56 protein-coding genes and 1 pseudogene (2 of these 57 cut by a window edge) are annotated in these 55223 nt (G+C 64.0%); 32 read left to right on the forward strand and 25 right to left on the reverse strand.

The features are described from left to right. The 5 genes in view from nadD to PSV33_RS09810 are tightly spaced (at most 24 nt apart) and all read right to left on the reverse strand, a layout consistent with a single transcriptional unit that may run on beyond the window. A protein-coding gene (gene nadD / locus PSV33_RS09790) for a nicotinate (nicotinamide) nucleotide adenylyltransferase (RefSeq protein WP_300561321.1) crosses the window boundary here: on the reverse strand, positions 1-150 show its 5' end (the start). It extends 474 nt beyond the left edge of the window; the window shows 150 of its 624 coding nt (coding positions 1-150); it begins with the start codon at positions 148-150; the stop codon falls past the left edge of the window. Positions 151-155: 5 nt separating this feature from the next. After that, positions 156-1067: an oxygen-dependent coproporphyrinogen oxidase gene (hemF, locus tag PSV33_RS09795; protein WP_300561050.1), complete on the reverse strand. Its 912-nt coding sequence runs from the start codon at positions 1065-1067 to the stop codon at positions 156-158. Between the two features lie 5 nt (positions 1068-1072). Further along, entirely contained in the window at positions 1073-1717 is a 645-nt protein-coding gene (locus PSV33_RS09800; protein ID WP_300561053.1) for a 1-acyl-sn-glycerol-3-phosphate acyltransferase, read from the reverse strand. Continuing rightward, a complete protein-coding gene (gene purD / locus PSV33_RS09805; RefSeq protein ID WP_300561056.1) occupies positions 1717-3036 on the reverse strand; it encodes a phosphoribosylamine--glycine ligase in 1320 nt (439 codons plus the stop codon). Before purD ends, PSV33_RS09800 begins: the two co-directional genes overlap by 1 nt. A 24-nt stretch (positions 3037-3060) precedes the next feature. Then, entirely contained in the window at positions 3061-3786 is a 726-nt protein-coding gene (locus PSV33_RS09810) for a YebC/PmpR family DNA-binding transcriptional regulator (RefSeq protein WP_300561059.1), read from the reverse strand. Positions 3787-4015: 229 nt separating this feature from the next. On the opposite strand from PSV33_RS09810, the gene PSV33_RS09815 reads away from it, so the two are divergent. The 4 genes from PSV33_RS09815 to PSV33_RS09830 all read left to right on the forward strand — a co-directional run bounded on the left by PSV33_RS09815 (position 4016) and on the right by PSV33_RS09830 (position 8755). After that, positions 4016-5497, forward strand: coding sequence for a helicase HerA-like C-terminal domain-containing protein (locus tag PSV33_RS09815; RefSeq protein ID WP_300561062.1), 1482 nt, complete (start codon positions 4016-4018; stop codon positions 5495-5497). Positions 5498-5543: 46 nt separating this feature from the next. Next, positions 5544-6173 (forward strand): uracil phosphoribosyltransferase, encoded by a 630-nt coding sequence (upp, locus tag PSV33_RS09820; protein ID WP_300561065.1) that lies wholly within the window; start codon positions 5544-5546, stop codon positions 6171-6173. Positions 6174-6488: 315 nt separating this feature from the next. Beyond that, the gene (locus PSV33_RS09825; RefSeq protein WP_300561324.1) at positions 6489-7046 is read left to right on the forward strand and encodes a GNAT family N-acetyltransferase; all 558 of its coding nucleotides are present in this window, start codon (positions 6489-6491) and stop codon (positions 7044-7046) included. Positions 7047-7279: 233 nt separating this feature from the next. Then, positions 7280-8755, forward strand: a complete 1476-nt coding sequence (locus PSV33_RS09830) for an RNB domain-containing ribonuclease (protein WP_300561068.1) — start codon at positions 7280-7282, stop codon at positions 8753-8755. A 29-nt stretch (positions 8756-8784) separates the two neighbouring features. Here the strand turns inward: PSV33_RS09830 and PSV33_RS09835 are convergent, their stop codons facing one another. After that, the gene (locus PSV33_RS09835) at positions 8785-9645 is read right to left on the reverse strand and encodes a LysR family transcriptional regulator (RefSeq protein WP_300561070.1); all 861 of its coding nucleotides are present in this window, start codon (positions 9643-9645) and stop codon (positions 8785-8787) included. A gap of 123 nt (positions 9646-9768) precedes the next feature. On the opposite strand from PSV33_RS09835, the gene bla reads away from it, so the two are divergent. From bla to PSV33_RS09850, 3 genes are all read left to right on the forward strand, one after another. Next, a complete protein-coding gene (bla, locus tag PSV33_RS09840) occupies positions 9769-10674 on the forward strand; it encodes a class A beta-lactamase (RefSeq protein WP_300561072.1) in 906 nt (301 codons plus the stop codon). Between the two features lie 94 nt (positions 10675-10768). Beyond that, positions 10769-11044, forward strand: coding sequence for a YkvA family protein (locus PSV33_RS09845; RefSeq protein WP_300561075.1), 276 nt, complete (start codon positions 10769-10771; stop codon positions 11042-11044). A gap of 8 nt (positions 11045-11052) precedes the next feature. After that, entirely contained in the window at positions 11053-11727 is a 675-nt protein-coding gene (locus PSV33_RS09850) for an alpha/beta family hydrolase (RefSeq protein ID WP_300561077.1), read from the forward strand. Between the two features lie 17 nt (positions 11728-11744). Here the strand turns inward: PSV33_RS09850 and PSV33_RS09855 are convergent, their stop codons facing one another. After that, the gene (locus PSV33_RS09855) at positions 11745-12629 is read right to left on the reverse strand and encodes a LysR family transcriptional regulator (RefSeq protein ID WP_300561078.1); all 885 of its coding nucleotides are present in this window, start codon (positions 12627-12629) and stop codon (positions 11745-11747) included. Between the two features lie 78 nt (positions 12630-12707). On the opposite strand from PSV33_RS09855, the gene gstA reads away from it, so the two are divergent. The 3 genes from gstA (at position 12708) to PSV33_RS09870 (ending at position 14703) form a co-directional block, all read left to right on the forward strand. Then, positions 12708-13310: a glutathione transferase GstA gene (gene gstA, locus PSV33_RS09860; RefSeq protein WP_300561079.1), complete on the forward strand. Its 603-nt coding sequence runs from the start codon at positions 12708-12710 to the stop codon at positions 13308-13310. Then, positions 13307-13993, forward strand: coding sequence for a glutathione S-transferase family protein (locus PSV33_RS09865; protein ID WP_300561080.1), 687 nt, complete (start codon positions 13307-13309; stop codon positions 13991-13993). Before gstA ends, PSV33_RS09865 begins: the two co-directional genes overlap by 4 nt. 116 nt (positions 13994-14109) lie before the next feature. Then, positions 14110-14703, forward strand: a complete 594-nt coding sequence (locus PSV33_RS09870; RefSeq protein ID WP_300561081.1) for a carboxymuconolactone decarboxylase family protein — start codon at positions 14110-14112, stop codon at positions 14701-14703. A gap of 179 nt (positions 14704-14882) precedes the next feature. On the opposite strand, the pseudogene PSV33_RS09875 reads toward PSV33_RS09870, so the two are convergent. Beyond that, a pseudogene (locus PSV33_RS09875) lies at positions 14883-14975 on the reverse strand (2-dehydropantoate 2-reductase); the annotation flags it as partial. A 146-nt stretch (positions 14976-15121) separates the two neighbouring features. Here PSV33_RS09875 and PSV33_RS09880 point away from each other — a divergent pair. Then, entirely contained in the window at positions 15122-16714 is a 1593-nt protein-coding gene (locus tag PSV33_RS09880; RefSeq protein WP_300561083.1) for an alkaline phosphatase D family protein, read from the forward strand. A gap of 42 nt (positions 16715-16756) precedes the next feature. Here PSV33_RS09880 and PSV33_RS09885 read toward each other — a convergent pair whose 3' ends face one another. The 3 genes from PSV33_RS09885 to PSV33_RS09895 form a co-directional block, all read right to left on the reverse strand. Further along, entirely contained in the window at positions 16757-17164 is a 408-nt protein-coding gene (locus tag PSV33_RS09885) for a hypothetical protein (RefSeq protein WP_300561086.1), read from the reverse strand. A gap of 226 nt (positions 17165-17390) precedes the next feature. After that, positions 17391-18110 (reverse strand): Crp/Fnr family transcriptional regulator, encoded by a 720-nt coding sequence (locus PSV33_RS09890; protein ID WP_300561087.1) that lies wholly within the window; start codon positions 18108-18110, stop codon positions 17391-17393. 399 nt (positions 18111-18509) lie between these two features. Next, positions 18510-19436, reverse strand: a complete 927-nt coding sequence (locus tag PSV33_RS09895) for a 2-dehydropantoate 2-reductase (RefSeq protein ID WP_300561089.1) — start codon at positions 19434-19436, stop codon at positions 18510-18512. Positions 19437-19676: 240 nt separating this feature from the next. Here PSV33_RS09895 and PSV33_RS09900 point away from each other — a divergent pair, with 240 nt between their 5' ends. From PSV33_RS09900 to PSV33_RS09910, 3 genes are read left to right on the forward strand one after another with little or no spacing between them, the layout of a single operon-like run. Next, positions 19677-20447 carry a TSUP family transporter gene (locus PSV33_RS09900; protein ID WP_300561090.1) on the forward strand — a complete coding sequence of 257 codons (771 nt, stop codon included), beginning with the start codon at positions 19677-19679 and terminating at the stop codon, positions 20445-20447. A gap of 23 nt (positions 20448-20470) precedes the next feature. Beyond that, positions 20471-20956, forward strand: a complete 486-nt coding sequence (locus PSV33_RS09905; RefSeq protein ID WP_300561092.1) for an EVE domain-containing protein — start codon at positions 20471-20473, stop codon at positions 20954-20956. Further along, positions 20953-21444, forward strand: a complete 492-nt coding sequence (locus tag PSV33_RS09910) for a DUF1499 domain-containing protein (RefSeq protein WP_300561094.1) — start codon at positions 20953-20955, stop codon at positions 21442-21444. The genes PSV33_RS09905 and PSV33_RS09910 overlap by 4 nt, the downstream gene beginning before the upstream one ends. An 82-nt stretch (positions 21445-21526) precedes the next feature. On the opposite strand, the gene PSV33_RS09915 is transcribed toward PSV33_RS09910, so the two are convergent. Continuing rightward, a complete protein-coding gene (locus tag PSV33_RS09915) occupies positions 21527-22702 on the reverse strand; it encodes a PHB depolymerase family esterase (RefSeq protein WP_300561096.1) in 1176 nt (391 codons plus the stop codon). 186 nt (positions 22703-22888) lie between these two features. Here PSV33_RS09915 and PSV33_RS09920 point away from each other — a divergent pair, with 186 nt between their 5' ends. Continuing rightward, the gene (locus tag PSV33_RS09920) at positions 22889-23860 is read left to right on the forward strand and encodes a rhodanese-related sulfurtransferase (protein ID WP_300561099.1); all 972 of its coding nucleotides are present in this window, start codon (positions 22889-22891) and stop codon (positions 23858-23860) included. Continuing rightward, a complete protein-coding gene (locus tag PSV33_RS09925; RefSeq protein WP_300561100.1) occupies positions 23860-24507 on the forward strand; it encodes a glutathione S-transferase in 648 nt (215 codons plus the stop codon). The genes PSV33_RS09920 and PSV33_RS09925 overlap by 1 nt, the downstream gene beginning before the upstream one ends. A 101-nt stretch (positions 24508-24608) precedes the next feature. Here the strand turns inward: PSV33_RS09925 and sbcB are convergent, their stop codons facing one another. From sbcB to icd, 4 genes are all read right to left on the reverse strand, one after another. Next, entirely contained in the window at positions 24609-26078 is a 1470-nt protein-coding gene (gene sbcB / locus PSV33_RS09930) for an exodeoxyribonuclease I (RefSeq protein WP_300561102.1), read from the reverse strand. 196 nt (positions 26079-26274) lie between these two features. Next, the gene (gene clpA, locus PSV33_RS09935) at positions 26275-28611 is read right to left on the reverse strand and encodes an ATP-dependent Clp protease ATP-binding subunit ClpA (protein ID WP_300561104.1); all 2337 of its coding nucleotides are present in this window, start codon (positions 28609-28611) and stop codon (positions 26275-26277) included. An 82-nt stretch (positions 28612-28693) separates the two neighbouring features. Next, positions 28694-29062 carry an ATP-dependent Clp protease adapter ClpS gene (gene clpS, locus PSV33_RS09940; protein WP_300561106.1) on the reverse strand — a complete coding sequence of 123 codons (369 nt, stop codon included), beginning with the start codon at positions 29060-29062 and terminating at the stop codon, positions 28694-28696. Between the two features lie 225 nt (positions 29063-29287). Further along, positions 29288-30541 (reverse strand): NADP-dependent isocitrate dehydrogenase, encoded by a 1254-nt coding sequence (gene icd / locus PSV33_RS09945; protein WP_300561108.1) that lies wholly within the window; start codon positions 30539-30541, stop codon positions 29288-29290. Positions 30542-30688: 147 nt separating this feature from the next. Here icd and PSV33_RS09950 point away from each other — a divergent pair, with 147 nt between their 5' ends. Beyond that, on the forward strand, positions 30689-31138 hold the full coding sequence (locus PSV33_RS09950; protein ID WP_300520674.1) for a cell envelope biogenesis protein TolA: 450 nt from the start codon (positions 30689-30691) through the stop codon (positions 31136-31138). Between the two features lie 93 nt (positions 31139-31231). After that, a complete protein-coding gene (locus PSV33_RS09955; RefSeq protein ID WP_300561110.1) occupies positions 31232-31717 on the forward strand; it encodes a DUF192 domain-containing protein in 486 nt (161 codons plus the stop codon). An 86-nt stretch (positions 31718-31803) separates the two neighbouring features. Here the strand turns inward: PSV33_RS09955 and PSV33_RS09960 are convergent, their stop codons facing one another. The 3 genes from PSV33_RS09960 to xseA form a co-directional block, all read right to left on the reverse strand. Then, positions 31804-34041 (reverse strand): NADP-dependent isocitrate dehydrogenase, encoded by a 2238-nt coding sequence (locus tag PSV33_RS09960; RefSeq protein ID WP_300561112.1) that lies wholly within the window; start codon positions 34039-34041, stop codon positions 31804-31806. Between the two features lie 241 nt (positions 34042-34282). After that, positions 34283-34864: a Fe-Mn family superoxide dismutase gene (locus PSV33_RS09965; protein ID WP_300561113.1), complete on the reverse strand. Its 582-nt coding sequence runs from the start codon at positions 34862-34864 to the stop codon at positions 34283-34285. 57 nt (positions 34865-34921) lie between these two features. Next, the gene (gene xseA, locus PSV33_RS09970) at positions 34922-36217 is read right to left on the reverse strand and encodes an exodeoxyribonuclease VII large subunit (RefSeq protein WP_366945591.1); all 1296 of its coding nucleotides are present in this window, start codon (positions 36215-36217) and stop codon (positions 34922-34924) included. A 341-nt stretch (positions 36218-36558) separates the two neighbouring features. On the opposite strand from xseA, the gene PSV33_RS09975 reads away from it, so the two are divergent. The 6 genes from PSV33_RS09975 (at position 36559) to adk (ending at position 40448) form a co-directional block, all read left to right on the forward strand. Next, positions 36559-37197, forward strand: coding sequence for a MotA/TolQ/ExbB proton channel family protein (locus tag PSV33_RS09975; protein WP_300561117.1), 639 nt, complete (start codon positions 36559-36561; stop codon positions 37195-37197). A gap of 37 nt (positions 37198-37234) precedes the next feature. Beyond that, a complete protein-coding gene (locus PSV33_RS09980) occupies positions 37235-37663 on the forward strand; it encodes a biopolymer transporter ExbD (RefSeq protein ID WP_300561119.1) in 429 nt (142 codons plus the stop codon). Between the two features lie 2 nt (positions 37664-37665). Continuing rightward, positions 37666-38706, forward strand: coding sequence for a tetraacyldisaccharide 4'-kinase (gene lpxK / locus PSV33_RS09985; protein WP_300561122.1), 1041 nt, complete (start codon positions 37666-37668; stop codon positions 38704-38706). Further along, the gene (locus tag PSV33_RS09990) at positions 38687-38869 is read left to right on the forward strand and encodes a Trm112 family protein (protein WP_300561123.1); all 183 of its coding nucleotides are present in this window, start codon (positions 38687-38689) and stop codon (positions 38867-38869) included. The genes lpxK and PSV33_RS09990 overlap by 20 nt, the downstream gene beginning before the upstream one ends. Positions 38870-38914: 45 nt before the next feature. After that, a complete protein-coding gene (gene kdsB / locus PSV33_RS09995; RefSeq protein ID WP_300561125.1) occupies positions 38915-39682 on the forward strand; it encodes a 3-deoxy-manno-octulosonate cytidylyltransferase in 768 nt (255 codons plus the stop codon). A gap of 109 nt (positions 39683-39791) precedes the next feature. Beyond that, entirely contained in the window at positions 39792-40448 is a 657-nt protein-coding gene (gene adk / locus PSV33_RS10000; protein WP_300561128.1) for an adenylate kinase, read from the forward strand. 78 nt (positions 40449-40526) lie between these two features. Here adk and PSV33_RS10005 read toward each other — a convergent pair whose 3' ends face one another. The 3 genes from PSV33_RS10005 to PSV33_RS10015 are packed head-to-tail and all read right to left on the reverse strand — an operon-like array spanning position 40527 to position 42416. Beyond that, entirely contained in the window at positions 40527-41006 is a 480-nt protein-coding gene (locus PSV33_RS10005; protein WP_300561131.1) for a DUF6152 family protein, read from the reverse strand. A 26-nt stretch (positions 41007-41032) separates the two neighbouring features. Beyond that, the gene (locus PSV33_RS10010) at positions 41033-41452 is read right to left on the reverse strand and encodes a hypothetical protein (RefSeq protein WP_300561133.1); all 420 of its coding nucleotides are present in this window, start codon (positions 41450-41452) and stop codon (positions 41033-41035) included. Positions 41453-41456: 4 nt separating this feature from the next. After that, positions 41457-42416, reverse strand: a complete 960-nt coding sequence (locus PSV33_RS10015) for an asparaginase (protein ID WP_300561136.1) — start codon at positions 42414-42416, stop codon at positions 41457-41459. Between the two features lie 128 nt (positions 42417-42544). Here PSV33_RS10015 and lexA point away from each other — a divergent pair, with 128 nt between their 5' ends. The 3 genes from lexA to PSV33_RS10030 all read left to right on the forward strand — a co-directional run bounded on the left by lexA (position 42545) and on the right by PSV33_RS10030 (position 44982). Beyond that, the gene (gene lexA / locus PSV33_RS10020) at positions 42545-43237 is read left to right on the forward strand and encodes a transcriptional repressor LexA (protein ID WP_176491238.1); all 693 of its coding nucleotides are present in this window, start codon (positions 42545-42547) and stop codon (positions 43235-43237) included. A 150-nt stretch (positions 43238-43387) separates the two neighbouring features. Next, entirely contained in the window at positions 43388-43786 is a 399-nt protein-coding gene (locus PSV33_RS10025) for a hypothetical protein (RefSeq protein ID WP_300561141.1), read from the forward strand. 188 nt (positions 43787-43974) lie between these two features. Then, positions 43975-44982, forward strand: coding sequence for a D-2-hydroxyacid dehydrogenase family protein (locus PSV33_RS10030; protein ID WP_300561143.1), 1008 nt, complete (start codon positions 43975-43977; stop codon positions 44980-44982). Positions 44983-45016: 34 nt separating this feature from the next. Here the strand turns inward: PSV33_RS10030 and PSV33_RS10035 are convergent, their stop codons facing one another. Together PSV33_RS10035 and PSV33_RS10040 are read right to left on the reverse strand one after the other, a co-directional pair. Further along, on the reverse strand, positions 45017-47215 hold the full coding sequence (locus PSV33_RS10035) for a hypothetical protein (protein WP_300561146.1): 2199 nt from the start codon (positions 47213-47215) through the stop codon (positions 45017-45019). Between the two features lie 6 nt (positions 47216-47221). Beyond that, positions 47222-48985, reverse strand: coding sequence for a hypothetical protein (locus PSV33_RS10040; protein ID WP_300561147.1), 1764 nt, complete (start codon positions 48983-48985; stop codon positions 47222-47224). Between the two features lie 271 nt (positions 48986-49256). Here PSV33_RS10040 and PSV33_RS10045 point away from each other — a divergent pair, with 271 nt between their 5' ends. The 5 genes from PSV33_RS10045 (at position 49257) to PSV33_RS10065 (ending at position 54963) form a co-directional block, all read left to right on the forward strand. Further along, on the forward strand, positions 49257-50777 hold the full coding sequence (locus PSV33_RS10045) for a 3-hydroxyacyl-CoA dehydrogenase (RefSeq protein WP_300561148.1): 1521 nt from the start codon (positions 49257-49259) through the stop codon (positions 50775-50777). Positions 50778-50927: 150 nt separating this feature from the next. Next, entirely contained in the window at positions 50928-51707 is a 780-nt protein-coding gene (locus tag PSV33_RS10050) for an oxepin-CoA hydrolase, alternative type (RefSeq protein WP_300561150.1), read from the forward strand. Positions 51708-51838: 131 nt separating this feature from the next. Then, positions 51839-52564: a Crp/Fnr family transcriptional regulator gene (locus PSV33_RS10055; RefSeq protein WP_300520633.1), complete on the forward strand. Its 726-nt coding sequence runs from the start codon at positions 51839-51841 to the stop codon at positions 52562-52564. A 4-nt stretch (positions 52565-52568) separates the two neighbouring features. Next, positions 52569-53675, forward strand: a complete 1107-nt coding sequence (locus PSV33_RS10060; protein ID WP_300561153.1) for a phosphotransferase — start codon at positions 52569-52571, stop codon at positions 53673-53675. Between the two features lie 28 nt (positions 53676-53703). Beyond that, positions 53704-54963 carry an acyl-CoA dehydrogenase family protein gene (locus PSV33_RS10065; RefSeq protein ID WP_300561154.1) on the forward strand — a complete coding sequence of 420 codons (1260 nt, stop codon included), beginning with the start codon at positions 53704-53706 and terminating at the stop codon, positions 54961-54963. A gap of 87 nt (positions 54964-55050) precedes the next feature. Here PSV33_RS10065 and PSV33_RS10070 read toward each other — a convergent pair whose 3' ends face one another. Continuing rightward, positions 55051-55223, reverse strand: the 3' portion of a protein-coding gene (locus PSV33_RS10070; RefSeq protein WP_300561156.1) for a hypothetical protein. The gene runs 511 nt beyond the window's last position; only the last 173 of its 684 coding nucleotides appear in the window; the start codon falls outside the window, past its right edge — the gene reads right to left on this strand; its stop codon occupies positions 55051-55053.

Below are 55223 nucleotides of genomic sequence, written 5' to 3' on the forward strand. Positions count from 1 at the left end.
CTTGTGCCAGGCCTGCCCGGTGGGAATGATGTGCAGGGCATCGAGCGCGAGCTGCGCCAGCGCTGCCTGGGCCAGGGCCACATGAGCCCGATGCGGCGGGTCAAACGCGCCGCCAAAAATGCCGATACGTTTTGCGCCCGTTGACGGCACAGCACTCAAAGCCAGTCCCGCCTGACCAGAAACTCGGTGGACAGCCGCGCCTCGGCCGAGCCGGCCTCGACGGGGCGCTGGTAGGACCAGGCGGCCAGCGGCGGCATCGACATGAGGATGGACTCGGTGCGCCCGCCCGATTGCAGGCCAAAGTGGGTGCCGCGGTCCCAGACCAGGTTGAACTCGACATAACGGCCGCGTCGATACAGCTGGAAATCACGCTCGCGCTCGCCGTAAGCCATGTCCTTGCGGCGCTCAACGATGGGCAGGTAAGCCGCCAGGAAGGCATCGCCGACCGAACGCATCATCGCCAGGCTGCCCTCGAAGCCCAGTTCCTGGAAGTCGTCGAAAAACACGCCGCCTATGCCGCGCTGTTCCTCGCGGTGCTTCAGGTAGAAATATTCGTCGCACCAGGTCTTGAAGCGCGGGTACTTGTCGTCGCCGAACGGTCCCAGGGCGTCCTTGCAGGTCTGGTGAAAATGCACGGCATCCTCGTCAAACCCGTAATACGGCGTCAGATCCATGCCACCGCCGAACCAGTAGGCCGTCGGGCCGGACGCTGGCGTTGCCGCAATCATGCGCACATTCATGTGCACGGTCGGCACGTAAGGGTTGCGCGGGTGAAACACCAGCGACACGCCCATGGCCTCGAAGGGCGCGCCGGACAGCTCGGGCCGGTGCTGCGTGGCCGAAGGCGGCAGCCTGGGCCCGCGCACATGCGAGAACCCGCAGCCGGCGCGCTCAAACACCCTGCCCTGCTCCAGGATGCGGGTGATGCCGTTGCCCTGCAGCGTTTCGCCGGGCTCCTTGTGCCAGTGGTCGGCCACAAAGGGCTGGCCGTCGAGCGCGGCGATGGTGCTGATGATGCGCTCCTGCAACTCCAGCAAGTAGCTGCGGACATGGGAAGAATCGGTCATGGTTGTCATTTCACGATGGTATCGGCCTGCGGCAGGCCCGAATTGATCAAACGCACGGGGGCTGCGGCGCCGGCCCGCAAGCCGCGGAAGTCCTGCAGGGACTTGGCCATGCGTTGCAGGTCGCGGTCTTCATCACCGGTCAGCCGCAGAAAATCGCGAAAGACCAGGCGCTTGCGCGAATAGTCGAGCCCGGCCAGGCCCACCGGCACATCGGCTTCCAGTGCCAGCCGGTAAAAACCGCTGCGCCAGCCCGCGGTGAGCCGGCGGGTGCCTTCCGGTGAAAGGGCCAGCCAGAAGTACTGCCCGTCGGCCTTTTTCTGTTTCATCATGGCCGTCATCTGCCCGACCACGCCCTGGGGTGCCGAGCGCCTGACGGGCACGCCGCCCAGCCAGCGCAGCCAGGAGCCAAACAGTGGAATGCGAAACAGCGTGTCCTTGCCCCAGAACTGAACCGGAAGGCCGACCGCCCACTTCAGCAGCACCGCAACCGGGAAATCCCAGTTCGAGGTGTGCGGGTACACCACAATCACGCCCTGCAGCGTCGGCAGGCCTGCAAAATCAATGCGCCAGCCGAGGGCACGCACCAGCGACCGGGCCAGCCCGCTCCCCTGGAACTGCACGGGGTGCGGCGGCTGGAAATCCATGCCCATCAGGACTTGATGGCCCGAAATCCGATGTCCCTGCGGTACTGGGCGCCGTCGAAGTGAATCGCCTGCGTCGCCTCATAGGCCAGGTGCTGGGCTTCACGCACGGAGCTGGCCAGCGCCGTGACGCACAACACACGGCCGCCGGAGGTCACCACGCCGGCCTTGATGCCACCTGCGGCCGTGGCTGTTCCGGCGTGGAACACCACCACGTCTTCAGGCGCCCCGGACGGATGCACCACGGGCAGGCCGGTGATCAGGTCGCCCTTGCGGGGCTGTAGCGGGTAGCCGTGCGCGGCCGTGACCACGCCCAGCGCCACGCGGCGGTCCCATTCCAGCTCCACCTCGTCGAGCTTGCCCGAGGTGGCCGCCATCATGACATCGAACAGGTCGGACTTGAGCCGCATCATGATGGGCTGGGTTTCCGGGTCGCCCATGCGGCAGTTGAACTCCAGCGTCCTGACCTTGCCGTCGGGGGAAATCATCAGGCCGGCGTACAGGAAGCCGGTAAACGGTATGCCGTCTTTTTCCATGCCCTTGATGGTGGGCAGGATGATCTCGCGCATGGCGCGGGCGTGCACGTCGGGTGTGACCACCGGCGCCGGTGAATAGGCACCCATGCCACCAGTGTTCGGCCCCTGGTCGTCGTCCAGCAGGCGCTTGTGGTCCTGGCTGGTGGCCATGGCGGCGACATTTTTGCCGTCGCACATCACGATGAAACTGGCTTCCTCGCCCTGCAAAAATTCCTCGATCACGACACGCGCGCCGCCGGCGTTGTGCGTGACGCCCAGCGGGTTGAAGCTGGGGTCGGGCGCGAGCATGAACTCGATGGCCTCATGCGCTTCGTGCAGGTTCATGGCCACGACCACGCCCTTGCCGGCGGCCAGGCCATCGGCCTTGACCACAATGGGCGCACCTTTTTCATCCACATAGGCGTGCGCCGCCGTGGCGTCGGTGAAGGTGTCGTACTCGGCCGTCGGGATGCCGTGGCGCTTCATGAAGGCCTTGGAAAAGGCCTTGGAGCTTTCCAGCTGCGCGGCGGCTTGGGTCGGGCCGAACACCCGCAGGCCGTGGGCACGGAACTCGTCGACGATGCCGGCCGCCAACGGCTGCTCCGGGCCGACCACCGTCAATGCTATCTTTTCTGTAGCTGCCCACGACCGCAGCGCCTGCACATCCGTGATCTTGATGTTCTCAAGGCGAGGGTCCAGCGCGGTGCCCCCGTTGCCGGGCGCGACATACACCGCCTGCACCTTGGGGGACTGCGCCAGCTTCCAGGCCAGCGCATGTTCACGGCCACCGCCGCCGACTACCAGGACTTTCATGCGGAAACTTTCATGGTTGGGGGGTTATTCTGAAATGGCGGCGTTGTGGAAGACGTCCTGCGTGTCGTCCAGGTCTTCCAGCACGTCCAGCAACCTCTGCATCTTCTGGCCCTCGGCCCCGGTGAGCTCGATGGTGTTGTCGGCGCGCATGGTCACTTCGGCCACTTCCGGCACCAGGCCGGCCGCTTCGAGCGCGTTCTTGACGGCTTCAAACGCCGTGTAAGGCGTCAGCACCTCAATGGCCCCGTCTTCGTCGGTGATCACGTCGTCGGCGCCGGACTCCAGCGCTACTTCCATGATCCTGTCTTCGTCGCTGCCCGGGGCGAAAATCAGCTGCCCGCAATGCTTGAACTGGAAGGCCACCGAGCCCTCGGTGCCCATGTTGCCGCCATGCTTGGAAAACGCGTGACGCACCTCGGCCACGGTGCGCACCTTGTTGTCGGTCATGCAATCCACGATGATGGCCGCGCCGCCAATGCCGTAACCCTCATAACGGACTTCTTCGTAATGCACGCCTTCCAGGCTGCCGGTCGCCTTGGCAATGCCGTACTTGACGTTTTCGTTGGGCATGTTGGCCGCCTTGGCCTTTTCCACGGCCAGCCGCAGGCGTGGGTTGGTGCTCAAATCGCCGCCGCCCATTCGCGCCGCCACCATGATTTCGCGCATGACACGCGTCCAGACACGTTGGCGCTTCTCGTCCTGGCGACCCTTGCGGTGCTGAATATTCGCCCATTTACTGTGACCAGCCACGGAAATCCTTTGGAATTGATTTAATCTACAAACCGTATTTTACTTTTAGGGAGCTTTGCACAGCCCCGCGCAAGTTCGTACAGCCCGGATCGGGATGAGCTGCAAGGCGCGTTTTGCAGCCAATAGCATGACTATTGGCAAGAAAGGCAACGCCGCAGATCGCCCGAGCCCGGGCTGTCACGAACCGCGAGGGGTTGTGCAGAGCTTCCACCTACCCAGAGGACAACCCATGGCCGAGCCCTTTCTGATTGCCCGGAACGCTTCCACCCAATGTGAGCTGCTGCCGGCGCTGGCCAACCGCCACGGCCTGATCACCGGCGCGACCGGCACCGGCAAGACGGTGACGCTGCAGGCGCTGGCCGAAAACTTCTCGAAAATCGGCGTGCCGGTGTTCATGGCCGACGTCAAGGGCGACCTGGCCGGCATCAGCCAGGCCGGCAACATGGGTGAAAAAATGGCGGCTGTGCTCAAGGAGCGCGGCATTGACAAACCGACGCCCCTGGCCTGCCCCACCGCGCTGTGGGATGTGTTCGGCGAACAGGGCCACCCGGTGCGCGCCACCGTGTCCGACATGGGGCCGCTGCTGCTGGGCCGCATGCTGGGCCTGAATGAGACGCAGGCCGGTGTGATCAACCTGGTTTTCAAGATCGCTGACGACAGCGGCATGCTGCTGCTGGACCTGAAAGACCTGCGCGCCATGCTGCAGCATGTGGGCGACAACGCCAGCACCTTCACCACCGAATACGGCAACATCAGCGCCGCCAGCGTGGGGGCCATCCAGCGCGGCCTGATGCAGATCGAGACCCAGGGCGGCGACAAGTTCTTCGGCGAGCCCATGCTCAACATCAGCGACTTCATGCAGACGGTGGACGGCAAGGGGGTGGTCAACATCCTGGCCGCCGACAAACTGATGAACTCGCCGCGCCTGTACGCGACCTTTCTGCTCTGGATGCTGTCCGAGCTGTTCGAGTTGCTGCCTGAAATCGGCGACCCCGACAAACCCAAGCTGGTGTTTTTCTTTGACGAGGCGCACCTGCTGTTCGACGAAGCGCCCAAGGCGCTGATCGAACGCATCGAGCTGGTGGTGCGGCTGGTGCGCTCCAAGGGCGTGGGCGTCTATTTCGTGACCCAGAACCCGCTGGACATTCCCGATTCGGTGCTGGCGCAGCTCGGCAACCGCGTGCAGCACGCGCTGCGCGCCTACACCCCGCGCGACCAGAAAGCCGTCAAGGCCACGGCGCAGACCATGCGGCAAAAGCCTGGCCTGGACATTGAAACCGCCATCACCGAGCTGGCGGTGGGCGAGGCCCTGGTGAGTTTTCTCGACAGCAAGGGCCGCCCCAGCGTGACCGAACGCGCCTACGTGCTGCCGCCGGGCAGTCAGATTGGCCCGATCACGCCGCAGCAGCGCCAGACCCTGATGCAGAGCTCGCTGGTGGCTGGTGTGTATGAAAAAGCCGTGGACCGTGAATCAGCGTATGAAATGCTCAAGGCCCGCGTCGCGGCGACACAGGCCGAAACCGCCAAGGTGGCGGAAGCTTCCGGTGGTTTCATGGGCGGACTCAGCGATGTGCTGTTCGGCTCCAAAGGTCCGCGCGGCGGCGCGCGCGACGGGCTGGTGCAGCAGGTGCTCAAGTCCGAAGCCCGCAACCTGGCGCGCCAGGTGCTGCGCGGCGCGCTGGGCGGCATCCTGGGCGGCAAGAAACGCTAAACCTTTACCTTCAACCATCTGACCACAGAAAAGCAAACGGATATCTATGAGCAAAGTCCATCTGATCGACCACCCGCTGGTGCAGCACAAGCTGACCCTGATGCGCCGCAAGGACGCTTCCACCAACACCTTTCGCACGCTGCTCAACGAGCTCAGCAGCCTGATGGCCTATGAAGTCACACGCGACATGCCGCTGCAGGACATCGAGGTGGAAACGCCGCTGGAGACCATGACCGGCAAGACCATCGACGGCAAGAAGCTCGTGTTTGTGTCCATCCTGCGCGCCGGCAACGGCATCCTGGAGGGCATGCTCAATGTGGTGCCGGGCGCCCGCGTCGGCCACGTCGGGCTGTACCGCGACCCGGCAACCCTGGAGCCGGTGGAGTACTACTTCAAGATGCCGCAGGAAATGGAAGAACGCGACATCGTGATCGTCGACCCCATGCTGGCCACCGGCAACTCGGCGATTGCCGCCGTGACCCGGCTCAAGAAACTCAAACCCCGATCCATCAAGTTCGTCTGCCTGCTGACCTGCCCCGAAGGGCTTGCCGCCCTGCAGAAGGCCCACCCCGACGTGGACATCTACACCGCCGCCATTGACAGGCAGCTCGACGAACACGGTTACATCCTGCCCGGCCTGGGTGATGCAGGTGACCGCATTTTTGGAACCAAATAGGCCGCCAGCCCAATCAGGACGGGCGCAAGCAGCTGCAGGTTTGATAGCAGATTCGAGTTTCACGAAGCTGCCGGGTCCGCCTCTGGGCTTCCACCCTGGGGGTGGGTGTACCCACGGAACAGGCCAGCTGTGGATGAAGCCATACCGCAAGGAAGAACGTTGATGCGCAGCCGCCCACCGGACACAACCGACCCGGTTTTCCTTGATGAAAAGACCGCGCGCAAACAGGCGGAACGGCAGGTCTTGCTGGACGCCCTGAGCGGCGGACTGCAGGCCGAAGCCATTGAATGGGCGGCCGGTAGCGCCATCGCACCCATGCTGCTGGCCAGCCCGCGCATCCAGCTGCGCCCGTGGAAAGAGGCCGACCGCGAGCCGTTTGCTGCCATGACGGCCGACCCCGAAGTCATGCGGCACTTTCCGGCAACGCTTAGCCGCGAAGAAAGCGACGCCTGGGTAGACCGGGCCATGCAGAAGCTCAACCAGCGCGGCTGGGGGTTCTGGGCCATGGACTACCTGGCTGAAGGCGCACCGGCGCCAAGCTTCGCTGGCTTCACCGGCCTCAACATTCCCGACCCGGAACTGCCCTTCGGCCCCTGCGTGGAAGTGGGCTGGCGACTCGCGCCGCGGTTTTGGGGCCTGGGCCTGGCCACCGAAGCTGCGCGCCTGGCGTTGCGGGCCGGCTTCGAGTCAGTGGGCCTGGAAGAGATCGTCGCGGTGACCACCCTGCGCAACACCCGCTCGCAAGCTGTCATGCAGCGTCTGGGCATGCAGGAAAGCGTGGCCGACGAATTCGACCACCACGCCTTTTCCGCTGACAGCCCCGAAAGGCGCTGCTGCGTGTACCGCCTGTCCCGCACGTGCTGGTCCCTGTAAGGCACCTTGATTCTCCACACCGCAGAACGGCCGGGCACCCGCCAAAGCGGGTTTGTCGTATTTCTGTTTCATGGAAAAAATGGCCGCCAGCCCTTATAGGGAAAGCCCGGCAAGCTATTTAAACGATAGCACCTGACAACCGGGTCAGGCGTCTCATTCCAAGGATCCTCAGCGCAGCGAAACGGGACGGCACACCAGCCGGTACAGTCAGCCCATCTCACTCACCAACTGCCATGGACCCCACCCACCTCCACCAACTCGCCGTCGAAGCCATGCGCTCGCGCGGCCTGCTTCCCGCTTTTTCTCCGCAGGCCTTGCAGGAAGCCGAAGCGGCTCGCCACACGGGCCCGGAACGCGGCGGCGATATCCGCGACCTGCGGCAGCTGACCTGGTTCTCGATCGACAACGACGACACGCGCGACCTGGACCAGCTCAGCGTGGCCGAGCCGCTGGCTGGCGGCGCAACGCGCCTGCTGGTGGCGGTGGCTGACGTCGATTGCCTGGTGCGGCCCGGTGGCGCGGTCGATGGCCATGCGGGTGCCAACACCACCTCGGTGTACACGGCGGCAGGCATCTTTCCCATGTTGCCCGAGCTGCTCTCCACCGACCTGAGTTCATTGCACGAAGGCCGGGACCGGCTGGCCGTGGTGGTGGACATGCGGGTCGCCGCAGACGGCACGGTGTCCGAATCCAGCGTCTACCGCGCAGTGGTGCTGAACCGCGCCAAGCTGACTTACGACGGTGTGTCGGCCTGGCTGGATGGCACGGCCGCAGCGCCGCCGCAGATGGCCAGCGTACCGGGGCTGGAGGAGCAGGTGCGTTTGCACGACACGCTGGCCGGCAAGCTGCGCTTATGGCGCCAGTCGCGCGGCGCGCTCAATGTCAACACCATCGCTGCCCGGCCGGTGTTCCAGGGCGGGCAGCTGGTGGACCTGCAGCCTGACGAGAAAAACCGCGCCAAGGATTTGATCGCCGACGTGATGATTGCGACCAACGGCGCCACGGCGCGTTTTCTGGTGGACCAGGGCTTCCCCTCGATACGCCGGTTTCTGCAGGCGCCGCGCCGCTGGGACCGCATCGTTGCGCTCGCCGCAAGCCATGGCGTGGCCCTGCCCGCGCTGCCTGATGCGCTGGCGCTGGATGGCTTCCTGGGCGCGCGACGCGCGGCCGACCCTGCGGGCTTTGCTGATCTGTCGCTGGCCGTGGTGAAGATGCTGGGCTCAGGCGAGTATGTGGCGGCACCGGCGGTTGATCCGGCCGCAGCCAAAGCGGGCAGCAACGGACAAGGCCACTTCGGCCTGGCCATCAACGACTACGCCCATTCGACCGCGCCGAACCGCCGCTTTCCCGACCTGGTGACGCAGCGCCTGCTCAAGGCGGCGCTGGCCGGTGAGCCGCCGCCCTACTCCGCCGAGCAACTGACCGAGATCGCGAAACACTGCACCTTGCAGGAAGACAACGCCAGCAAGGTGGAGCGCCAGGTGCTGAAAGCCGCAGGCGCCTGGCTGCTGCAGGGGCGCACCGGCGATGTGTTCGACGCCATCGTCACTGGTGCGGCAGCCAAGGGCACGTTTGTGCGCATCAGCAGCCCGCTGCTCGAAGGCCGGGTGGTGCAGGGTTTTGAAGGGCTGGACGTGGGCGACACGGCGCGTGTCAGGCTGGTGGCGGTGAACGCGGAACGAAGTTTTATCGACTTTGAGCGGGCCTGAGCGCCTGTGCGCGGAACCGCAACCGACGCTCACCGGGCGCCAGCCTCCAGCAGCCAGGCATTAAACGCCAGCATGGCCTGTGTTACCGGCCGTGACTTCAGCCGGGTCAGCCAGTAGCGGCCATTGCTGACCTCTGCCGCAAAGGGCCGTACCAGCCTGCCCTGCTGCAGCTCCCGCGCAAACATGCGCACCGGCAGCAGGGCAATCCCCGCCCCCTGGGCAGCGGCTTCCGCCATGGTCAATGAGGAGTCGAACACAGCGCCGCGCAGCACGGGGCAGGCTGACCCCGCCGCCGCGAACCATTGCACCCACTCGTCGGCCCGGTACGAACGCAGCAGCACCTGGCCCGCCAGGTCATCCGGCGCCTGCAGCAGCGCACCCAGGGCGGGGGTACACATGGGTGAAAGCGGCGCCGCCAGCAGGGCCTGCGCTTCGGTGCCGTGCCAGGCGCCGTCACCAAACCGGATCGCGTAGTCCAGGCCTTCCCCGGCGATGTCGACCCGGTTGTTGTTGGTGAACAGGCGGAAATCCACAAAGGGGTGGCGCAGCTGAAAGTCGCGCAGCCGCGGAATCAGCCAGCCCACGGCGAAGGTGCCGACCACACCCACGGTCAGCACTTCACGGGCGCGCCCGTCGTCAAACTGGTCCAGCACCTGGCCGATGCGCTCGAACGACTGGGCCAGCACGGGCAGCAGGGCCAGCCCTTCATCGGTCAGGGCCAGGCCACGGGGAAGCCGGCGGAACAGCGGCACCTTGAGCCTGTCTTCCAGATTTTTCACATGCTGGCTCACGGCCGCCTGCGAGACATTGAGTTCCAGGGCGGCCCGGGTAAAACTGAGATGGCGGGCAGACACCTCAAAGGCGCGCAAGGCATTCAGGGGCAGGTGCATGATGAGCGGACGGAGGCGGTAAGGCCAAGTTTTTCTTGGGTTAAAGCCAGATTATTACCGTTTGTGCAGCGGGGCCAGCCAATGGATCATCAGGTCCTTTCAACCCCAACCCCCAAGGAAAACATGCATAGACGTCAATTGATTCAAGCGGCCGGCCTGGCCGCCACCACCCTTCTCGCCAGCGGCTGCGCGCGCAGCCTTGGCGCCCCAGTCAACGCTGCGCAGGCCAGCCGTTTCGAGCAGGCCTTGCGGCAGATAGAAAGCGCCAGCGCTGGCCGCCTCGGGGCAGCGATGCTCGATACCCATTCCGGCGCCAGCTACGCTTACCGGGGAGCAGAACGTTTTCCCATGTGCAGCACCTTCAAGTTTCTGGCTGCAGCCCAGGTGCTCTCGCGGGTGGACCAGGGGCAGGAGCAACTGGACAGGCGCATCACCGTGCGTGCGTCTGACATCATTCAACACTCACCTGCCACCAAGCCCCGTGTCGGCGGCCTGCCGATGACACTGGCAGAGCTGTGCGAAGCCACCATCACCCTGAGCGACAACGCCGCTGCCAATCTGATGCTGAAGGAGATGGGCGGACCGCCGGGGCTGACAGCCTATATGCGCAGCCTGGGTGATGACATCACGCGGCTGGACCGGATAGCGCCAGAGCTGAACGAATCCACGCCTGGCGACCCGCGCGACACCACCACACCCCAGGCCATGCTGCAGAGCATGCAGAAAATTCTGCTGGGCACGGCGCTCTCGACCGCCTCGCGCGCGCAGATCACGCGCTGGCTGCTGGACAACAAAACCGGTGACCGCAAATTGCGTGCGCTGCTGCCCGCGGGCTGGCGCGTGGGCGACAAAACCGGCGGCGGCGCCTACGGCAGCAACAACGACATCGGTATTTTCTGGCCACCGGGCCGGGCACCCATTCTGGTGACGGCCTACCTGACCCAGACCCAAGCAGAGCCGCCGATACGTGACCGCGCGATTGTGCAGGTGGGTCAGCTGGTGGCGACGCTGGTGAGCTCTTCGGGCTGAATGTAACGCCCTGTGAAAGCTCTTGCAGCAAAGGCAAACAGCGCCATCTGCATGGAAGCAGCCCGCCGGGGCTGCGTCCACCCAAGGAGATTTCATGTTCAAACGCCTGACCCTGCTGTGGGTGCTGCTGCGCGGCGATGCACGTCAGCTATGGTTTGCGTTACGCCACCCGCAGGCGCCCGCCTGGCTCAAATGGGGCACGGCGGCGATTGCGCTGTATCTGTTCTCCCCCATTGACCTCATCCCGGACATGCTGCCTTTTCTTGGCATTGCGGACGACCTGGTGCTGGTGCCGCTGGCGATCCACTGGCTGCTCAAACGTCTGCCGCCCGAGCTGGCCAGCCCCGCACCCAAAGACCGCGCCGCCTGAGCGTCGCCATGCCCGCCGGCCCTTCCCCACTGCGCATCGCCCTCCCTTCAGGCAGCAGCACCTCCGGCCTGCTGCAGGCCCCCGACAAGGCCCAGGCCTGTTATGTCTTCGCGCACGGCGCCGGCGCGGGCATGAACCACATCTTCATGGCAGCGATCGCGCAAGGGTTGGCAGAGCGCGGCATCGCCACCCTGCGTTTCAACTTTCCCTTCATGGAGCAAGGCTCAAAACGCCCGGACTCACCGGCCATTGCCCATGCGGGCATCCGGGCAGCCGTCGCGCAGGCGTCCAGACAGTTGCCCGGGCTGCCATTGTTTGCCGGCGGCAAATCTTTTGGCGGGCGCATGGCCACGCAGGCGCAGGCGGCAGAGCCCCTGCCTGGCGTGCGGGGCATCGTGCTGATGGGATTTCCGCTGCACCCGGCCGGCAAGCCGTCGACCGAGCGCGCCGCGCACCTGTCAGACATCAGCACGCCAATGCTGTTTCTGCAGGGAACGCGCGATGGCCTGGCCGATCTCGACTTGATTCACGGCACCACTGCCAGGCTTGGAAAACGCGCCACCCTGCACATCGTCGAAGGTGCCGACCACGCGTTTCATGTGCTGATGCGCTCGGGCCGCAACGATGCCCAGGTGCATGGCGAACTCTTGGACACCATGGCCAGCTGGATGAAAGCCCGCTAGCTTCTCCTCGTCACCCCTCAGGACGGCCGGATGTGCGTGGCGAAATGGTCGTACACCGCAGCAATCCGCCGCAGGTGCCGGGACTCCGGATGCGCCAGCAGCCACAAGTCGGAAACGCAGCCCTGCAGCGGTTCGCTGATCTGCACAAGCTGCGGTTCCAGCGGCAGCATGAAAACAGGGATTGCACCGACCCCCAGGCCCGAGCGGATGGCATCGACCACGCTGGTAATGCTGTCCATCAGGTGGCGCGGCGCAACTTTGGGCAGGGCCTTGCGGCGCCATACCACCGAGGGATGCTGCGGCATGGCCTGGTCGGGGGCGATCCAGTCCTGCTGCCCCAACGGCCGTTTTCGCAGGGCGGGCGGCAGGGCCTTGCCCGCGCAGACGGCAAAGTTCATGTGGCCCAGCAGGCGCCCGATCAGGTGGTCGGGTGGTTTGCCGGTGGTCGCGCGCAGCGCCAGATCGGCGTCGCGCCGCGACAGGCTCATGAGTTCGTTGGTAGTGTGCAGTTCCAGTTGCAGCAGCGGGTGGCGGGCGGCCAGCGCGGGCAGGCAGGGCAGCACCAGACCGCGCAGCACCGCGTCCACCGTGGTCACGCGCACCCGGCCCGACACGTCGTCGCCGCCGCGCAGGGTGGCCGCGCGCGCCGCTTCCAGCTCCGCCTCAATGCGCTCGGCATGCAGGGCGATGGCGTGCATGGCGTCTGTTGGCAGGTAGCCCTGGCGCGAACGTTCAAACAGGCGCTGGCTCAGGCCTTTTTCGATCCGTTGGACCGCCCGGAACACGGTGGAGGCGTCCGCGCCCAGCCGCGTTCCCGCCTGTGCCAGCGTGCCGCCACGCACCAGGGCGAGTAGCAGCTCCAGGTCGGAGGCGGTGAGTTTGTATTGCAGTTTTGCAATCATGAATTTCTTTCTTGCGTATTTTCTTTGCGCTCCCGCAATCATAAAGTCACGCCACCTCATTTGATTGAAAGGACTTTCATGAAGCTTTACTACACCCCCGGGGCCTGTTCGCAGGCTGTGCATATAGCCTGCCGGGAAGCCGGACTGGCGCCGCAACTCATCCGCGTGGACCTGGCCGGGCGGTGCACCGGGAGCGGCGAGGACTTCGACCAGATCAACCCGCGCGGCTATGTGCCTGTGCTCGAACTCGACGATGGCAGCCGCCACACCGAGGCTGCCGCCCTGCTGCAGTGGGTGGGCGAGAACCACCACCTGCTGCCGGCCCACGGCTCGCCGGCCCGCCTGGAAGCACTGGAATGGCTGGCCTTTATCGCCACCGAGCTGCACAAGGGCTTCGGCCCGCTCTTCAACCCGGCGATCGACGCGACAACGCGCGAAGCGGTCGTCGTGAAGCTCTTGCGGCGCTTCGGCACCGTTGAGCGCCACCTGGCCCAACGGGACTGGCTGGCCGGCCATGGCTTTTCGGTGGTTGACGCCTACGCCTTCACCATTCTGGGCTGGGGCCAGTTCTTCAGGATGGATCTGTCACCGTTCCCGCGCGTGCAGGCCTACCTGCAACGCATCGCCCAGCGGCCTGCGGTGCAGGCTGCGCTGAAGGCAGAAGGCCTGGTGCTTGCATGAGCGCGCAGGCTCCCCCCCTGACACTGGTCAGCCACGCGCTGTGCCCTTATGTGCAGCGCGCAGCCATCGTGCTGCTGGAAAAAGGCGTGCCCTTTGCGCGGCGCGACGTGAACCTGGCGGCCAAACCCGCCTGGTTTCTCGCCGTGTCGCCGCTCGGCAAGACGCCGGTGCTGCTCACGGACAACACGGCGGTGTTTGAGTCCGCCGTGATCTGTGAATACCTGGAAGAAACCAACGGCCCGCCGCTGCACCCGAGCCAGCCGCTGGACCGCGCGCGGCATCGCGCGTGGATGGAATTCGGCTCGGCAATGCTGGCCACCGTGGGGGGCTTCTACACGGCGCCCGATGCGGCCTCGCTGCAGGCGCGGCGGACCGAGCTGCAGCAGCGTTTCACACAACTGGAAGCCGAACTCAGTGCAGACGGGCCGTATTTTTCGGGCACAGGCTTCAGCATGGTGGATGCGGTGTTTGCGCCGGTGTTTCGCTACCTCGACGCCTTCGAGGTCTGCGGTGAAGCCGGCTGGCTGGAAAACTTGCCGCGCATGCAGCGCTGGCGCATCGCCCTGGCGGCGCGGCCTTCTGTCCAACAGGCGGTGGCGGCCGACTATCCGCAGCGTTTGCTGGCCTTCCTGCGCACTCGCGGCAGCGAGCTGGCGCGGCGCATCGCCCCCGCCCGGGTGTAGCCATGTGACGGACAGGTTCGCAGGGGGAAGGTCCGCACCTGCGGGCGCGGGCCTGATTTTAGGGCCGCCCCTTTATCCATCTAAACTGGGCAGCACTTTTCACTTTCAGGTCCACCATGCCCCATCTCTCCCCCGTCCCCCTCGCCGACATCAAGGAAGACGACATCCGCGAGCGCTTCGAGCATTACAAGAAGACCCGCGGTTTCACGCCCAACAGCATCATGACCATGGTGCGGCGGCCCAACATCGTGCGGGCCTTCATGGCGCTGAACCAGGCGGTGTTGTACGAAGGCACGGTCCCGGAAGAAACCAAGATGCTGGTGAGCCTGGCCAGCAGTTATGCCGCCGGTTGCCTGTACTGCCAGTCGCACATGACCAACCTGGCCAGCATCTACAAGGCGTCGGACGCCAAGATCGCAGCGCTGTGGGATTTCGAGAACAGCGCGCTGTTCAGCCCCGCCGAACGCGCCGCCATCAGCCTGGCGCTCAAGGCCGGTGCGGTCCCCAACGAAGCGTCGAGCGCCGACTTTGACGAACTCAAGAAACACTACAACGACGAACAGATCGTCGAGATCGTGGCAGCCATCGCGCTGTTCGGTTACCTCAACCGCTGGAACGACACCATGGCGACGGCGCTGGAGCCGCTGGCCGTGGAAGTGGCCGAGCGCGCGATTGGTAGCGTGGGCTGGGAAGCCGGCAAGCACCGCTGATTCACGCAGCCCGCCGCGCGTAGGTGGCCGGCCTCAGAACACCAGCCGCGCCGCGCCTCCGCAGCCACACCGATGTAGCCAAAGGCCTGGCTGCTGAGGCGCTGCGTGCCATAAAACCCGATTTGTACAAACCCTCTTCCGGCCTGCGGCGCCTGGATGGCAACGGGCATACCCGCCAGCTTTCTCTCCATCAACTTCACCAGCCCCCACAACACCCGGTTCGCCGGCGTTGCCACGCCCAGGGCTCCGCCGCGCCCGACGATCAGCCCGTTGAAGCAGGCGGCCCATCCGTGAGTGGTTGGTGCGGGGGCCTGCTGTGGCGCGGCAACGCCGGACGCTTTTCAATGAAAATTTCATGGCGCTGACATGTTGCTCCCAAACAGTACGGGCTTCTGCACCTTACTTCTGGAGAAACATCATGGATCGCCGCACATTCCTGAATTCAAGCGCCGTCTTGGGAACCTCGACCCTTGCGCTGCCCGGCCTTGCCCTGGCGCAGACCGCCCCCGCCGTCATCACGCGAGACGCCATGCGACCCCAGATGGCTCATGGCATTCAAAGTGGTGATCCGAAGTCTGACGGCGCCATTGTCTGGACTCGCAGCGACCGGCCTTCGCGCCTTTGGCTGGAGTGGGCCACAACCGCCAGTTTTGCAAACGCCACGCGGGTGCGCGGCCCCTACCTGATGGGCGACACCGACTTCACCGGCCGTGTGGACCTGGCCGGCCTGCCAGCCGGCCAGGAGATTTTTTACCGGGTGGTGCTGCAGGACCTGCATAACGAGCGTGTGTTGTCTGAACCCGTGGCCGGCCACCTGCGCCTGCCCGCCAGCACCGGGGCCAAGGCTGCGCGCGACGTGCGTTTCACCTGGAGTGGCGATACAGCGGGGCAAGGCTGGGGCATCAACGAGGCCTGGGGTGGCATGAAAATCTACGAGCAGATGCGAAAGGTCAACCCTGACTTTTTCCTGCATTGCGGTGACACGATTTACGCCGATGGTCCGATCCAGGCCCAGGTCAAGCTCGCTGACGGCTCCCTCTGGAACAACGTCGTCACCGAAGAGGTCAGCAAGGTGGCAGAAACACTCGACGAATACCGCGGCCGCTATCGCTACAACCTGATGGACGCCAATGTGCGCCGCATGGCGGCGGAAGTGCCGCAGATCTGGCAATGGGATGACCACGAGGTGTTCAACAACTGGTCAGACTCCAAGGACCTCGGTGCCGACAAGCGTTACACCGAAAAGAACGTGCCCTTGATGGTGGCGCGCGCCACCAAGGCCTTTCATGAATTTGCGCCCCTGCGCCGCACCGCCGACGTGGAAAGCGAGCGTGTCTACCGCCATCTGCCGCAGGGCCCGCTGCTGGACATGTTTGTGGTCGACATGCGCAGCTACCGTGGCCCGAACACCCACAACCTGCAGACCGGCGAGACCGACGAAAGCGCCTTCATGGGCCGCCCGCAGATCGCCTGGCTGCTCGACGGCCTGAAGCGTTCCAAATCGGTCTGGAAAGTGATTGCGGCCGACATGCCCATCAGCCTGCAGGTGGGCGACGGCAAGGACGCCGACGGGCGCGAGCGCTGGGAAGCCAGTGCCAACGGCGACGACGGCGCACCCCTGGGCCGCGAAATTGAAATTGCCCGCCTGCTGCGCGAGATCAAGCGCGCCGGCATCAGGAACGTGGTGTGGCTGACCGCCGATGTGCACTACACCGCTGCGCATTATTTTGATCCGGCCAAAGCCAGCTTCAGTGACTTCGCGCCATTCTGGGAGTTTGTATCGGGTCCGCTCAACGCCGGTGGTTTCGGTCCCAACAAGACCGACGCCACCTTCGGCATGCAGGTGATGTACCAGAAAGCCCCGAACGAGGTGAATGCGCCGCCCACCAACGGCATGCAGTTTTTCGGCCAGGTGGACATCGATGCCAAAACCCGGGCCATGACAGTCACCTTGAAAGACCTGGCCGGCGCGTCGCTTTACACCAAGACACTGGCACCGCAGCGAAGCTGACCTGCGCCAACGGCAGGCCGGGACGCCCCCGGTCTGCCCGCGCTACGCGTGTTCCGGCGTCAATGCCGTGCGCAGTTGCTCCATGGCCGCCACGCAATCGAGGACCACTACCTGAAGATGGGCGGCGGCATCGTCGGCTTGCAGCGACGGAGATGACGCGAGGTGCTCGCCCACGGTTTTTCTGAGCCGCGACTGGACCGCCTGGAACAGGATGTCCCAGTCCCCGAACGGAATCTGCAAACGGCATGCCGACCCCTGTGCAGCGGAATCGGCTTCTTCTGGCAAGCCGGTGTTGTCCTGCGCCTGCAATTGCGCCGCTGGAGCGAGTGTGACCGGCAAGGGATGAGGCGCCGTGAACAGGAGATCGAGGTTGACGAAACCGAGCGCCTTGAGAGCTTTGTGCGCAAGATTTCGCATCTGTCTGGTGGGCAAAGAGGCTGTTCGCTTCATGCGGGAACCTGCGGAATTGGCTGCATAACGCTGCAGCGACGGTAAGGCGCTAATGCGACCGAGGCTCGGTACGCCACTGCCTTGGGTCGTTTATAGAAGTTTCAAAGACGACGGTCGGTCCGGTACCGGACTTAGCCGAAAAAAATGAATAAATATGTAGGACGTCACGCCGTCTGGATGCGCAGGACGGGAAGCAGTTGACGGCATCACACGGCCGGCTTTGCGCCTAGCTGGCCATCTCCATCGGCAGCAAGCGGTCGTATTCGTCCTTGACGACCTGGTAACACTCGCAGGAACGCTGCTCCAGTCCCTTTCGGTCCAGCACCTTGATGCGGCCGCGGGCGTAGCTGATCAGCCCGGCCTCCTGCACCTTGAGCGCCGCTTCCGTGACGCCGACCCGGCGCACGCCCAGCATGTTGGCAATCAACTCCTGGGTCATCACAAGTTCGTTGCCAGGCAAGCGGTCCAGGCTTAGCAGCAGCCACCGGCACAGCTGTTCGTCCAGGGAGTGGTGGCGGTTGCAGACGGCCGTTTGCGACATCTGCGTGATCAGCGCCTGGGTATAACGCAGCAGTAGATTCGTCACCGGCCCGGCCTTGTCAAACTCGTCCTTCATGAACTTTGCTTTCAGGCGATAGCCCTTGCCGCCGCTTTGCACCACGGCCCGGCTTGGCGTGGTGTTTCCTCCCATGAAGAGCGCGATGCCGACAATGCCCTCATTGCCGACCACCGCAATCTCGGCCGAGTCGCCATTTTTCATGACGTACAGCAGCGACACGATGGACGAGGTCGGAAAATAGACGTAGTGCTCGACTTTTCCGGATTCATAAAGCACCTCGCCGAGCGGCATCTCGAACAGCTCCAGATGCGGCAACCAGGCCTTGAGCTGCGCGTCGGGCAAAGCGGCGAGCAGACGATTGAGTTTTATTTCGCTCGAACTGGCCACCACCGCCTTCGCATGTGCGTTTGGCGAGGAAGAAGTCCGGAGCGGCTTTGTTTGGGGTGAAGGCATAAACAATACAGAACCATGTGATGAGCCTGTCTTCTCAGCTTGCCGAGATGGCAGCTGGACGGCCTCAGCTTTCAGCATACGGTGGTGACACCCGCTGGTCTGTGCGATGGCGAACGGCCGGGAGTCGGCTCTTTCTGTAGGCGAATCGCCCGCCAACAGACACGCGCTGACTAGTACTGCAGCCCGGAAGTAGCGAAACAAAATGAAAGTGATGGATTCGTGCCCAGGGCAAGGCGCAAGCCGCAGCGAAGGCTGTACGCCTTCGCAAGGATTGCAACGCTGCCATGGGTGCGAAGGCGCGCTTTCATGTTTCGATATTTTTGGGTTGCAGTACTAGGGCTGTTTGCGCTCAATCAACTTCACCAGCGACCACAACACGCGGTTCGCCGGTGTCGCCACGCCCAGCGCCGCGCCGCGCTTGACGATCAGCCCGTTGAGGTAGTCAATCTCGGTGGGCTTGCCGCGTGCCAGGTCCTGCGCGGTCGATGAAAACTGGCTCGGCATGCTGGCGGCGAGCTTGTCCACCGCCGCATGCACGTCGCCCGCCACCTGCACGCCTTCGGCCCGGGCCACAGCCAGGCATTCGGCCACCACGTCGCGCATCAGGTCCGGCACGCCTTCGCCGGCCACCGTCTGGCCATAAGGCAGCTGGGTGATGGCCGAGACGGCGTTGTAGGCGCAGTTGAGGATCAGCTTGGCCCACAAGGCGCCGCGCACGTTGTCGGAGATTTCAGTGGGCACGCCGGCGGCGATCAGGGCCTGCGCCACGGCCGCGCTGACGCCGGAGGGTTCGATCACCAGCTCGCCGCGGCCATGGTGTTTGACGTGGCCGGGGCCAGCCATTTCGGTCGCGACGTAAACCACGGCGGCTGCCACGGCATGTTGCGGCAGCACGGCGCGCAGCCTGTCCGCGTTGTCCACGCCGTTTTGCAGGCACAGCACCAGCGCGTCCGGCGCCAGGTGCGGCCGTATCAGTGCGCCGGTGGCTTCGGTGTCGGTGGACTTGACGCAAAACAGCACCAGCGGCGCGCCCCGCACCGCACCGGGATCGCTGCTGGCGCTCAGCCGCACCTGTTCGTCAAAACTCCGGGTTTGCATGTGCAGGCCGTCGCGCGTGATGGCTTGCACGTGTTGCGGCCGGGCGATCAGGGTCACCTCATGGCCGGCGCGCGCCAGCATGCCGCCGTAGTAGCAGCCGACGGCGCCTGCGCCCATGACGGCGACCTTGAACATGCGGTGGGAAGGGTGGGGGTTTGTCATGGGTGATGTTCGGAAGGGGCGTTTCTGGCCTGATCGGCAGGTGAAGAAAAGGCAGAAAAGGCAAAAAAGGCAAACCTGGGGGAGGAAGGAATGGCCATTCTAGAAAACCTTCAGCAATGGTGCCGGCAGAGCCGTGACCCTGTCCCTTCTCCCTGCCGGCACGCTGCCGGCAGGTTATCCTGCCGGCATGTGTATCGACTTTTCAAAGCGGCGGGCAGACAAGCCGCAGCGTGCGGGGCAATGACGGCGTGGCAGATTGCGCTTTTCCTGCTGTGTGTGGCCCTGGCGACCTGCGCCCAGAACCTCAGCGGTTTCGCGTTCGCGCTGATCCTGCTGGGCCTGGCCGGCCTGCTGGAGCTCGCCCCGCTGGCGGACCTGGCCAACGTGGCCACCGTGCTGGCGCTGGCCAACGCCCTGGTGGCCCTGCGCCGCTCGGGCCGCACGCTGGACGTGCCCGCCTTGCGCGACACCACGCTGGGCAGTGCCGTGGGTATTCTGGCGGGGGTGCTGCTGGTCGGCTGGCTCAGCAGCAACGTCACGCTGGTTTTGCGTGTGCTGCTGGGCCTGACGGTGGTGGCTTGCGCCATCGTGGTGCTGCTGCAGGCCACAGCCCTGCGCGAACGCTCGACCGCCGCGTCGTTTCGCACCTGGGGCATGGTGTCGGGCCTGCTGACCGGTCTTTTTTCCACCGGTGGGCCGCCGCTGGTCTACCACCTGTACCGCCAGCCGATGCCGCTGCGAACGGTGCGCGACACCCTGGTGGCGACACTGGCGGCCAGTTCGCTGATGCGGCTGGTCATGGTCCTGGGCACCGGGCAGTTCAGTGCCAACGCGCTCAAGCTGTGCCTGCTTGCCGCGCCGCTGGTGTTCGCGCTAAGCTGGTGGCTGGAACGGCACCCGCCCGGCTGGTCGCGGCCCACGGTGCTCAAACTGGTCTGTGCGCTGCTGCTGCTCACGGGTGTCGGCCTGCTGGTTCCGGCGCTGCTGCAGATCGCCAGAACCGGCCTGTGAACCTTTGTTGGACGCCTGAACCCATGAACTACTGGCTGATGAAATCCGAACCCGAAGAGTGTTCGGTCGACAACGCGCTGGCCTCGAAAAACGCCACCGTTCCCTGGGTGGGCGTGCGCAACTACCAGGCACGCAACTTCATGCGCGACGCCATGCGGGTGGGCGACGGCGTCTTGTTCTACCACTCCAGCTGCGCTGAGCCGGGCATCGTCGGCATCGCACGCGTGGCCTCCACGGCCTACCCCGATCCGACGCAGTTCGACCCGGACTCGCCCTATTTCGACGCCAAATCCAGACCCGACGAACCGCGCTGGCTGCTGGTGGACGTGCAGGTGCTCCGGAAAATTTCCACCCTCCCCCTGCCCGCGCTGCGCGCCCGGCCCGAGCTCGCCGAACTGCTGGTGCTCAAAAAGGGCAACCGCCTGTCCATCACGCCGGTGGAGCCGCGCCACTGGCAGGCCATCACGGGAAGCAGCGCGGTCGTCCAGCCCGACAAGGCGGGGTCATGAAAATAGCCGGACTGCTTCTGGGTGCGTTGCTGCTTGTCGCGGCCTTGCTGCTGCTGGCAGCGGGGCAACTGGGTTTTCTTGCGGGGCAGCCACCGAAGGATCTGGGCGTGCGGGATGGCCGCCTCAAACCGCCGTCCCCGACACCGAACAGCGTTTCCAGCCAGGCCGGCAGCCATGCCGACCACCCGCAGCGCAGTGGCGCCGACATCGCCCCCCTGCATTACACCGGTGATGCCAAGGCCGCTTTGGGCCGCCTGGCCACCTTGCTGGAATCCACGCCCGGCTGCGTGTTGGTGACGCGGGAGCCGGCTTATCTGTACGCGCAGTGCCACACCCGGTGGCTGAAGTTCACAGACGATGTGGAGTTCGCACTGGACGAGGCGGCCCATGTGATTCAGGTGCGCTCGGCCAGCCGGCTGGGGCGCAAGGACTTTGGCGTGAACCGTGCGCGCGTGGAGGCCCTGCGCGCACGCTTCGAAAAAACCTGACGCTCCTGCAAAGCTATAAAAACAATAGCTGCTTGCGCCCGCGCCTATTGGGCTGGAGGCATATTTCGCATGCAATCGGAACTCAGCCCACTGCCGGCCGGCGATGGTGCGCAAAAAAGGTCCACATCATCAGCGTGGCGTCCGGGCCTTCCGGCGCGCTGAAATCCACACTGGCGTCGCCGCCGCTCCAGGCGTGGCCGAGATGTTCAATCTCGCAGCTCACCAGTTGCGGCTTTCTGCCGGCGTAATACGTGGCGCTTTCATAGGCGTGGCGCGGATGGCGCCCGGCGGAACGAGGCGGGTAGCGGCGCACGACCGGTTCGGGACGGGTGATGGCTGCGGCGTTGAAGACCCTGAACTGTTCGGTCAGCTGCGTCATGTTGATGCGCCGCACCACAGCATCACGCGCGCCGTGAATGAGGATCGCCGGCATGCCCGCAAACGCCGGCTGGGCCGCCGTGAAAGACAGCGCCGCCTCGCTGTGGGCCGCGCCGGCGCCGTGCTGCATCGCCCGGTAGGCGCTCATGGGGGAGTCGGTGGTGCCGAACACCGGCGCCGAGTGCAGGCCCACAGCGGCCACCCGGTCGGGGTGGCGCAGCGCCAGGATGTTGGCCAGGCCGGCGCCGGCGGACAGACCCGCCACATAGGTGCGCGTCGGGTCCAGCCCGTGCCGGGTCTGCACATGGCCCATCATTTCCGCGATCAGCCTGACGTCGCCCTGCCCGTCCTGGGTGGCGCGTTGGTACCAGTGCCAGCAGCGGTGCGTATCGGCCGCGGCCGACTGATGCGGGTAAAGCACGGCAAAACCCTTGCGTTCGGCCAGCTGGTTCATGCGTGTGGAGAGGGCAAAGTCGGTGGCGGTTTGCTGGCAGCCGTGCAGCATGACCACCAGCGGCCGCGGCACCGGGCTGGCCGTGGCCGGCAGGTAAAGCCAGTACGCCATGCGCCGCGCCGGCGCAAGCTGGCCGGCGGCCGGCACGGAAAAATACGCCTTTTGCCAGTTTCCGGGCAAGCCGGACACGGCGCGTGCCGGCGGCGCGGCGGGCTTGCGCAGGGCTTTCGCCGCCTTGGGCTTGGCCAGCTTGACAGGTTTGGCGCGGCGCGCCGGGCTGGCGGCAACCTGGGGCACCAGGCTGAGAAACAGCTTGCGGCCCTGCGCCTGCTGGGCCTTGCCCATGCGGCGCAGGCTCTTGAGCCAGAGGCTGCTCAGGCTTTTGGCCATGGGGTGCCGCGGCGGCTTGAATGGGTTGGCATGCATCCATTTTGCTGCATTGCAGCAAATACGTCCGCGCCATCGGCTGCCGTTGGTGTGGTCGTTCACGCCGCGCGTCTGTCAGGACGCTGACGTGGCGCAAGGGGTGCAGCGCCCGCCCTTGGTACGATCAGCGGGCCCGCATTGCCTGCGGCCTTGTTTTTGCACGCTTTTTCCCCATCTCTGCCTGCCATGTCTGATTTCCTGACCGCCGCCCTCTACAAATTTGTCGATCTTCCCGACTTCGCCGACCTGCAGGCGCCGCTGCAGGCCTTTTGCGAAGCCCAGGACGTGCGCGGCACGCTGTTGCTGGCCCGGGAAGGCATCAACGGCACGATTGCCGGGCCCGAAGCCGGCGTGCGCGCCGTGCTGGCCTACCTGCATGCCGATCCGCGCCTGGCCGACCTGCCGCACAAGGAGTCCTGGGCGCAGAAAATGCCCTTTTACCGCATGAAAGTGCGCCTCAAGCGCGAAATCGTCACCCTCGGTGTGCCCGGCATCAATCCGAACCAGATGGCCGGCGAGTATGTGAAGCCGCAGGACTGGAACGCCCTGATCGCCGACCCTGACGTGGTGGTGGTGGACACCCGCAACGACTACGAGTTCGGCATAGGCAGCTTCGAGCGCGCGCTCAATCCCAAAACCCGGAGCTTTTCGGAACTGCCTGCCTGGGTGGAAGCGCAATCGGCGCCGGGCGGCGTGCTGGCGGCCAAAGACGGAAAAAAGCCCAGGGTGGCGATGTTCTGCACCGGCGGCATACGCTGCGAAAAATCCACCGCCTTCATGCGCACCCAGGGCTTTGACGAGGTCTATCACCTGGAAGGCGGCATCCTCAAGTACCTGGAGACCGTGCCGGAAACGGAGAGCCTCTGGAAAGGCGAATGTTTTGTCTTTGACGAGCGGGTGTCGGTGGTGCACGGCCTGGCCACCGGCCACTACGGCCTGTGCCGGGCCTGCCGCGACCCGATCAGCGAGGCCGACATGGCATCAAAGCTGTACGTGCCCGGCGTCAGCTGCCCGGCCTGCCACGACAAGAAAACCGAGGAACAAAAGCGCGGCTTCATCGAACGCCAGCGCCAGGTCGAGTACGCCAACCGCCGGCGCCAGCCGCACATCGGCGCCAAGCTGCCATCGTCGGGCGCCGGGGACAAAGAAGGCTCCTGATGGGCGCCCTGCCCGTTCTGTATTCGTTCCGGCGCTGCCCTTATGCGATGCGCGCGCGGCTGGCCCTCAGCGTCAGCGGCCAGAAGCATGAACTGCGCGAAGTGGTGTTGAGAAACAAACCCGCCGAGATGCTGGCCGCTTCGCCCAAGGGCACGGTGCCGGTGCTTGTCTTGCCCGATGGTGAGGTGCTCGACGAAAGCCTGGACATCATGCGCTGGGCGCTGGGCCGCCATGACCCGGCGCAGTGGCTGGCACCGCCAGGTGCTTCGTCCGCCGAGATGGCGGCCCTCATCGCGGGCAACGATGGCGATTTCAAGCGCCATCTGGACCGCTACAAGTACCCGAACCGTTATGCCGACGAATCCGGCGGTGATGCGGCCGGGCTTGCGCTACGGCACCGCAGCGAAGCGGCCAGCTGGCTGGCGCAGCTTGATGCGCGGCTGGCCCACGGCTGGCTGCTGGGCACCCGGGCCAGCCTGGCGGACATGGCGCTGCTGCCTTTTGTGCGCCAGTTCGCCCACACCGACCCCGACTGGTTTGCCGCACAGGCCTGGCCGCGCCTGTCGGGCTGGCTGGCGGCGTTCGAGGCCAGCGACCTGTATGTCGGGGTGATGGGCAAACACGCCGCGTGGCAGCCGGCGGCCTGACCCGCAAAATATGAAGAAATCGGCCGCTGGCCCTTGCGGTACAAGCGCAAGCAGCTATCAATAAAGAAGCAAAGAAACCTGCCTGGTCTGATCGCGCCAGTTCAGACCTCAGGCGCCACCGTCTCCACATACTCGTACAGCGCCCCCAGCACCTCTTGCCCGCGCTCGTCCGCCGTCTCGGACAACACATCAAGCTGCGCCAGGAAGGCATCCACATTGCGCGCGCCGCCCTCGCCTTCGAGCAGGCGCGCGGCTCGGTGCGTCTCCCAGCGTTCGGCCTCTTCGGGCGACAGCGTCGCCTCGAAATTGCGGGCGCGGTAGCGAAACACCAGCTCTTCGAGCCGGTCGTCGTCGAAGCCGGTGCGGCTGTGCGCGAGTTCGGCCGGCGGCAAGGCGCGCAGCTTGTTGAGCCGGCGCCTGTCGTCGTTGTTGATGAAGCCGCCGTACAGGTCTTCGTCCACGTCGGGCACGCCCTCTTTGGGCCGCGCAAAGACCTCGGGCCAGATGGCACTCATGTCCGGCAGGCTCGCGGCTTTTTCGGCGTTGCGCAGCGCGCCTTCGATGTCGATGCCCCATTTGGCCGCCATCTCCGGGGTCAATGTAGCCAGCTTGCGCACCACCATGGGCGACTTGTTCAGGTGTACCGACTTGATGGGCAGGCGCAGCACGCCTTCGGGCAGGTCGGCGCTTTTGCTGAACAGGCGCTGGCGCAGGGTGGCCACGTCGAGCAGCGGCAGTTCGCCGGGGTCTTGCGCCAGGTCCCAGGCCAGCAACTCGTTTTTGTTCGACGGGTGCATGGCCAGCGGCCACATGACAGCCAGGCAGCCGCGTTCGGGCGGGAACATGCCCGACACGTGCAGAAACGGCTGCGCCGTCTGCGGGCTGGTGGGCAGGCCCAGTTCGGCGGCCACGCGGTCTTTCTTGTGCAGCCCCAGGCAGAAGTCGAACAGCCTGGGCTGGGCCGTACGGATCACGCGGGCCAGCGCAATCGTGGCACGCACATCGGACAGCGCGTCGTGCGCCGTTTCGTGCAGCAGGCCGTTGGCGCGCGCCAGGTCTTCGAGCTTGAAGCTGGGGCGCAGGGCACCGGCCTCGTCCGGCCGGCGTTCATCGGGTTTCATCGGCCACTGGATGCCTTCGGGCCGCAAGGCGTAGGCCATGCGCACCACGTCGAGCAGGTCCCAGCGGCCGCAGCCGTTTTGCCACTCGCGCGCATAGGGGTCGATCAGGTTGCGCCAGAACAGGTGGCGTGTGACCTCGTCGTCGAAACGGATGGTGTTGTAGCCCACGCCGATGGTGCCCGGCTCGGCCAGCACGGCTTCGATGCGCGCGGCAAATTCGTGCTCGGGCAGGCCGTGCGCCAGGCACCGCTGCGGCGTGATGCCGGTGAGCAGGCAGGAGGACGGGTCGGGCAGGTAGTCGCGCGCCGGCTGGCAGTAAATCATCAGCGGCTCGCCGATCTCGTTGAGATCGGCGTCGGTGCGTATGCCGGCAAACTGCGCCGGCCGGTCCCGGCGCGTGTTCAGGCCGAAGGTTTCGTAGTCGTGCCAGAGAAAGGTGTGCGTCGCCATCGGTGGGGCCTGTCAGCCAGGGTTATGTATGAAAAGTGCCTCCAGCCCTTACAGAACGGGCGCGAGCAGCTATGGTTTCAGGAGCATTTTGAGCAGCCAAAGAAAAAGGCCGGCAGCGTGATGCTACCGGCCTTTTGGGCTTTTTCAGGCTCCTGGAGACCGCCACGCCATTTTCCGGCGGCTCCGGGTCGCTGCGTCAGTCGGCGGTGGCCTCTTCCGGCTCGGGCTTGGCTTTGCCTTCTTTCTTGGGCAGCGGCTGGATGTCGAGCACGACTTCGCCGTTTTCCACGCCTTTTTCGTCGGTGGTCACCTTCATGTCCACCGTCAGGCGCCCGCCGTCGACCAGGCGGCCGAACAGCAGTTCGTCGGCCAGGGCGCGGCGGATCGTGTCCTGGATCAGGCGCTGCATCGGGCGTGCGCCCATCAGCGGATCGAAGCCCTTCTTGGCCAGGTACTTGCGCAGCGTGTCGGTGAAGGTCACGTCGACCTTCTTCTCGGCCAGTTGCGTCTCGAGCTGCAGCAGGAACTTGTCAACCACGCGCAGGATGACGGTTTCGTCCAGCGCCTTGAAGCTCACCACCGCGTCGAGGCGGTTGCGGAACTCGGGCGTGAACAGGCGTTTGATGTCGGCCATCTCGTCACCCGCCTCGCGCGGGTTGGTGAAGCCGATGGTCGCCTTATTCATGGTCTCAGCGCCGGCGTTGGTCGTCATGACGATGATCACATTGCGGAAATCTGCCTTGCGCCCGTTGTTGTCCGTCAAGGTGCCGTGGTCCATGACCTGCAGCAGCACGTTGAAGATGTCCGGGTGCGCCTTTTCGATCTCGTCGAGCAGCAGCACGCAATGCGGCTTCTTGGTCACGGCTTCGGTCAGCAGGCCACCCTGGTCAAAACCGACATAACCCGGAGGCGCGCCGATCAGGCGGCTCACCGCATGGCGTTCCATGTACTCGGACATGTCGAAGCGGATCAGCTCGATGCCCATGATGTAGGCCAGCTGCTTGGCCGCTTCGGTCTTGCCGACGCCGGTGGGGCCCGAGAACAGGAAGGAGCCGATCGGCTTGTCGTCCTTGCCCAGGCCCGAACGCGCCATCTTGACCGCAGACGCGAGCACGTCGAGCGCCTTGTCCTGGCCGAACACCACGCTTTTCAGATCGCGTTCCAGCGTCTTGAGCTTGCCGCGGTCGTCGTTGGACACATTGGCGGGCGGAATACGCGCGATCTTGGCCACAATCTCCTCGACTTCGGCCTTGGTGATGATTTTCTTGCGCTTGGACGGCGGCAGAATGCGCTGGGCTGCGCCGGCCTCGTCAATCACGTCAATCGCCTTGTCGGGCAAGTGCCGGTCGTTGATGTATTTGGCGCTGAGCTCGGCCGCAGCCTGCAGGGCCGCCACGGCGTACTTGACGCTGTGGTGCTCTTCGAAGCGTGACTTCAGGCCTTTGAGAATGTCCACCGTCTCCTGCACCGTGGGCTCGACCACATCCACCTTCTGGAAGCGGCGTGACAGGGCTGCATCTTTTTCAAAGATGCCCCGATACTCGGTGAAGGTCGTCGCGCCAATACATTTGAGCTGGCCCGAGCTGAGCGCGGGCTTGAGCAGGTTGGACGCGTCCAGCGTGCCGCCCGAAGCCGCACCGGCCCCGATCAGGGTGTGGATCTCGTCGATGAACAAAATGCCGTTGGGCTTGTCTTTCAGCGCTTTCAGCACGCCCTTGAGGCGCTGCTCGAAGTCGCCGCGGTACTTGGTGCCGGCCAGCAAGGCGCCCATGTCCAGTGAGTAGACCTGCGCTTCGGCCAGTATCTCGGGCACATCTTTTTGCGTGATGCGCCAGGCCAGGCCCTCGGCAATCGCCGTTTTGCCCACACCGGCCTCACCCACCAGCAGCGGGTTGTTCTTGCGGCGGCGGCAGAGGATCTGGATCACGCGCTCGACTTCGTAGTGGCGACCGATCAGCGGATCAATCTTGCCTTCCTTGGCGAGCTGGTTCAGGTTCTGGGTGTACTGCTCCAGCGGCGAGGCTTTTTCGTTCTTCTCGCCGCCCTCTTCGTTCTCGGCGGCACTCTCGCCGGCCTTGGTGGGCTCGGGCGGGTCGCTCTTCTTGATGCCGTGCGCGATGAAGTTCACCACGTCCAGGCGCGTCACACCCTGCTGGTGCAGGTAATACACGGCATGCGAGTCTTTTTCGCCAAAAATGGCGACCAGCACATTGGCGCCGGTGACTTCCTTCTTGCCGTTGCCGGTGGACTGCACGTGCATGATGGCGCGCTGGATCACACGCTGGAAACCCAGTGTGGGCTGCGTGTCCACGTCGTCGCTGCCGGCGACCTGCGGCGTGTTGTCCTTGATGAAGTTGGCCAGCGACTTGCGCAGGTCATCGATGTTGGCCGAGCAGGCGCGCAACACCTCGGCGGCGCTGGGGTTGTCGAGCAAGGCAAGCAGCAGGTGTTCCACGGTGATGAACTCGTGGCGCTGCTGGCGGGCCTCGACAAACGCCATGTGCAAGCTGACTTCTAGTTCCTGGGCAATCATTGCTTTTCCTTTCGGCTTGCTGCTGGGATATCTGACGGGATCATTGTGTAACTCTTCAAGCCGATATGGGCTGTTTTTTCAATTATTCAATGGGTTCGCACACGCACTGCAGCGGATGGCCATTCTTTCGCGCCGCTTCCGTGACCTGGTCGACCTTGGTGGACGCGACATCCTTGGAAAACACGCCACACACCCCTTTGCCGTCAAGGTGGATCTTCAGCATGATCTGCGTGGCCGTTTCCCTGTCCTTGTTGAAAAATTCCTGGATCACCTCGACGACAAACTCCATCGGCGTGTAGTCGTCATTGAGCAGCACGACCTGGTACATCTGCGGCGGCTCGGTTTTTTGCGGGCGGCGCTCAAGCACAACCGCATCCCCGCCGTTGGCATCATCGGGCTTGAAGGCCGGTGCCTTGGGTGGTGCGGGGGTTTTGGGAGGTTTGCTGGCCATGGAATTCATTCTAGCGACCGGAATTGTCCAGTGCGTCTGACAGGGAAATTGGTGGCGGGAACACGACAATCAAGCCCGCGCAATTGACTTTTGACCTGACGCTTCAAAAGCCCATGAAGAAAGCCGCCCGACCTGCGCCGCGACGGCTTTGCAGCATGTTCTGCCTGGTTTTCCGGCCGCGCTACCCCTGGCGGGCACGGCGGGCTCCCCGGCAGCCTGCTTTTCTTACATGTGGTCGATCATGACCTGGCCGAAGCCGGAGCAGCTGACCTGGGTCGCGCCGTCCATCAGGCGGGCAAAGTCGTAGGTGACTTTCTTGGACTCGATCGACTTTTCCATCGAACTGATGATCAGGTCGGCGGCTTGCGTCCAGCCCATGTGACGCAACATCATTTCGGCCGACAGGATTTCGGAACCGGGGTTCACATAGTCCTTGCCGGCGTATTTCGGGGCTGTGCCGTGGGTGGCCTCAAACATCGCGATGGTGTCGCTGAGGTTGGCGCCAGGGGCAATGCCGATGCCACCGACCTGCGCGGCGAGCGCGTCGGAGACATAGTCGCCGTTGAGGTTGAGCGTCGCGATCACCGAGTATTCGGCCGGACGCAGCAGGATCTGCTGCAGGAAGGCGTCGGCAATGCTGTCCTTGACGGTGATCTCCTTGCCCGTTTTCGGATTTTTGAACTTCATCCACGGGCCGCCGTCGATCTCGACCGCGCCGAACTCTTTCGCAGCCAGCGCATAGGCCCAGTCACGAAAGCCACCTTCGGTGAACTTCATGATGTTGCCCTTGTGGACGATCGTCAGGCTGGGCTTGTCGTTGTCGATGGTGTACTGCAGGGCCTTGCGCACCAGGCGTTCGGTGCCTTCCCTGGACACAGGCTTGATGCCGATGCCCGAGGTGTTCGGAAAGCGGATTTTCTTGACCCCCATCTCATCCTGCAGGAACTTGATGAGCTTCTTGGCCTTGTCGGACTCGGCTTCGAACTCGATGCCGGCGTAGATGTCTTCCGAGTTCTCGCGGAAGATCACCATGTGGGTCTTCTCGGGCTCTTTCACCGGTGAGGGCACGCCCTTGAAGTACTGGATGGGACGCAGGCAGACGTACAGGTCCAGTTCCTGGCGCAGGGCCACGTTCAGTGAGCGGATGCCGCCGCCGACCGGCGTGGTCAGCGGGCCCTTGATGGAGACAACGTAGTCCTTGACCGCAGCCAGGGTTTCTTCCGGCAGCCAGACGTCGGGCCCGTAGATCCTGGTTGACTTTTCACCAGCGTAGACTTCCATCCAGTGGATTTTTTTCTTGCCGCCATAGGCCTTGGCCACGGCCGCATCAACCACCTTGAGCATCACCGGCGTGATGTCCGCACCCGTGCCGTCACCTTCAATGAAGGGAATGATCGGCTCGTCCGGGACATTCAATGAATTGTCGGCATTGACGGTGATTTTCTGACCCTGCGTGGGCACCTTGATGTGCTGGTACATGTAATGAAGTCTCCGGTGCGCGCTTGACCTTGCAGTGAATGACTGCCGGGCGCTGTTTAAGGGGTAACCCTGAAATTTTAGCCCCAAAACTTCCGCCAACACATTTAAGCGCCTGTGTGTCAACCGTTTGCAAACGGGCCTCGTTACATGCAGGTCCACGAGTTTTTCGGGGGACCTGGTTCAAAAACTTATTTAGGAAAACTCCAAATGAACAAGATTCTTGCTGCCCTGATCGCTGGCCTTTTCGCCGTTGGCGTGTTTGCTCAGACTCCTGCCCAGCCAGCACAGCCGGCCAAGCCAGCGATGCCTGCCATGCCAGCAACGCCTGCCACTCCGGCAACGCCTGCTACCCCTGCAACGCCTGCCATGCCAGCTGCCAAAGCTGACCCCAAGGCCGAGAAAGCTGCTGCTGCCAAGGCCGCTAAAGCCGCCAAAGCCGAAAAAGCTGCTGCCGCCAAAGCCGCCAAAGCTGAAAAAGCCGCCGCTGCCAAGAAAGCCAAGGAAGAAAAAGCAGCTGCTGCCAAAGCCGCCAAAGCTGAAAAAGCCGCTGCTGCCAAGAAAGCCAAAGAAGACAAAGCCGCTGCTGCCAAGAAGTAATTCTTCGCGCGCACCCGAAATGCCCGCATTGCGGGCATTTTTCATGGCTGTCGTTTATGCTGGCAGCTTGACCTCTCTACGGTGGAACGCCTCATGACCCTCTTGCCTGCTGCCCTCAAGTCGCCCCACCGCGGGCTGACGCTCGCACTTTCCTCCCTGGTGTTGAGCGCCGGATGCGCAATGGCGCAAGGAACGCCGCAAACAAACCTGCCGCGAGCCAAACTGTCGGCAGGCATGCACCAGATCGACGCGCAAGTCGCGTTGACGCCCGAGCAGCGGCAGATTGGCCTGATGTTTCGCAAGGAAATGCCAGTCACCGAAGGCATGCTGTTTGTGTTCGAACAGCCCGCCCAACAGTGCTTCTGGATGAAAAACACCCTGCTGCCGTTGACCGCTGCCTTTGTCGCTGACGACGGCACCATCGTGAACCTCGCCGACATGAAACCGCAGACGACGGACTCGCACTGCTCGGAAAAACCGGTGCGTTACGTGCTGGAAATGAACGTCGGCTGGTTTGCCAAAAAAGGCATCAAGGCCGGCAGCAAACTGTCGGGACCGGTGTTCGCCCAACCCCGTTGAACGCCACGCGCTGCGTTGGCGGCACCCTGAAAAAAAGCCGACGCGAAGTCGGCTTTTTTGTGCCCCGGTCAAGGCGTCAATTTGGTTTACCCCTTGAAAGACGCCAGTGTCGCGTTCAAGGTCTTGCTCGGGCGCATCACAACATCCAGCTTGGTCAGGTCGGGCTGATAGTAGCCACCAATGTCCACCGCCTTGCCCTGCACGGCCTGAAGTTCGGCGATGATGGCCTGCTCGTTGGTCGTCAGTGCCTTGGCCAGCGGCGCGAAGCGGGCCGCCAGGGCCGCATCTTCGGTCTGTGTGGCCAATTCCTGAGCCCAGTACATGGCCAGGTAAAACTGGCTGCCGCGATTGTCCAGTTGACCCGTCTTGGGCGACGGATTTTTGTTGTTGTCGAGAAGCTTGCCAGTGGCGGCATCCAGGGTCCTGGCCAGAATCTTGGCCTGCGCGTTACCGGTTTTGATGCCCATATCTTCCAGCGACACGGCCAGCGCCAGGAATTCGCCCAGTGAGTCCCAGCGCAGGTGGTTTTCCTCTACCAGTTGCTGCACATGCTTGGGCGCCGATCCACCGGCACCGGTTTCGTACATGCCGCCGCCGGCCATCAGGGGCACGACGGACAACATCTTGGCGCTGGTCCCGAGTTCCATGATGGGAAACAGGTCGGTCAGATAGTCGCGCAGGATGTTGCCGGTGGCACTGATGGTGTCCAGCCCGCGGACGACGCGCTCCAGGGTGTAACGCATGGCGCGCACCTGGCTCATGATCTGGATGTCCAGGCCCGCTGTCTCGTGTTCGTGCAGGTACATCTTGACCTTGGTGATCATCTGCGCCTCGTGCGGGCGGTAGGAATCGAGCCAGAACACCACCGGCATGCCGGAGTTGCGCGCCCGGGTCACGGCCAGCTTGACCCAGTCACGGATGGCCGCGTCCTTGACCTGGCACATGCGCCAGATGTCGCCCGCTTCCACGTTCTGGCTCAGCAACACCTCGCCGGTCGCGAGGTCGGTGATGTTCGCCACGCCGTCTTCCGCGATTTCGAAAGTCTTGTCGTGCGAGCCGTATTCCTCGGCCTGCTGGGCCATCAGGCCGACATTGGGCACGGTGCCCATGGTCTTGGGATCGAACGCGCCGTGCCACTTGCAGAAGTTGATGATCTCCTGATAGATGCGGGCAAAGGTTGACTCCGGCATCACGGCCTTGACGTCCTTCAGCCGGCCATCGGCGCCCCACATCTTGCCGCCGTTGCGGATCGCTGCGGGCATGGACGCGTCCACGATGATGTCGTTGGGCGAATGGAAGTTGGTGATGCCCTTGGCCGAATCCACCATGGCCAGCTCGGGACGGCCTTCGTGGCAGGCGTGCAGGTCGCGCTTGATCTCGTCCTGCTTGCTCTGAGGCAGCGTGCCGATCTTGTTGTACAGATCGACCATGCCGTTGTTGACGTTGACGCCCAGCTCTTCAAACAGCTTGGCGTGTTTTTCGAACGCTTCCTTGTAGAAAATCTTCACGCAGTGACCAAACACGATGGGGTGCGACACCTTCATCATGGTCGCCTTCACGTGCAGCGAGAACATCACGCCGGTTTTGAAGGCGTCGTCGATCTCCTTTTCATAGAAGGCCACCAGTTCCTTCTTGCTCATGAACATCGAATCGATGATCTCGCGGTCCAGCAGCGAGACCTTGGGCTTGAGCACGATGGTCTTGCCGCTCTTGGTGAGCAGTTCCATCTTGACGTCGCGCGCGCGGTCCAGCGTCATCGACTTCTCGCCATGGTAAAAATCGCCGGCGTGCATGTGCGAGACGTGTGAGCGCGAGGCCTGGCTCCAGTCGGCCATGCTGTGCGGGTTCCTGCGGGCGTATTCCTTGACGGCCCTGGGAGCGCGGCGGTCCGAGTTGCCTTCACGCAGGACCGGGTTCACGGCGCTGCCGGTGCACTTGTTGTAGCGCGCACGGATGTCCTTTTCTTCGTCGGTCTTGGGGCTTTCCGGGTAGTCGGGGATCTTGTAGCCCTTGCCCTGCAGTTCCTTGATCGCGTCCTTGAGCTGGGCCACCGACGCGCTGATGTTGGGCAGCTTGATGATGTTGGCCTGCGGTTTGAGCGTCAGCTTGCCAAGCTCTGCCAGGGTGTCGGGCACCCGTTGCTGCTCGGTCAGACATTCCGGGAACTGGGCCAGAATGCGGCCGGCCACCGAAATGTCGGCGGTCTCGATCGTGACCCCTGCAGGCGCTGTAAACGCGCGCACGATGGGCAGAAAGGAGGCGGTCGCGAGCAACGGGGCTTCGTCGGTCAGCGTGTAAATGATGGTGGTTTGCTCGTTGCTCATCGCTTATCTCCAGAACTGTTATGGGAACGCCGCCGGCTGGTTCGCAGACCGGCGGGCATGATCGGATGGTGCCTGATTCCTTGAGGGAACGGGACCTGCCCTGCCCTGCATTTTATGCAATGCGATGCCACAATACGAAATTACGCCATTTGGAGCGTTTTTTTTTATCGGGCAAAAAAAAGCCCGAAGATGTCTTCGGGCCTTTTGGGGGTCAGCGGCGCAGCGCAAGCGCCTGGCAGATTCAGGCGAAGTTTGCCGCTGCAAAGTCCCAGTTCACCAGCTTGTCGAGGAAAGTTTCGACAAACTTGGGGCGCTGGTTGCGGTAGTCGATGTAATAGGCGTGTTCCCACACGTCCACCGTCATCAGTGCCTTGTCGGCGGTGGTCAGCGGTGTGCCTGCAGGGCCGGTGTTGACGATGTCGACCGAGCCGTCGGCTTTTTTCACCAGCCAGGTCCAGCCCGAACCAAAGTTGCCGACAGCCGATTTCACAAAGGCTTCCCTGAAAGCGGCATAGGAACCAAACTTGGCGTTGATGGCGGCGGCGAGTGGGCCGGAGGGCTCACCCCCACCGGCGGGCTTCATGCAGCTCCAGAAAAACGTGTGGTTCCAGATCTGCGCCGCGTTGTTGTACACGCCGCCGCTGGATTTCTTGATGATCTCTTCGAGCGTCATGGCCTCGAACTCGGTGCCTTTTTGCAGGTTGTTGAGGTTGACCACATAGGCGTTGTGGTGCTTGCCATGGTGGTACTCGAACGTCTCCTGGCTGTAGTGGGGCGCCAGTGCGTCGATGGCGTACGGGAGGGGGGGGAGTTTGTGTTCCATGTTTTTTTCCTCGTGAGGTGTTGTTGATAAAGCCGGTGTTGACAGCCATTGTAAAAACTAAATCAGCCGTGGTGCAGAAACGGTCAAATCGACCTCGCCGTCGGCAAGGGTAGCGCGCAGCGCCTGTCCGGGGTGGGTAGCGCGGGCGCTGGTGACAGCCTGGCCTTGCAGGTCGGCCAGCCACGCATAACCGCGCTGCAGAACGAGCTTGGGATCGAGCGGCTCCAGCCTGAGTTGCGCACGCTCGAGCCTGCGCTGTTGCCGGGCCACCGCTTCCGCGACAGCCTGGGGGAAAGCCAGCGCCAGTCCCTGTAGGCGATGGTTCTCCCGCTGCGCTCCCGACTGCAGCGCATGCCGCAGGCGCTGCGTCTGACCGGCCAGCCGGGCCTGTTGCCGTGTCACCAGATGTGACGGCCGGCTCACGCGGGAGGCCGCCCAGTCGAGTCGCTGGTTCTGGGCCTGCAGTTGCCGCTCCACGCCGTCCTGCAGGCGATCCTCTGCCAGGTCCAGCGCACCGAGCCAGACGCTTTGCGGCTGGGCGCACATTTCGGCCGCCGCGGTGGGGGTGGGCGCGCGCAGGTCAGCGCAAAAATCGGCAATCGTGAAATCGGTCTCGTGGCCGACGCCGCACACCACGGGCACCGGCGATGCCACGATCAGACGGGCCAGTTGCTCGTCGTTGAAGGCCCACAGGTCTTCCATGGCCCCGCCGCCGCGCACCAGCAGCAGCACATCCACCTCCGCGCGCTCGCTGGCCTTGCGCAGGGCCTGGCGCAACTCCTCGGGCGCCTGGGCGCCCTGCACGCTGGCCGGGTAGATCACCACCGGAATGTGCGGCGCACGCCGCTGCAAGGCTGTCACCACATCATGCAGGGCGGCAGCGCCCAGGGAGGTCACCACGCCGATGGCGCGCGGCAGCAGCGGCAAGGGCCGCTTGCGGCCCGCGTCGAACAGGCCCTCGGCCTCCAGCCTGGCCTTGAGCAGGAGAAACTGCTCAAACAGGTTGCCCTGCCCGGCCTGCCGCATGGACTCGACCACCATCTGCAGTTCGCCGCGCGGCTCGTAAACGCCGAGCCGGCCACGCACTTCAACCAGTTGGCCGTCGCGTGGCGAAAAATCCAGCAGGCCGGCGGCCCGCCGGAACATGGCGCAGCGGATCTGGCCCTGCGCGTCCTTCAGGGAAAAGTAACAGTGCCCACTGGCGGCGCGCGAAAACCCGCTTACCTCCCCCTGTACGGCCACCGGGTTGAAACGTGCCTCCAGGCTGTCGGCAATCGCACGCAGCAAGGAACCCACGGGCCAGACGCGCACGCCCGGCGACGCTCTTTCTGACGCCCCCGCAGACTCAAACACGCGTAAACCCCTCGATAAATCGGGGGTAATACTCCACAGTGCCGCATGAAAGCAGGGTCAAACCCGCGGTTTGCCGGGGATGACTAGAAGAATTCGTGTAACTCATTGATTTATAAGAACTATATTCTGCTTATTTTTTCATCGTTCTGTCACATCGCCCATTTGGCGCGGCCTCGCGGGCCCCTGGCGGCCACTTGCTAACAAAGTTATCCACAAGATCTGTGAGTTAGGTCCTACAAGTGGGCAGCTTGCGACAACAGGGCCGGCCCACGAGGCCGCGTGCGGTTCGCGCGCCGGGCTGGGCCATAATCCACAGCAACTATTTGCCGGGAGACGTTTACTTGTTTTCGATCATACAAGCCGCAGGCTGGCCCATCTGGCCCCTGGTTGCCTGCTCCATCCTGGCGCTGGCCCTGGTCATCGAGCGTTTTGTCAGCCTCAAAACCGGAAAAATTGCCCCGCCCCGCTTGCTGGATGAGGCCATCACCGTGTCGCGCAGCTCCGTGCCCGCCCCCGACGTGGTCTCGCATCTTGAGCAGAACTCCCTGCTCGGGGAGGTGCTGGCCAGCGGTTTTCGTGCGCTCAACACCAACCCGCGCATCAGCGAGGACGATCTGCGCTCCACCCTCGAAGGCGCGGGCCGGCGCGCCGCCCACACGCTGGAGCGTTATCTGGCAGCTCTGGCCACCATCGCCTCGGCCGCGCCGCTGCTGGGTCTGCTCGGCACCGTGATCGGCATGATCGAGATTTTCGGCTCGCAGGCCGGCAGTGGTGGCGTGGCCAATGCCGCCGGCGGCAACCCCGCACAACTGGCACAAGGCATTTCGATTGCGCTGTACAACACCGCTTTCGGCCTCATTGTGGCGATCCCGTCGCTGATTTTCTGGCGCTATTTCCGGGCCCGCGTTGACGGTTACCTGTTGACCATGGAAATTGCCTCCGAGCGTTTTGTCCGCCATCTGAACACCCTCCGGAAATGAGCCGCAAGCGCGCTGCACGGACCCTTGGGAGAGCCGCATGAACTTTCGCCGCTCATCGCGCGATGAACCCGAGATCAACCTGATACCGTTCATCGACGTGTTGCTGGTCGTGCTGATCTTCCTGATGCTGTCGACCACCTACAGCAAGTTCACCGAACTGCAGATCAAGCTGCCGGTGGCCGACGCCGACCAGCAGCGCGACTACCCCAAGGAGGTGATCGTCGCCGTCAGCAGCGACGGCCGCTACATGGTCAGCAAGGTGCCGGTGTCCGGCCGCAGCATCGAGGCGCTGAGCGCCGCCATCAGCGCGGCGGCCAAGGCCGGCAAGGACAGCGTGATCATCATCAGCGCCGATGCCAGCGCCACCCACCAGTCGGTCATCACCGTGATGGAAGCGGCCCGGCGCAGCGGCTTGACGCAAATCACCTTTGCCACCCAGAGCGCGGCGCAGGCCGGCGCCCGCTGACCGTGGCGACCCGGCTGCAGCAGGCCTGGCTGCGGCGCGGCCTGCTGGCCTGCCTGCTGTGGCCGCTGTCCCGGCTCTACGGCCTGCTGGGCGAATTGCGCCGGCTGGCTTTCCGGGTCGGCTATTTTCAGTCTGAACGCCTCCCGGTGCCGGTGGTGGTGGTGGGCAACGTGGTGGCAGGCGGGGCGGGCAAGACGCCGGCGGTGATTGCGCTGGTGCGGCACCTGCAGGCCCGCGGCCTGCAGGTCGGCGTGGTCTCGCGCGGCTACGGGCGCACCAGTGCGCAGTGCCTGGAGGTGTTGCCGGGCACCCCCATCGAAGCCTCTGGCGATGAGCCGGCCCTGATCCGGCGAGCGACAGGCGCTCCTGTTTTTGTAGCGGCGCGGCGCCCCGAAGCCGCGCGTGCGCTGCTTGCTGCACACGGCCAGACACAGGTGATCGTCTGCGACGACGGCCTGCAGCATTACGCACTGCAGCGTGACATCGAGATAGCCGTGTTCGACGAGCGCGGCGTTGGCAACGGCTGGCTGCTGCCGGCCGGCCCCCTGCGCGAGCCCTGGCCGGACCGCCTGGAACGCGGCGTGCGCGCCGGCGGACGCGGCATTGACCTGGTGCTGCACACCGCGGCGCTGCCGGCCTTCGACGGCTTCCGGTCAAGCCGGCAGCTGGCCGACCAGGCTCTGCGCGCCGACGGCAGCCACGTGGCGCTCGAGAGCCTGGCCGGCCAGCCGCTGCTGGCACTGGCCGGCATCGCCAAACCCGAGGCCTTTTTTGCGATGCTGCGCGCCCGTGGCCTGGTGCTGGCGGAAACCCGGGCACTGCCCGATCACTACAGTTTTGATAGCTACCCGCGCCCGCAGGACAAGGGCTACACCCTGATTTGCACCGAAAAAGACGCGGTCAAGCTGTTTTCCCGACAAGCCGATGTGCTCGCCGTGCCGCTGGTGTTTTCCCCCGAGGCGGCCTTCTTCACGGCGCTCGACGCCCTGCTGGCCCCCCTGCTTTCTCCATTACCATCCTCCCATGGACACCAAACTGCTTGAACTGCTGGTCTGCCCCGTGACCAAGGGCCCGCTCGACTACGACCGTGAAAAACAGGAGCTGATCTCGCGCAGCGCACGTCTGGCCTACCCGATCCGCGACGGCCTGCCGGTGATGCTCGAGAGCGAGGCGCGCACCCTCACAGACGAGGAAGTCGGCCTGTGATCCTGGATGTTTTTGACGAGAAACCCGGCCTGTGACCTGCCGCGCATGAGTTTTACCGTTCTCATCCCGGCCCGCCTCGCGTCCACCCGCCTGCCCGATAAACCGCTGGCCGACATCGCGGGCGTCCCCATGGTGGTCCGGGTGGCGCAGCGCGCCATCCGGAGCGGCGCAGCCCGCGTGGTGGTGGCGGCCGACAGCGGCCGGATCGTGGAAGCCTGCGCTGCCTTTGGCGTGACCGCCGTGCTGACCCGTCCCGACCATCCGAGCGGCAGCGACCGGCTGGCCGAAGCCTGCGACCTGCTCGGCCTGGCTGACGCGGAATGTGTGGTGAATGTGCAGGGCGACGAGCCGCTGATTGATCCTGCGCTGATCGACGCCGTCGCGAAGTTGCTGGACAGCCGCAGCGACTGCGCCATGAGCACGGCCGCGCACGCCATTGCCAGCCTCGAGGAACTGCTGAACCCGAATGTCGTCAAGGTGGTGCTGGATGCGCGCGACACGGCGCTGTATTTCAGCCGCGCGGCCATCCCGGCCGCGCGGGATTTTTCCGGCCTGGCCTGGTGGCAGACCGGTCCTGCGGCGCAGGATCTGCCGCTCCCGTTGCGTCACGTGGGCATCTACGGCTACCGCGTCAGCTTCCTGCGGCAGTTCCCCGGCTTGCCGCAGGCGCCGCTGGAGCGGCTCGAGCAACTCGAGCAGCTGCGCGCGCTCTGGCACGGCCACCGCATTGCGGTGCACGTCACCGCGCAGGCGCCCGGGCCCGGCGTCGACACCCCCGAGGACCTGGAGCGCGTGCGACGGCTGTTTGTGTAAGCTGCGCGCAGGGGGACGCATGCTATCCTCCGAGTCAAAATAATGTGAGGCCGGGGCCGGCATCCGGCCACCCGTCCGCTGCCGAATTCATAAAAATCCAAGGACATCCATGAGACTGATTTTGTTGGGCGCGCCAGGCGCTGGCAAGGGAACACAGGCGACCTTCATCTGCCAGAAATACGGCATCCCCCAGATTTCCACTGGCGACATGCTGCGTGCCGCGGTCAAGGCCGGCACACCCCTGGGCATCGAAGCCAAAAAGATTATGGACGCTGGCGCGCTGGTCAGCGACGACCTCATCATCAACCTGGTCAAAGAGCGTATCGCCCAGCCGGACTGCGCCCAGGGTTTCCTGTTCGACGGTTTCCCGCGCACCATTCCCCAGGCCGACGCGATGAAATCCGCCGGCGTGAAGCTGGACTATGTGCTGGAAATCGACGTGCCGTTTGAGGCCATCATCGAACGCATGAGTGGCCGCCGCTCGCACCCGGCCTCGGGCCGCACCTACCATGTCAAGTTCAACCCGCCCAAGATCGAAGGCAAGGACGACGTGACCGGCGAGCCGCTGATCCAGCGCGAAGACGACAAGGAAGAAACCGTGCGCAAGCGCCTCGAGGTCTACAGCGCACAAACCCGTCCGTTGGTGGATTACTACTCCAGCTGGGCCAAGGCGGCGCCGGAAGCCGCGCCCAAATACCGCGCGATCAGCGGTATGGGCGGTGTCGATGACATCACAGCCAGGGCCTTTGAAGCACTGGCGGCCTGAGCGCTCTCGCCGCATCCTAAAAAGGCCGTCTGCAGACGGCCTTTTTGCTGGGCGTCACTCGGCGCCATTCACCGTCACTCAGGCCGGACTGGACCTCAGACCATACGCCTTGCCGTCGACAAACAGGTACTCGGCGCGTAACACCGCATTCCCCTTCTCACCGGCAAAGGTGAAGCCCAGTACCGAGACCATCGCACCGGGTTTGATTTCAGCGACTTTCCAGGCCTGCAGTCGCGTCAGGGGCGCCAGCTCGATCTCCCAGCGCCTGTCCTTGCGCGTGGGCACAAGGGCCCTGGCCAGCAAGGCCTTGCCATCGACCGGGGCGCTCTGCGCCGGCAGCGCGCGCTGGGCCAGGTCACCCGGCAGTTTCAGTGCAGCCGGCAGTTCAATTTCAAGCGCCACATGCGGGTTCTGCCAGAGGGACTTGAGCACCCTGCCCTCAAGGTAAATCGGCCGGTCCTGGTCAAAGCCGCTCCAGCCGTGGTGCGCCCACGCCAAAGGCACCAGGCCCGCGCTCGATAAGGCACATGCGGCTCCGATCACGTCACGTCGTTTCATTGGTCAACTCCTTGAAGAATGGTTGCCTAACGGTAGGCGATCCAGCGGCCACATGCCAGCACGGCCAGCCAGATCAGGGTGGACACCCCCATCTGCACGCGCGCCCAGACATCGAGTTTGTCGAGCGAGCCGCGCCCGTGGAACCAGGCTGCATTACACGCCGCGCTGAATAACAGCAGCATCTTCAGGGTAAACGCCCGATTCGCCAGCAACTCGGCCGGCTGGGAGGCAAACATCAACAGGCCGGACGCAGCAGCGATGACAAAGCCACTGAGCGCAAGGCCCAGGCTCAGGCGCGCCAGCTCCCGGACGGGCAAGGCCGCCCCCAGGCCAAACACGCGCAATTCCAGCAGCACCAGGTTGCCGAGCAGCAGCGCAATGCCGCTGATATGCACCATCTCCAGCGCCGGGTAGGCCCACACGTGGGATTTCAATGCTGAAAACATCGCTTCAACTGCCGTTGGCCATCAATTGAAGCATCAGCGCCACCCGCGCCTTCACCGGACTCAGGCCCCGCGAATCGGCCAGCACGTCGCCGGCCCTGGGCAGCACCCTGCCCTCCAGGCAACGGGTGGCGCGCACCACGCGCACACCGGCCGCCTGCGCCTGCAGCAACGCCGCCTCAAGGTCTTGGTGCAGCGTGCCATTGCCGGTCGCCGCCACCACCAGACCCTGCACGCCAGTGGCCACGAGCGCCTGCACCACGCCGGCACCGGCGCCCGCGTAATTCATCACGATCTCGACACGCGGCCAGCCGGAGCCGTCCTGCTGCGTCACTACTTTTTTGATAGCTGCTGGCGCTTGATGGACGGGGGCTTCGGGCCAGTTTCTCACCAAACGCAAGCGCCCTTCCTCAACATAACCGACCGGCCCGGCATCGCCGGAACTGAAGGCATCGAGCCGGTAGGTGTGCACCTTCTGCACGTCTGGCGCGCCGTGAATGACGCCTGCGCACACCGCCAGCACGCCGCGTGCGCCGGGATGTGCGGCGACGGCCACCGCGTCCAGCAGGTTCTGCGGGCCGTCGGGCGCCAGCGCCGTGGCCGGTCGCATCGCACAGGTCAGCACCACCGGCTTGGCGGGATGGAGCAGGGCATGCAGCAACCAGGCGGTTTCCTCCAGCGTGTCGGTGCCGTGGGTCACGACGATGCCCTGCACATCGGACTGGGCCAGAAAGTGGCTGACCCGTGCGGCAAGCCGGGCCCAGACGGCGAAACTCATGTCCTTGCTGTCGATTTGCGCCACCTGCTCGGTCACCAGATCACAAGGGCCCTCGGCCAGCGCCGGCACGGCATCGACCAGTTGGGCAATGCCCACCTGCGCGGCGGTGTAGCCGGTATGGTCCGAGGAACTGGCTGCGGTGCCGGCAATCGTGCCGCCGGTCCCCAGAATCACGATTTTTCTGTTCATAAGCGTTGAGACTTGCATTCTTTAAAAAACTGGATGAAAATACAGCTACTGGATATTAAAACAGCTTGCCCGGGTTTCTCACCCCATTCTGGACGATGGAACCCCCCTGTTTGACAAGGAGCCCCGTGATGAGCAGCTTCAACGATTTTTCTGAAATGCCCAAACTGACTGCGCGCCAGCAGCAAATACTTGAACTGATTCAAAGCGCGATCGCCCGCACCGGCGCCCCACCCACCCGGGCCGAAATTGCCAATGAACTCGGGTTCAAGTCCGCCAACGCCGCCGAAGAACACCTGCAGGCGCTCGCCCGCAAAGGCGTGATCGAGCTGGTCAGCGGCACCTCGCGCGGCATCCGCCTGCGCAGCGACACCTTGCGATCCATCAACGAATCCCGCATCAAACAGTTTTCCCTGCCGTTGCAAAGCCTGGCCCAACTCGCCCTGCCTCTGGTGGGGCGGGTTGCTGCTGGCAGCCCCATTCTCGCGCAGGAGCATGTGGACCACACCTACTATTTCGAAAGCAGTCTGTTCCAGCGCCAGCCCGACTACCTGCTCAAGGTGCGCGGCATGAGCATGCGCGATGCGGGCATCATGGACGGCGACCTGCTGGCCGTGCAGCAGACCAAGGAGGCCAAAAACGGGCAGATCGTGGTGGCCCGTCTGGGGGATGACGTGACCGTCAAGCGCTTTCGCCGCAACAAGAACCTGATCGAGTTGCTGCCCGAAAACCCCGACTTCAAAACCATTGTGGTCGAGCCTGGCGATGCCTTTGAAATCGAGGGGCTGGCTGTCGGCCTGATACGCAACACCATGCTGATGTAGCCGAGGTCCAGGCAGTGCCCATGCAGGGACTGCCCTCCATTTTTTCCGCGTAACAGGTGGCGGGCGTTTGGTCACGTGGACCAACACCCTGGTACGGCGGTTGTTCAGTTTTCAATCCTGCCTGTGTTTACCTCTACTTCTGGAGTTCTCATGGGAATCGCCGTTCTTTCACGTTCACCCGCTCTCTCACCTCTTCTGTCCTTGCTGCGCTCGCCGCTGCAGGCGCTTGCCGTCTTGCTGCGGCCGCTCCGGCCATCGCCCCGCTTGCCCGCATTTGTCGCGGTGCCACGCCGCCCGGCGACAGGTGAGTTGCCGGCGGCCCTCAAAACCACGGCCACCGGTGCCCGCCCGGCGTCGATGACAGGCCACAAGCCGTGTCAAACCGTGGTCAAGGCCACGTCGCCGCGTCGACTGAAAATCGTCCGCGAATTCGAAGCAGGCGTGAGCCCCTCTTGCGCCGGGCGCATGGTCATTTCGGGGCGTATGGCCGATGTCTGCGCCGAGCTCGATCGCATGGCCCAACGAGAGGCCGCGGTCCAGGCGGTCTGAAAGAACACGACCCGTCGGGGGGCCTGCCCGCCTCGGTTCCGGCCTGAACAGGCAGGCAACAACCCTTGCAGCACGTGCTGCTGCGCGGCGGCCAGCAAGCCCCAGGGACGATGCTTTGCTTTCGGACGGCTTCCCGTTCCTGTGTGCGCAGCGTCTCGGAGGGGGAAACTTGCAGGCACAATATCGGCATGAATATTGTGATCCTTGACGACTACCAGGATGCGGTGCGCAAACTCGCCTGTGCTGCAAAACTCGACGCTTACCAAGCCAAGGTCTACACCAACACCGTCAAGGGCATAGGCCAGCTCTCGGTACGACTCAAGGATGCCGATGTGATCGTGCTGATCCGCGAGCGGACGCATTTGCCGCGTCAGCTGATTGAGAAACTCCCCAAGCTCAAGATGATTGCCCAGACCGGCCGGGTCGGCAACCATGTCGATGTTGGTGCCTGCACCGAACGCGGCATTGTCGTCGCCGAGGGCATCGGCTCCCCGACCGCGCCGGCGGAACTCACCTGGGCCCTGATCATGGCCGCGATGCGCCGGATTCCGCACTATGTCTCGCACCTCAAACATGGCGCGTGGCAGCAGGCCGGCCTGAAAAATGCCTCGATGCCGCCCAATTTCGGCATTGGTTCGGTGCTCAAGGGCAAGACCCTGGGCATCTGGAGCTACGGCAAGATCGGCCAGATTGTGGCCGGTTATGGCCGCGCTTTCGGCATGCGCGTCCTGGTCTGGGGCAGCCAGGCTTCGCGGGCACGCGCCCAGGCCGACGGTTACGAGGTGGCCCTTTCCAAAGGTGAGTTTTTTCGGGACAGTGATGTGCTCAGTCTGCACCTGCGGTTGCAGGACGACACACGCGGCGCGGTGACACTGGAAGACCTGGCGCAGATGAAAACCTCGTCGGTGCTGGTCAACACTTCACGCGCCGAGCTGATCGAACCCGAAGCGCTGATCGCAGGCCTGAACCGCGGGCGGCCGGGACTGGCTGCCGTCGATGTGTTCGAGTCCGAACCCATCCTGCAGGGCCATGCCTTGCTGCGCCTGGAGAACTGCATCTGCACGCCGCATATCGGCTATGTGGAGCAGGAAAGCTACGAAATGTATTTCAGCTCTGCCTTTGACAACGTGGTCAACTTCATCAAGGGCACGCCCACCAATATCGTGAACCCCGGAGCGCTGCAGGTGCGCCGCTGATTCGACGTTCGTCCAGCCCCCCCCCCGCCAGGCCCTACATTTTTGCCGGCCTGACCGCAGCAGGCGGGCCTGAGGACCCCGACACCTCGAAGTCGATCAGGTTGAAATCGCCAAATTCATCCGTCAGGGCCGCCGGAACAGCCGTTTTCGGTGCGGGGGCAAGGCCGGCAGGGAGTCCTGCCGTCAAGTGGGGCCTGTCTGTCTCCAGTGTGCCCAGATCAATGTCCAGGGCGGTGTCGGCACGCAAGGACGGGAAAGCCGCCTCGCGCTCGCCGCCAGACGCCGCCGAAAGTGGCTGGATCGCCGTACGACCGGCAAGCTCCCCCGGTCCGCGCCCTTGTACCAGGCCGGTCGGGTCGGCGTCCGGCAAGGAAGGAAGATCAAAATCCATCAGGCTCTCCCCCGCAGCAGGCTGGGAATGAACGATCTCCTTGGCGATACCGTAGAGAAAAAGCAGTTCGCGATAGGCTTCCAGGCCAAAGGCTTCCGCACGAGACCCCGGCTTGCGGAACACCGATTCTTCGATCACTTCCAGGACCTTGGGCGTCGGCCATAACGCGACGATGCGGGACAAGGCCGCCTGGTAGGCCTCCAGACCCGGACCGGTGCCCGTGTACGACTCGAACGCCGGCAAGTCGGCATTGAACAGCCGGTTGAATTCCACGCGCAAGGCTTCGAAATCCTCGGGGCGCTTGAGCTGGTGGTAGAGGCTGAACAGATCCAGATAAACCAGCGCGCTGGTTTGAACCTCATCGGAAACATGACTGCGCAGCACTGCCACGGCCTGTTCGGGCTTTCCGATGGAGATGAAAAATTCAGCCTGGTGCTGGACATCGAAGAGTTCTTCGGCTTTGACGGCACGAGGCGTGTGGGGCATGCTCAGCGCGAAATCCATCCTGTCGCGGCGGGACACGGGAGGCAGGGGGCCGGCAGTGGCCCTTCGCGCTGGCGGCAAAGGCGCATCGCCTTGGCGTTGCGCGCCCTCCTGCCTGTCCTGCGGTGCCAGGTACAGCAGATCACTGTCCACCGGAATGCTGTCCGCACGATCATTGGCATAAGCGCCGGTGTCCCGGGCAAACCATTTGCTCTCGCCGGGCTTTTTACTGCGCCACCAGGGTCCATCGGGGTCGTCCATCCGCAACGCGGCGCGGCGCCGCCGCGACACATAGGCCGCGGTAAGGAGAGCCAGGCTCAGCACGGCAATGCCTGCATAGACCCAGGCCCTCGTGACGTCCTGCTGTTGCATTTGAGCCTGGAGAGTGACCAGTGCCTCCCGGTTGACCCGGGTCTCGACGCTCAGGCGCAGCAGGTCCGACGCCATCGCATTCATCTTTTCAGCATCCCGGAGAACGTCGCCAGGTTCCGCGGTCAGGGCTTTCCACATGGCTGCTGCCATGGCGCGTTGCTCGACGCTGGCCGTTGGAAAGCTCAGCAGTTCCCGGGAAGCCTTGAGTTGCGGGGGCAATTCCAGCAAGAGATCCAGCGGCTCAAGTGTGAGTCGCGCCGCCGGTTTTCCAGGCACCCGGATCGCTGACCGGGCCGGAAGCGGTGCTGCGGGGTCTGCATTGCGCCTGACTTGCTGCCCGAGACGGCTGGTCGTCGGACCTGGCTTCACCGCAGCAGGCACCGGCGAGGCACCCACAGGAAAGCGAGGCAGCGCGTCACGCTCGGGGGACAACACCGGCGGGCTCCCAACAACGGCGCTCGCCTGCTCGGGGGCCAGGTCAGCCAGCAGGACATAACGCTTTTCCATCGGTGAGCCGCAGCCAGCACGTACAAGCACCGTCACCACTGGCTCGTCCACCACAGCGGAGGTTCGCACGCGGATCACGGCTTCCCGGCCGGGGGTCTTTTCCAGGGAAATACGGACCCGGGAACTTTCCACCCGGTTATCTGCGTAAAACACCTCGGCGGCCAGACAGGGGGTGGCGGAACTCTCGGGGCCGTCGAGTACCGCCTGGATGGAGATGTCCAGGGCCCGCCCCACAAGGACGGCTCCCTGACTGCGACCCAGCGAAACGGCCATCCCGCTCGCCGCCCAGCATCCAAGCATCACCGCCAGCAGGAACCGGGAAGGTCTCAAGGGGTGAATAAAAAAGTACGCATGCTTACATTTTGACACAACGCAAGACAGCAGGCGGTCCGTTGGACGGTGCCAGGAATGGATTGTGACGTCGAAGCAAACTCCGGCCCTGTGCCAGCCCTGGAGACCGGGTTGGCTGGCCAGCAGCAACGCTCTTCAGGATCTGCTGGATTTGTCGAAGTCGTCGGGCCGGTAGCCCGTGTCGTAGTCGTCAAAGTCCACCAGCGAATCCAGCCCTGTCGGCCTCACGGAGTTGGGCGCAATGGACAACGGTGAGGACAGGGCTGCAGCACCGGTACGCTGGCTGTCCCTGCGCCGTGCCGCATGCAGCAGTTCCGCAAGGCTGGAGGCGGAATCGGTACGCGCACTTTCCGTTCGGGAGCCGCGCCCCGCCCCTGAGGTCGTGGCCGCTGCCCGACTGCCTGCAGGCTTGCTGTCGCTACCACCAGCCAGTTGGGTCAGATCGATGTCCAGACCCAGGCGCGGTGAGGACCTCGGCTGCATTGCAAGATCGGGCCATTGGGTGTCGCCGCGACCGCTTGCCGTGCCCGATTCGAGGTCGATGATTTCGCGGCCCACGGCATACAGCAGCAGTTCGCGGTACTCCTCCAGGGCCAGCACCTCGGCGCCCTCCCCCGGCTCCCTGAACAGGGCCTCTTCAATGATCTTGAAGACCTGCCGTGTCGGCCAGGCGGCCTGAATCCGCAACAAAGTGGCAGCATAGGCGGCGCCCTCCGCACTGGTGGCTGCGTAACGGTCAAAAGGCAGGACCCGGGTGTTGAAGACCTTGTTGACATCGTCACGCAAGTCTTCGTAGTCCTGCCTGTTGCCCACCTGGTGGTAGAGATCGAGCAGGTCCAGATAAACCAGCGCACTGGTTTTGACGTTGTCAACCAAGTGCTTGCGAAGCAGCACAATGGCCTTGGCCTGCTGCCCCAGGGAACTGAAAAATTCCACCTGCTGCTGAAGATCGAACAGTTCCGGAACCTTGACGGTACGGGGCACGAAAGGCACGCTGACCGAAAAGCGGGGCCGGTCGCGTTGCGGCAGCGACGGGATCGACTCGCTCTCCGGAGAGCGGGATGCGCGCTTGAGCCCGTCGAACAGGGATTCATTGACCTCGAGCTTGGCGGACCGGCTTGCAGCGGCCAGGGTCACGCCTGTCGAGAAGCCGGATTCCGGGCTGAAATTGCTGTGTTCCGGGGACGGACCGGTGCGCTCCGCCCGAGCGGTGGAGCGCAGGTACAGCAGGAAAAGCAGGCCCATGACTGCGATGGAAAAAAGTGCCGCCAGGCCATACACAACCACCTTGCCAAATCGCGCGCTCTCGGCCTGCTCGAGCTGGTGCCGGCTTTCGGCCAGCGCTGCCTCGTTGCGCATCATGTCGGCGCGCAATTGGCGAACTTCGGCTTCCAGCGTCTGGACTTTGTTGGTCTCTGTCGTGCCGGCCAACGCTGACAGTGCCGGGGTCGGACCTGCAGGCAGTGGCTGCGAATCTGCCGCCGCCAGCGCGGTTTGCACACTGGCGCCCATCGCGCGCGGTTTGGCCGCCGCCAGCACCACATAACGACGCATGGTCTTTTGTGCGCAACCGGCACGCAGATGCACGGTGACCACGGGTCCTTCGACGGGTATCGCGGAGCGGACATGGACCAGCCAGTCCTGCGCGCCGGGAGCCTTTTCAGGGCTTATCCGGACACTGGCCTTGTCGAGCGGCTTGTCCACATAGAAAACATCGGCTTCAAGACACAGTGCCTGCGGGTCTTCACCGGCGTCAAGCATGAGTTGCATGGAAAGATCGAGTGGCTGACCCAGCACGGCCGAGCGGGTGCTGGGCCCGAGTGTGACCGCCAAAGCACCCGCCGACAGACACAGCCACAAGCCCCCGGTCAGAAGGGCATGGTGCTTGAGTGGGTGCATAAAGGTATTCACTTGGCTGATTCTGGCATGTCCGGCACATACGGGAGGCGCAGACAGAGGTCAGTGGGACGAAAAAGAGACAACGCCCCATGCCCTTCAGGCGCTGAGCCGAGCCGCCTGGCCCCTGCAACCCGCACCCCTGAACCGTCGCGGATGAACCCGACGCGCAAGTCTAACCCGCGCTACAGGAGCACGCAAACGGCGCAAGGCGCGCACGCGCCCCTCGAGCCGGACGCCGGATGCGGCCCGAGCTGCTGGATAATACTTTTCCATGAAACCTCTATATCAAACTGTAGGCTTGGTTGGCACAGGCGCCATGGGCCGGGGCATTGCACAAATCGCGGCTCAGGCGGGCAGCACGGTCAAGCTGTTCGACACCCAGCCGGGCGCGGCCGACAAGGCACGCGACGCGCTGGCAGCGCAGTGGGACAAGCTGGTGGACAAGGGCCGCCTCGACGGCGCACTGGCCAGCGCCTACAAAGCCCGCCTGCTGCGGGCGGAAACCCTGGACGATCTGGCCGATTGCGACCTTGTGATAGAAGCGGTTGTAGAACGTCTGGATGTGAAGAAGTCACTGTTTTTGTCACTGGAAAGTGTTGTTTCCGGGCAAACCATCCTTGTCAGCAACACGTCCTCGCTGTCCATCACGGCGATTGCCGCCGGACTCAAGCACCCAGGGCGATTCGCTGGCTATCATTTTTTCAACCCTGTTCCCCTGATGAAGGTGGTCGAGGTGATTGCCGGACTCAAGACGGACGCCACAACCTGCAGCGCGCTGGCGGACTACGCCCGGCAGATGGGCCACACACCGGTGCAAGCCCTGGATACGCCGGGCTTCATCGTCAACCACGCGGGTCGGGCCTATGGCACCGAGGCTCTGCGCATTGTCAGTGAGGGCATTGCCGATTTCGCCACCATTGACCGCATCCTCAAGGACCAGGCCGGCTTCAAACTCGGGCCTTTTGAACTGATGGACCTGACGGCACTGGATGTCTCCCACCCTGTGATGGAGTCGGTGTACCACCAGTACTACGAGGAACCGCGCTACCGCCCCAGCGTGATTACCGCACAGCGTCTGGCCGGTGGCCTGCTGGGCCGCAAGACCGGCGAAGGCTTCTACCAGTACACAGACGGCGTTGTGCAAACCCCTGCAGAGCCGCCGGTGCCTTTGGTAGCCGAGATGCCGCCGGTCTGGGTGTCACCCCGGTCGGCGCGCAGGTCGGAACTGCTGCAATTGCTCAAGAATCTTGGCGCCAACATAGAAACCGGTGCATCACCTTCGATGAATGCACTCGTGCTGGTCGCGCCCCTGGGCTTTGACATCACCACCGTGGCTGTGGTCGAGCGACTCGACCCGGCGCGAACGGTGGGCATCGACATGTTGATCGACGACGCAGCCTGCAAGCGCCGCGTACTGGCGACCAACCCTGCAACCCGCAGCGACATGCGTGACGCCGCGCACGCGCTGTTTGCGCGCGACGGCAAGGCCGTCAGCGTGATTCGCGACAGCGGGGGTTTTGTCACACAACGGGTGGTGGCCGCCATCGTCAACATCGCCAGCGACATCTGCCAGCAGGGCATCTGCAGCCCCAAAGACCTGGAAACCGCCGTCACGTTGGGACTGGGCTATCCGATGGGTCCACTCGCCATGGGCGACCGTTACGGCCCGACCAACGTCCTCGAAGTGCTGTTCAACATGCAGACCGTGTACGGCGATCCGCGTTATCGCCCTTCGCCGTGGCTGCGTCGCCGCGGTGCGATCGGCTTGAGCCTCATGCACCAGGAACCATGACGCCCCTCCGTCGGACGCTCACTTCGTGTAGCGCCTTCCCCCATCCAGGGGCGGCGCCTGCGGGCCGGCAGAGCCGGACCCGCGGCCCCTGCTGGCATAAGCTCTTGGCTAAATAAGTCGATACCTCTTCAACACACCCGAAAGACTGACATGGCAGGCGCACTTAAAAGCACCAGCGACGGCGCCACCCTGGTGCTGACCCTGAGCAACCCGGAATTCAAAAATGCGCTGAGCCCGGAAATCTATGCCGCGGGCGTGGAAGCGCTCAACGCGGCCGAGAACAATCCCGACATCCGCAGCGTGGTGATCACCGGCGAGGGCGCAAACTTCTGCGCTGGCGGCAACCTGCATCGACTGCAGGGCAACCGACAACAGCCGCCGGAGGTGCAGGTCCAGAGCATCAACGGCCTGCACAGCTGGATCGACTCGATTCGCACCTTCCCGAAACCGGTGATCGCCGCGGTCGAGGGCGCAGCTGCCGGTGCCGGTTTTTCACTCGCACTGGCCTGCGACTTCGTGGTTGCGGCAGACAACGCAGTGTTTGTCATGGCTTACAGCAACGTCGGGTTGTCACCTGACGGCGGCGGCAGCTGGGCGCTGGGCCGCGCCCTGCCGCGCACGCTCGTCGCGGAGCTTCTGATGTGCGGCGAGCGAATAGGCGCACCGCGGCTTCACGCCCTGGGCCTGGTCAACCGCAGCGTTGCCGCCGGTGATGCGCTCAACGAGGCACTGAAGCTGGCCGACACGCTCAATACGCGCGCGCCGAATGTACTGGCCAGCATCAAGGAACTCATCAACGACGCCCAGCTCAACACCCTGAGCGAGCAGTTGGACGCCGAACGCGAGCATTTTGTGCGCAACCTGCACCACCCCAATGGCGGGGAAGGCATCGCGGCTTTTCTGGAAAAGCGACCGCCGGCCTACGATTGAGCGGGCCGCGGGTCCGCATGCCGCGCCTGTGCCGTCGGCGCGCACCGGGACACCGAGGCGACAGATGGAGGTCTGTGGCACCGTCGCTGGCGCGACAATAGCTCTCTTGTGAGTCACCCAAAAGACAGGCTATGGACGATCCCATTCTTACGATAGACGAAAGAGAGGCCATCAACGGTGGTCGCTGGTTTTCTTCCCTATCTCCCTCACTCAGGCACGACATACTTCGATGCGCATTCGTCCAACGTTTCAAGGATGGCCAGTTGATCTGTGCCCGCGGCGACCCGCCGGAACAATGGATTGCCTGCGCGAAAGGTGCCGTGCGGGTGAGTTCCACATCCATTTCGGGCAAGCAGATCACACTGACGTATGTGGAGCCCGGCATCTGGTTTGGCGATGTGGCGATCTTCGACGGCGACCGGCGCACACACGACGCCTATGCGCATGGCGAAACCACCATCCTGTGTGTGGCCAAGGCCGACTTCAGGAAAATCCTGGCCGCCCATGTGGAGCTGTACGAAGCCATGCTGCGCCTGCATGCGCGCCGCATCCGCCAGCTTTACGGCCTGGTGGAAGACCTCAACACCCTGCCCCTGCGCGCGCGGCTTGCCAAGCAGCTGCTGCACCTGGTACGCAGTTATGGCGTCAGCAGCCTGAGCGACGGGCGCGAAGTGCGCATCGGCCTGCAACTGGCCCAGGAAGAACTGGCGCAGCTGCTGGGCGCCTCGCGCCAGCGTGTGAACCAGGAACTCAAGGCCATGGAGCGCGAAGATGCGATCCGCATCGAACCGGGCGGTCTGGTGGTGCGCAACCGCGAAGCGCTGATGCGCATTTCTGAAGCCGACCTGGAAAAATGAAGCAATGAGCAACTTTGACCATTTCCTGGGCACCCGCGCGGTTTCGGGCCAGCACGCTTTCGACATGGACGCGCTCAGTGCCTACCTCGAGAAGCACCTGCCGGGTTTCCAGGGACCGCTCAGTGCCGAAATATTCAAGGGCGGACAGTCGAATCCGACTTACAAGCTGATCACGCCGAAGCGTTCGTACGTGATGCGCGCCAAACCGGGACCGGTCGCGAAACTGCTGCCTTCGGCGCATGCGGTCGAGCGGGAGTTCAAGGTCATGAGCGGGCTGCAGGGCACGGACGTGCCTGTCGCCAAAATGTATTGCCTGTGCGAAGACGAGGCGGTGATAGGCCGCGCCTTCTACGTGATGGAGTTTGTCGAGGGCCGCGTCCTGTGGGACCAGGCCTTGCCGGGCATGACGAATGCCCAGCGCGGCGACATCTACCGAGAGATGAACCGCGTCATTGCCGCGCTGCACAAGGTGAAGTTCGCCGAGCGCGGGCTGGCCGATTACGGCAAGCCTGGCAACTATTTCGAACGCCAGATCGGCCGCTGGAGCAAGCAGTACACCGCCTCCATCACCGAGCCCATTCCCGAGATGGACGCCCTCATGAAGTGGCTGCCCGAGAACATTCCGGCCAGCGCACGCGACGCGGCCATGGTGTCCATCGTGCACGGCGACTTCCGGCTCGACAACCTCATGTTCCACCCGACCGAGCCACGTGTGCTGGCCGTGCTGGACTGGGAGCTGTCCACCCTGGGCCATCCGCTGGCCGACTTCAGTTACCACTGCATGGCCTGGCACATTCCGCCCGGTGCTTTCCGCGGCATTGGCGGCCTGGACGTGGCCAGCCTGGGCATTCCAACGGAAGCTGAGTACATCCGCCTGTACTGCGAACGCACCGGGTTTGCCAGCCCCGAGCAGATCAAGACCGACTGGAATTTTTACCTCGCCTACAACCTGTTCAGGCTTGCCGCCATTTTGCAGGGCATCGCCAAACGCGTGGAAGCCGGTACAGCAGCCAGCGCCCAGGCCGTCGCCTCTGCCAAAGGCGCGCCAGCCCTGGCCCGCATGGCATGGGATTTTGCGCAGAAAAGCCAGTCGAGCCACAAGCCCGGCTAAAAGAAACCTTTACCCAGGAGATAGCTACATGGAATTCAACTTCACCCCGAAGGTACAAGAGATGCAGGCCCGCCTGCTGGCCTTCATGGACCAGCATGTTTACCCGAATGAGGCGCGGTTTTTCCGTGAAATTGCCGAGAACCGCGCCAAGGGCAATCCGTGGATTCCGACAACCATCATCGAGGAACTCAAGCCCAAAGCACGCGCAGCCGGTTTGTGGAATCTGTTCCTGCCGCATTCGCCGCGCGCGCCGGAAGGCCTGTCCAACCTCGAATACGCGCCACTTTGCGAAATTATGGGACGCGTTCCTTTTGCGCCTGAAATTTTCAACTGCTCGGCACCCGACACCGGCAACATGGAAACGATTGCGCGTTACGGCTCGGAAGCCAACAAGGACCGCTGGCTGGAACCTCTGCTCAAGGGCGAAATCCGCTCAGCCTTCCTGATGACAGAGCCCGAAGTGGCTTCGTCCGACGCCACCAACATCCAGTGCAGCATCGTGCGCGACGGTGACGACTATGTGATCAACGGCCTGAAATGGTGGTCGTCGGGCGCCGGCGACCCACGCTGCGCCATTTACATCGTGATGGGCAAGACCAACCCCGACGCTGGCCGCCATGAGCAGCAGTCCATGATCCTGGTGCCGGCCAACACGCCGGGTATCAAAGTGATCCGCCCGCTCAGCGTGTTCGGCTACGACGACGCACCGCACGGCCACATGGAAGTGCGGCTGACCAACGTCCGCGTGCCGGTGGGCAACCTGCTGCTCGGCGAAGGACGTGGCTTTGAAATTGCGCAAGGCCGCCTTGGCCCCGGACGCATCCACCACTGCATGCGAAGCATCGGCATTGCCGAACGCGCACTTGAGCTGATGTGCAAACGCCTGAACAGCCGTATCGCCTTTGGCAAGCCGGTCGCACGCCAGTCGGTCTGGCACGAACGCATTGCCGACGCCCGCTGCATGATCGATCAGGCCAGGTTGCTGACGCTGAAAGCGGCCTACATGATGGACACGGTCGGCAACAAGGTCGCCAAGGCCGAGATTGCCATGATCAAGGTGGTGGCACCCAACATGGCGTGCCAGATCATTGACTGGGCTATTCAGGCTCATGGCGGCGGTGGCGTGTCTGACGACTTCCCCCTGGCCTATGCCTACGCACATCAGCGCACCCTGCGACTGGCCGACGGCCCCGATGAAGTCCACCGCGCCTCGCTGGCCAAACTGGAACTGGCCAAACACCTGGCCATGCCGGGCGACGTCGAGATGCCCATCACCCGCGGCAGCTGACAGAAGAAAAAACGGGCGTCGATCAGCTATATAAACGATAGCTGGCTGCGCCCGTATCCATTGGGCTCAAGCCTTTTTCGGCTTGAATCAGAGGGGAATGTCCGTCGACAGGCCGGACAGCGCCGACTCACAGGCGCTGGTGTACACGATGGCGGCATGCTGGAGTGTGGCGATGCTGGGCGGGCTGTACTGCATGCGAAGGTAGGCCTTGCCGCGCAGCAGCATGAGGATGAAAGGGGTTTGCATATCCGGACCCGGCT

This window comes from Polaromonas sp. (assembly GCF_029945895.1).
Taxonomy (GTDB): domain Bacteria; phylum Pseudomonadota; class Gammaproteobacteria; order Burkholderiales; family Burkholderiaceae_C; genus Polaromonas.

Excerpts from the sequence above, each read along its gene's own strand:
- hemF (WP_300561050.1), bottom strand. The coding sequence starts at position 1,067 with ATGACCGATTCTTCCCATGTCCGCAGCTACTTGCTGGAGTTGCAGGAG.
- PSV33_RS09800 (WP_300561053.1), bottom strand. The coding sequence starts at position 1,717 with ATGGGCATGGATTTCCAGCCGCCGCACCCCGTGCAGTTCCAGGGGAGC.
- purD (WP_300561056.1), bottom strand. The coding sequence starts at position 3,036 with ATGAAAGTCCTGGTAGTCGGCGGCGGTGGCCGTGAACATGCGCTGGCC.
- PSV33_RS09815 (WP_300561062.1), top strand. The coding sequence starts at position 4,016 with ATGGCCGAGCCCTTTCTGATTGCCCGGAACGCTTCCACCCAATGTGAG.
- upp (WP_300561065.1), top strand. The coding sequence starts at position 5,544 with ATGAGCAAAGTCCATCTGATCGACCACCCGCTGGTGCAGCACAAGCTG.
- PSV33_RS09825 (WP_300561324.1), top strand. The coding sequence starts at position 6,489 with ATGCTGCTGGCCAGCCCGCGCATCCAGCTGCGCCCGTGGAAAGAGGCC.
- PSV33_RS09830 (WP_300561068.1), top strand. The coding sequence starts at position 7,280 with ATGGACCCCACCCACCTCCACCAACTCGCCGTCGAAGCCATGCGCTCG.
- PSV33_RS09835 (WP_300561070.1), bottom strand. The coding sequence starts at position 9,645 with ATGCACCTGCCCCTGAATGCCTTGCGCGCCTTTGAGGTGTCTGCCCGC.
- bla (WP_300561072.1), top strand. The coding sequence starts at position 9,769 with ATGCATAGACGTCAATTGATTCAAGCGGCCGGCCTGGCCGCCACCACC.
- PSV33_RS09845 (WP_300561075.1), top strand. The coding sequence starts at position 10,769 with ATGTTCAAACGCCTGACCCTGCTGTGGGTGCTGCTGCGCGGCGATGCA.
- PSV33_RS09850 (WP_300561077.1), top strand. The coding sequence starts at position 11,053 with ATGCCCGCCGGCCCTTCCCCACTGCGCATCGCCCTCCCTTCAGGCAGC.
- PSV33_RS09855 (WP_300561078.1), bottom strand. The coding sequence starts at position 12,629 with ATGATTGCAAAACTGCAATACAAACTCACCGCCTCCGACCTGGAGCTG.
- gstA (WP_300561079.1), top strand. The coding sequence starts at position 12,708 with ATGAAGCTTTACTACACCCCCGGGGCCTGTTCGCAGGCTGTGCATATA.
- PSV33_RS09865 (WP_300561080.1), top strand. The coding sequence starts at position 13,307 with ATGAGCGCGCAGGCTCCCCCCCTGACACTGGTCAGCCACGCGCTGTGC.
- PSV33_RS09870 (WP_300561081.1), top strand. The coding sequence starts at position 14,110 with ATGCCCCATCTCTCCCCCGTCCCCCTCGCCGACATCAAGGAAGACGAC.
- PSV33_RS09880 (WP_300561083.1), top strand. The coding sequence starts at position 15,122 with ATGGATCGCCGCACATTCCTGAATTCAAGCGCCGTCTTGGGAACCTCG.
- PSV33_RS09885 (WP_300561086.1), bottom strand. The coding sequence starts at position 17,164 with ATGAAGCGAACAGCCTCTTTGCCCACCAGACAGATGCGAAATCTTGCG.
- PSV33_RS09895 (WP_300561089.1), bottom strand. The coding sequence starts at position 19,436 with ATGACAAACCCCCACCCTTCCCACCGCATGTTCAAGGTCGCCGTCATG.
- PSV33_RS09900 (WP_300561090.1), top strand. The coding sequence starts at position 19,677 with ATGACGGCGTGGCAGATTGCGCTTTTCCTGCTGTGTGTGGCCCTGGCG.
- PSV33_RS09905 (WP_300561092.1), top strand. The coding sequence starts at position 20,471 with ATGAACTACTGGCTGATGAAATCCGAACCCGAAGAGTGTTCGGTCGAC.
- PSV33_RS09910 (WP_300561094.1), top strand. The coding sequence starts at position 20,953 with ATGAAAATAGCCGGACTGCTTCTGGGTGCGTTGCTGCTTGTCGCGGCC.
- PSV33_RS09915 (WP_300561096.1), bottom strand. The coding sequence starts at position 22,702 with ATGCATGCCAACCCATTCAAGCCGCCGCGGCACCCCATGGCCAAAAGC.
- PSV33_RS09920 (WP_300561099.1), top strand. The coding sequence starts at position 22,889 with ATGTCTGATTTCCTGACCGCCGCCCTCTACAAATTTGTCGATCTTCCC.
- PSV33_RS09925 (WP_300561100.1), top strand. The coding sequence starts at position 23,860 with ATGGGCGCCCTGCCCGTTCTGTATTCGTTCCGGCGCTGCCCTTATGCG.
- sbcB (WP_300561102.1), bottom strand. The coding sequence starts at position 26,078 with ATGGCGACGCACACCTTTCTCTGGCACGACTACGAAACCTTCGGCCTG.
- clpA (WP_300561104.1), bottom strand. The coding sequence starts at position 28,611 with ATGATTGCCCAGGAACTAGAAGTCAGCTTGCACATGGCGTTTGTCGAG.
- clpS (WP_300561106.1), bottom strand. The coding sequence starts at position 29,062 with ATGGCCAGCAAACCTCCCAAAACCCCCGCACCACCCAAGGCACCGGCC.
- icd (WP_300561108.1), bottom strand. The coding sequence starts at position 30,541 with ATGTACCAGCACATCAAGGTGCCCACGCAGGGTCAGAAAATCACCGTC.
- PSV33_RS09950 (WP_300520674.1), top strand. The coding sequence starts at position 30,689 with ATGCAGGTCCACGAGTTTTTCGGGGGACCTGGTTCAAAAACTTATTTA.
- PSV33_RS09955 (WP_300561110.1), top strand. The coding sequence starts at position 31,232 with ATGACCCTCTTGCCTGCTGCCCTCAAGTCGCCCCACCGCGGGCTGACG.
- PSV33_RS09960 (WP_300561112.1), bottom strand. The coding sequence starts at position 34,041 with ATGAGCAACGAGCAAACCACCATCATTTACACGCTGACCGACGAAGCC.
- PSV33_RS09965 (WP_300561113.1), bottom strand. The coding sequence starts at position 34,864 with ATGGAACACAAACTCCCCCCCCTCCCGTACGCCATCGACGCACTGGCG.
- PSV33_RS09980 (WP_300561119.1), top strand. The coding sequence starts at position 37,235 with ATGAACTTTCGCCGCTCATCGCGCGATGAACCCGAGATCAACCTGATA.
- PSV33_RS09990 (WP_300561123.1), top strand. The coding sequence starts at position 38,687 with ATGGACACCAAACTGCTTGAACTGCTGGTCTGCCCCGTGACCAAGGGC.
- kdsB (WP_300561125.1), top strand. The coding sequence starts at position 38,915 with ATGAGTTTTACCGTTCTCATCCCGGCCCGCCTCGCGTCCACCCGCCTG.
- adk (WP_300561128.1), top strand. The coding sequence starts at position 39,792 with ATGAGACTGATTTTGTTGGGCGCGCCAGGCGCTGGCAAGGGAACACAG.
- PSV33_RS10005 (WP_300561131.1), bottom strand. The coding sequence starts at position 41,006 with ATGAAACGACGTGACGTGATCGGAGCCGCATGTGCCTTATCGAGCGCG.
- PSV33_RS10010 (WP_300561133.1), bottom strand. The coding sequence starts at position 41,452 with ATGTTTTCAGCATTGAAATCCCACGTGTGGGCCTACCCGGCGCTGGAG.
- PSV33_RS10015 (WP_300561136.1), bottom strand. The coding sequence starts at position 42,416 with ATGAACAGAAAAATCGTGATTCTGGGGACCGGCGGCACGATTGCCGGC.
- lexA (WP_176491238.1), top strand. The coding sequence starts at position 42,545 with ATGAGCAGCTTCAACGATTTTTCTGAAATGCCCAAACTGACTGCGCGC.
- PSV33_RS10025 (WP_300561141.1), top strand. The coding sequence starts at position 43,388 with ATGGGAATCGCCGTTCTTTCACGTTCACCCGCTCTCTCACCTCTTCTG.
- PSV33_RS10030 (WP_300561143.1), top strand. The coding sequence starts at position 43,975 with ATGAATATTGTGATCCTTGACGACTACCAGGATGCGGTGCGCAAACTC.
- PSV33_RS10040 (WP_300561147.1), bottom strand. The coding sequence starts at position 48,985 with ATGCACCCACTCAAGCACCATGCCCTTCTGACCGGGGGCTTGTGGCTG.
- PSV33_RS10045 (WP_300561148.1), top strand. The coding sequence starts at position 49,257 with ATGAAACCTCTATATCAAACTGTAGGCTTGGTTGGCACAGGCGCCATG.
- PSV33_RS10050 (WP_300561150.1), top strand. The coding sequence starts at position 50,928 with ATGGCAGGCGCACTTAAAAGCACCAGCGACGGCGCCACCCTGGTGCTG.
- PSV33_RS10055 (WP_300520633.1), top strand. The coding sequence starts at position 51,839 with ATGGACGATCCCATTCTTACGATAGACGAAAGAGAGGCCATCAACGGT.
- PSV33_RS10060 (WP_300561153.1), top strand. The coding sequence starts at position 52,569 with ATGAGCAACTTTGACCATTTCCTGGGCACCCGCGCGGTTTCGGGCCAG.
- PSV33_RS10065 (WP_300561154.1), top strand. The coding sequence starts at position 53,704 with ATGGAATTCAACTTCACCCCGAAGGTACAAGAGATGCAGGCCCGCCTG.